At 68.9% G+C, this 55,458-nt stretch carries 54 protein-coding genes (2 of these 54 running past the window's edge); 27 read left to right on the top strand and 27 right to left on the bottom strand.

What is annotated here, in order from left to right; translation table 11 throughout:
* From ppx to V5F66_RS08530, 3 genes are all read left to right on the top strand, one after another.
* Window positions 1–607: the final stretch of an exopolyphosphatase gene (gene ppx, locus V5F66_RS08540; protein WP_394051627.1), read on the top strand. 905 nt of this gene lie to the left of the window's left edge; the window shows 607 of its 1,512 coding nt (coding positions 906–1,512); the start codon falls outside the window, past its left edge; it ends in the stop codon at window positions 605–607.
* Between the two features lie 127 nt (window positions 608–734).
* Window positions 735–1,079, top strand: a complete 345-nt coding sequence (locus V5F66_RS08535; RefSeq protein WP_394051629.1) for a hypothetical protein — start codon at window positions 735–737, stop codon at window positions 1,077–1,079.
* An 89-nt stretch (window positions 1,080–1,168) separates the two neighbouring features.
* A complete protein-coding gene (locus V5F66_RS08530) occupies window positions 1,169–1,621 on the top strand; it encodes an ion channel (RefSeq protein WP_012115101.1) in 453 nt (150 codons plus the stop codon).
* Window positions 1,622–1,742: 121 nt separating this feature from the next.
* On the opposite strand, the gene guaB is transcribed toward V5F66_RS08530, so the two are convergent.
* From guaB to V5F66_RS08495, 7 genes are all read right to left on the bottom strand, one after another.
* Window positions 1,743–3,275, bottom strand: a complete 1,533-nt coding sequence (guaB, locus tag V5F66_RS08525; RefSeq protein ID WP_012115100.1) for an IMP dehydrogenase — start codon at window positions 3,273–3,275, stop codon at window positions 1,743–1,745.
* 230 nt (window positions 3,276–3,505) lie between these two features.
* Window positions 3,506–4,771: a class I SAM-dependent methyltransferase gene (locus tag V5F66_RS08520; protein WP_394093639.1), complete on the bottom strand. Its 1,266-nt coding sequence runs from the start codon at window positions 4,769–4,771 to the stop codon at window positions 3,506–3,508.
* A gap of 417 nt (window positions 4,772–5,188) precedes the next feature.
* The gene (rplI, locus tag V5F66_RS08515) at window positions 5,189–5,770 is read right to left on the bottom strand and encodes a 50S ribosomal protein L9 (protein WP_012115098.1); all 582 of its coding nucleotides are present in this window, start codon (window positions 5,768–5,770) and stop codon (window positions 5,189–5,191) included.
* 56 nt (window positions 5,771–5,826) lie between these two features.
* On the bottom strand, window positions 5,827–6,783 hold the full coding sequence (locus tag V5F66_RS08510; protein ID WP_394008148.1) for a DUF2232 domain-containing protein: 957 nt from the start codon (window positions 6,781–6,783) through the stop codon (window positions 5,827–5,829).
* Between the two features lie 132 nt (window positions 6,784–6,915).
* A complete protein-coding gene (gene rpsR, locus V5F66_RS08505; RefSeq protein WP_012115096.1) occupies window positions 6,916–7,182 on the bottom strand; it encodes a 30S ribosomal protein S18 in 267 nt (88 codons plus the stop codon).
* The gene (gene rpsF, locus V5F66_RS08500; protein WP_012115095.1) at window positions 7,182–7,640 is read right to left on the bottom strand and encodes a 30S ribosomal protein S6; all 459 of its coding nucleotides are present in this window, start codon (window positions 7,638–7,640) and stop codon (window positions 7,182–7,184) included. The genes rpsR and rpsF overlap by 1 nt, the downstream gene beginning before the upstream one ends.
* A gap of 259 nt (window positions 7,641–7,899) precedes the next feature.
* Window positions 7,900–8,934, bottom strand: coding sequence for a polysaccharide deacetylase family protein (locus V5F66_RS08495; RefSeq protein WP_394093638.1), 1,035 nt, complete (start codon window positions 8,932–8,934; stop codon window positions 7,900–7,902).
* Window positions 8,935–9,142: 208 nt separating this feature from the next.
* Here V5F66_RS08495 and fabD point away from each other — a divergent pair, with 208 nt between their 5' ends.
* The 4 genes from fabD (at window position 9,143) to V5F66_RS08475 (ending at window position 14,310) form a co-directional block, all read left to right on the top strand.
* On the top strand, window positions 9,143–10,129 hold the full coding sequence (gene fabD / locus V5F66_RS08490) for an ACP S-malonyltransferase (RefSeq protein ID WP_012115093.1): 987 nt from the start codon (window positions 9,143–9,145) through the stop codon (window positions 10,127–10,129).
* Window positions 10,130–10,327: 198 nt separating this feature from the next.
* On the top strand, window positions 10,328–11,071 hold the full coding sequence (gene fabG, locus V5F66_RS08485) for a 3-oxoacyl-[acyl-carrier-protein] reductase (protein WP_394093637.1): 744 nt from the start codon (window positions 10,328–10,330) through the stop codon (window positions 11,069–11,071).
* Between the two features lie 99 nt (window positions 11,072–11,170).
* Window positions 11,171–13,687, top strand: coding sequence for a hypothetical protein (locus tag V5F66_RS08480; protein WP_394093636.1), 2,517 nt, complete (start codon window positions 11,171–11,173; stop codon window positions 13,685–13,687).
* Window positions 13,688–13,890: 203 nt separating this feature from the next.
* Window positions 13,891–14,310: a hypothetical protein gene (locus tag V5F66_RS08475; protein WP_394093635.1), complete on the top strand. Its 420-nt coding sequence runs from the start codon at window positions 13,891–13,893 to the stop codon at window positions 14,308–14,310.
* A gap of 86 nt (window positions 14,311–14,396) precedes the next feature.
* Here the strand turns inward: V5F66_RS08475 and V5F66_RS08470 are convergent, their stop codons facing one another.
* Window positions 14,397–15,347, bottom strand: a complete 951-nt coding sequence (locus V5F66_RS08470) for a peptidylprolyl isomerase (RefSeq protein ID WP_394093634.1) — start codon at window positions 15,345–15,347, stop codon at window positions 14,397–14,399.
* Window positions 15,348–15,696: 349 nt separating this feature from the next.
* Between V5F66_RS08470 and rpmF the strand changes: the two genes are divergently transcribed.
* Window positions 15,697–15,882, top strand: a complete 186-nt coding sequence (rpmF, locus tag V5F66_RS08465) for a 50S ribosomal protein L32 (protein ID WP_012115088.1) — start codon at window positions 15,697–15,699, stop codon at window positions 15,880–15,882.
* Between the two features lie 390 nt (window positions 15,883–16,272).
* Window positions 16,273–16,674, top strand: coding sequence for a hypothetical protein (locus V5F66_RS08460; RefSeq protein ID WP_012115087.1), 402 nt, complete (start codon window positions 16,273–16,275; stop codon window positions 16,672–16,674).
* Window positions 16,675–16,962: 288 nt separating this feature from the next.
* On the opposite strand, the gene phaR is transcribed toward V5F66_RS08460, so the two are convergent.
* Window positions 16,963–17,601: a polyhydroxyalkanoate synthesis repressor PhaR gene (gene phaR / locus V5F66_RS08455; protein ID WP_012115086.1), complete on the bottom strand. Its 639-nt coding sequence runs from the start codon at window positions 17,599–17,601 to the stop codon at window positions 16,963–16,965.
* 297 nt (window positions 17,602–17,898) lie between these two features.
* Between phaR and V5F66_RS08450 the strand changes: the two genes are divergently transcribed.
* Window positions 17,899–19,077, top strand: coding sequence for an acetyl-CoA C-acetyltransferase (locus V5F66_RS08450; RefSeq protein WP_012115085.1), 1,179 nt, complete (start codon window positions 17,899–17,901; stop codon window positions 19,075–19,077).
* 237 nt (window positions 19,078–19,314) lie between these two features.
* The gene (gene phbB / locus V5F66_RS08445; RefSeq protein WP_012115084.1) at window positions 19,315–20,037 is read left to right on the top strand and encodes an acetoacetyl-CoA reductase; all 723 of its coding nucleotides are present in this window, start codon (window positions 19,315–19,317) and stop codon (window positions 20,035–20,037) included.
* An 84-nt stretch (window positions 20,038–20,121) separates the two neighbouring features.
* On the opposite strand, the gene V5F66_RS08440 is transcribed toward phbB, so the two are convergent.
* Window positions 20,122–20,592 (bottom strand): acyl-CoA thioesterase, encoded by a 471-nt coding sequence (locus V5F66_RS08440; protein ID WP_012115083.1) that lies wholly within the window; start codon window positions 20,590–20,592, stop codon window positions 20,122–20,124.
* A gap of 113 nt (window positions 20,593–20,705) precedes the next feature.
* Window positions 20,706–21,641 carry a methyltransferase domain-containing protein gene (locus V5F66_RS08435; protein WP_394093633.1) on the bottom strand — a complete coding sequence of 312 codons (936 nt, stop codon included), beginning with the start codon at window positions 21,639–21,641 and terminating at the stop codon, window positions 20,706–20,708.
* A gap of 185 nt (window positions 21,642–21,826) precedes the next feature.
* On the opposite strand from V5F66_RS08435, the gene V5F66_RS08430 reads away from it, so the two are divergent.
* Together V5F66_RS08430 and V5F66_RS08425 are read left to right on the top strand one after the other, a co-directional pair.
* Window positions 21,827–23,083, top strand: a complete 1,257-nt coding sequence (locus V5F66_RS08430) for a glycerate kinase type-2 family protein (protein ID WP_394051641.1) — start codon at window positions 21,827–21,829, stop codon at window positions 23,081–23,083.
* A gap of 247 nt (window positions 23,084–23,330) precedes the next feature.
* Window positions 23,331–23,957, top strand: coding sequence for a GNAT family N-acetyltransferase (locus tag V5F66_RS08425; RefSeq protein WP_394093632.1), 627 nt, complete (start codon window positions 23,331–23,333; stop codon window positions 23,955–23,957).
* Between the two features lie 60 nt (window positions 23,958–24,017).
* Here V5F66_RS08425 and V5F66_RS08420 read toward each other — a convergent pair whose 3' ends face one another.
* A complete protein-coding gene (locus tag V5F66_RS08420) occupies window positions 24,018–24,347 on the bottom strand; it encodes a DMT family transporter (protein WP_394093631.1) in 330 nt (109 codons plus the stop codon).
* A gap of 243 nt (window positions 24,348–24,590) precedes the next feature.
* Here V5F66_RS08420 and V5F66_RS08415 point away from each other — a divergent pair, with 243 nt between their 5' ends.
* The 6 genes from V5F66_RS08415 to V5F66_RS08390 all read left to right on the top strand — a co-directional run bounded on the left by V5F66_RS08415 (window position 24,591) and on the right by V5F66_RS08390 (window position 29,442).
* Window positions 24,591–25,079 carry a PaaI family thioesterase gene (locus V5F66_RS08415; protein WP_394093630.1) on the top strand — a complete coding sequence of 163 codons (489 nt, stop codon included), beginning with the start codon at window positions 24,591–24,593 and terminating at the stop codon, window positions 25,077–25,079.
* The gene (sfsA, locus tag V5F66_RS08410) at window positions 25,079–25,792 is read left to right on the top strand and encodes a DNA/RNA nuclease SfsA (protein ID WP_394051645.1); all 714 of its coding nucleotides are present in this window, start codon (window positions 25,079–25,081) and stop codon (window positions 25,790–25,792) included. Before V5F66_RS08415 ends, sfsA begins: the two co-directional genes overlap by 1 nt.
* 99 nt (window positions 25,793–25,891) lie before the next feature.
* The gene (locus tag V5F66_RS08405; RefSeq protein ID WP_394093629.1) at window positions 25,892–26,941 is read left to right on the top strand and encodes a L,D-transpeptidase; all 1,050 of its coding nucleotides are present in this window, start codon (window positions 25,892–25,894) and stop codon (window positions 26,939–26,941) included.
* A complete protein-coding gene (gene mepA, locus V5F66_RS08400) occupies window positions 26,941–27,870 on the top strand; it encodes a penicillin-insensitive murein endopeptidase (RefSeq protein ID WP_393999061.1) in 930 nt (309 codons plus the stop codon). The genes V5F66_RS08405 and mepA overlap by 1 nt, the downstream gene beginning before the upstream one ends.
* A gap of 60 nt (window positions 27,871–27,930) precedes the next feature.
* Window positions 27,931–28,836: an alpha/beta fold hydrolase gene (locus V5F66_RS08395; RefSeq protein ID WP_394093628.1), complete on the top strand. Its 906-nt coding sequence runs from the start codon at window positions 27,931–27,933 to the stop codon at window positions 28,834–28,836.
* A 189-nt stretch (window positions 28,837–29,025) separates the two neighbouring features.
* Window positions 29,026–29,442, top strand: a complete 417-nt coding sequence (locus tag V5F66_RS08390) for a hypothetical protein (protein ID WP_393999063.1) — start codon at window positions 29,026–29,028, stop codon at window positions 29,440–29,442.
* 26 nt (window positions 29,443–29,468) lie between these two features.
* On the opposite strand, the gene V5F66_RS08385 is transcribed toward V5F66_RS08390, so the two are convergent.
* Complete coding sequence (locus V5F66_RS08385) at window positions 29,469–29,912, bottom strand: nucleoside deaminase (protein ID WP_149574911.1); 444 nt, start codon at window positions 29,910–29,912, stop codon at window positions 29,469–29,471.
* 57 nt (window positions 29,913–29,969) lie between these two features.
* Between V5F66_RS08385 and V5F66_RS08380 the strand changes: the two genes are divergently transcribed.
* Both V5F66_RS08380 and rsmD read left to right on the top strand, forming a co-directional pair.
* Window positions 29,970–32,036: a pseudouridine synthase gene (locus V5F66_RS08380; RefSeq protein WP_394093627.1), complete on the top strand. Its 2,067-nt coding sequence runs from the start codon at window positions 29,970–29,972 to the stop codon at window positions 32,034–32,036.
* Between the two features lie 18 nt (window positions 32,037–32,054).
* Window positions 32,055–32,606: a 16S rRNA (guanine(966)-N(2))-methyltransferase RsmD gene (gene rsmD / locus V5F66_RS08375; protein ID WP_394093626.1), complete on the top strand. Its 552-nt coding sequence runs from the start codon at window positions 32,055–32,057 to the stop codon at window positions 32,604–32,606.
* A 113-nt stretch (window positions 32,607–32,719) separates the two neighbouring features.
* Here rsmD and V5F66_RS08370 read toward each other — a convergent pair whose 3' ends face one another.
* The gene (locus V5F66_RS08370; RefSeq protein WP_012115069.1) at window positions 32,720–32,995 is read right to left on the bottom strand and encodes a metal-sensitive transcriptional regulator; all 276 of its coding nucleotides are present in this window, start codon (window positions 32,993–32,995) and stop codon (window positions 32,720–32,722) included.
* A gap of 146 nt (window positions 32,996–33,141) precedes the next feature.
* Between V5F66_RS08370 and V5F66_RS08365 the strand changes: the two genes are divergently transcribed.
* From V5F66_RS08365 to V5F66_RS08345, 5 genes are all read left to right on the top strand, one after another.
* Window positions 33,142–35,748: a heavy metal translocating P-type ATPase gene (locus tag V5F66_RS08365; protein ID WP_394093625.1), complete on the top strand. Its 2,607-nt coding sequence runs from the start codon at window positions 33,142–33,144 to the stop codon at window positions 35,746–35,748.
* A 54-nt stretch (window positions 35,749–35,802) separates the two neighbouring features.
* A complete protein-coding gene (locus tag V5F66_RS08360; RefSeq protein ID WP_012115066.1) occupies window positions 35,803–36,570 on the top strand; it encodes a ComF family protein in 768 nt (255 codons plus the stop codon).
* Between the two features lie 67 nt (window positions 36,571–36,637).
* Window positions 36,638–36,892 carry a glutaredoxin 3 gene (gene grxC / locus V5F66_RS08355; RefSeq protein WP_012115065.1) on the top strand — a complete coding sequence of 85 codons (255 nt, stop codon included), beginning with the start codon at window positions 36,638–36,640 and terminating at the stop codon, window positions 36,890–36,892.
* Between the two features lie 139 nt (window positions 36,893–37,031).
* Window positions 37,032–37,919 (top strand): carbon-nitrogen hydrolase family protein, encoded by an 888-nt coding sequence (locus tag V5F66_RS08350; protein WP_041577095.1) that lies wholly within the window; start codon window positions 37,032–37,034, stop codon window positions 37,917–37,919.
* Complete coding sequence (locus V5F66_RS08345) at window positions 37,916–38,413, top strand: DUF1178 family protein (RefSeq protein WP_394093624.1); 498 nt, start codon at window positions 37,916–37,918, stop codon at window positions 38,411–38,413. Before V5F66_RS08350 ends, V5F66_RS08345 begins: the two co-directional genes overlap by 4 nt.
* Before the next feature lie 27 nt (window positions 38,414–38,440).
* Here V5F66_RS08345 and ubiG read toward each other — a convergent pair whose 3' ends face one another.
* From ubiG to tkt, 13 genes are all read right to left on the bottom strand, one after another.
* Complete coding sequence (gene ubiG / locus V5F66_RS08340) at window positions 38,441–39,184, bottom strand: bifunctional 2-polyprenyl-6-hydroxyphenol methylase/3-demethylubiquinol 3-O-methyltransferase UbiG (RefSeq protein ID WP_012115062.1); 744 nt, start codon at window positions 39,182–39,184, stop codon at window positions 38,441–38,443.
* 84 nt (window positions 39,185–39,268) lie between these two features.
* Window positions 39,269–40,306 (bottom strand): tryptophan--tRNA ligase, encoded by a 1,038-nt coding sequence (gene trpS, locus V5F66_RS08335; protein WP_012115061.1) that lies wholly within the window; start codon window positions 40,304–40,306, stop codon window positions 39,269–39,271.
* A gap of 233 nt (window positions 40,307–40,539) precedes the next feature.
* A complete protein-coding gene (murJ, locus tag V5F66_RS08330; protein ID WP_394093623.1) occupies window positions 40,540–42,132 on the bottom strand; it encodes a murein biosynthesis integral membrane protein MurJ in 1,593 nt (530 codons plus the stop codon).
* A 74-nt stretch (window positions 42,133–42,206) separates the two neighbouring features.
* Entirely contained in the window at window positions 42,207–44,129 is a 1,923-nt protein-coding gene (gene ftsH / locus V5F66_RS08325) for an ATP-dependent zinc metalloprotease FtsH (RefSeq protein ID WP_012115059.1), read from the bottom strand.
* Between the two features lie 115 nt (window positions 44,130–44,244).
* Window positions 44,245–45,351, bottom strand: coding sequence for a tRNA lysidine(34) synthetase TilS (tilS, locus tag V5F66_RS08320; RefSeq protein WP_394093622.1), 1,107 nt, complete (start codon window positions 45,349–45,351; stop codon window positions 44,245–44,247).
* Between the two features lie 29 nt (window positions 45,352–45,380).
* Window positions 45,381–46,304, bottom strand: coding sequence for a tol-pal system protein YbgF (ybgF, locus tag V5F66_RS08315; protein WP_394093621.1), 924 nt, complete (start codon window positions 46,302–46,304; stop codon window positions 45,381–45,383).
* Between the two features lie 243 nt (window positions 46,305–46,547).
* A complete protein-coding gene (pal, locus tag V5F66_RS08310; RefSeq protein ID WP_012115056.1) occupies window positions 46,548–47,042 on the bottom strand; it encodes a peptidoglycan-associated lipoprotein Pal in 495 nt (164 codons plus the stop codon).
* Between the two features lie 388 nt (window positions 47,043–47,430).
* Window positions 47,431–48,537, bottom strand: a complete 1,107-nt coding sequence (locus tag V5F66_RS08305) for a tetratricopeptide repeat protein (protein ID WP_394093620.1) — start codon at window positions 48,535–48,537, stop codon at window positions 47,431–47,433.
* 44 nt (window positions 48,538–48,581) lie between these two features.
* On the bottom strand, window positions 48,582–49,172 hold the full coding sequence (locus tag V5F66_RS08300) for a thiamine phosphate synthase (protein ID WP_394093619.1): 591 nt from the start codon (window positions 49,170–49,172) through the stop codon (window positions 48,582–48,584).
* Between the two features lie 278 nt (window positions 49,173–49,450).
* Window positions 49,451–50,476 (bottom strand): class I fructose-bisphosphate aldolase, encoded by a 1,026-nt coding sequence (locus V5F66_RS08295; RefSeq protein WP_012115053.1) that lies wholly within the window; start codon window positions 50,474–50,476, stop codon window positions 49,451–49,453.
* A gap of 207 nt (window positions 50,477–50,683) precedes the next feature.
* The gene (locus tag V5F66_RS08290) at window positions 50,684–51,874 is read right to left on the bottom strand and encodes a phosphoglycerate kinase (RefSeq protein WP_012115052.1); all 1,191 of its coding nucleotides are present in this window, start codon (window positions 51,872–51,874) and stop codon (window positions 50,684–50,686) included.
* Between the two features lie 20 nt (window positions 51,875–51,894).
* Window positions 51,895–52,905 carry a type I glyceraldehyde-3-phosphate dehydrogenase gene (gene gap / locus V5F66_RS08285; protein ID WP_012115051.1) on the bottom strand — a complete coding sequence of 337 codons (1,011 nt, stop codon included), beginning with the start codon at window positions 52,903–52,905 and terminating at the stop codon, window positions 51,895–51,897.
* A gap of 108 nt (window positions 52,906–53,013) precedes the next feature.
* The gene (gene tkt / locus V5F66_RS08280; protein WP_394093618.1) at window positions 53,014–55,005 is read right to left on the bottom strand and encodes a transketolase; all 1,992 of its coding nucleotides are present in this window, start codon (window positions 55,003–55,005) and stop codon (window positions 53,014–53,016) included.
* Between the two features lie 329 nt (window positions 55,006–55,334).
* Between tkt and V5F66_RS08275 the strand changes: the two genes are divergently transcribed.
* Window positions 55,335–55,458: the start of a DUF4164 domain-containing protein gene (locus tag V5F66_RS08275; RefSeq protein ID WP_049775956.1), read on the top strand. The gene runs 182 nt beyond the window's last position; 124 of the gene's 306 nt are visible here — the first part of the coding sequence; the start codon lies at window positions 55,335–55,337; its stop codon lies beyond the right edge, outside the window.

The following is a 55,458-nucleotide window of genomic DNA, read 5'->3' as shown; positions in this document are numbered from 1 at the left end:
CCTGATGCCTGAAGAGGAGCGCGTCCGCGACCCGCTCCTGATCGCGGCAGCCGAGATGAACGTGCTGCGCTCCCGCTCGCCCCGCCACGGGGAGGAGCTGGTGGCCTGGACCGATGGCTTCTTCGCCTCGGCGCCGGTGCTGGAGGAAGCGGAGGACGAGAAGCGCCTGCGCCGCGCCGCCTGCCTGCTGGCGGACGTGAGCTGGCGCGCGCACCCGGACTATCGCGGCGAGCAGAGCCTGAACATGATCGCCCATGCGGCGTTCGCCGGCATCGATCATCCCGGCCGGGCCTATATCGCCCTCTCGGTCTATTTCCGGCACATGGGCCTCAATACCGACGAATCCGACACCCGCATCCTGGAATTGCTCACCACCGGCATGCTCGACCGCGCGCGCATCCTCGGCGCCGTGATGCGGGTTGCCTACGTGCTGTCGGCGGCCATGCCCGGCATCCTGCCGCAGATGCCGCTGCAGGTGCGCGGCGACCAGCTGGTGCTGAGCGTGCCGCGCAAGGTGGTCTCGCTGGTGAACGACCGGGTCTATAATCGCCTGCGCCAGCTGGCCCGGCTCATCGGCCGCGAGCCATTGCTCGAACAGGGCGACTGACCCGCCCGGACGGGGTCTGCCAGCCTTCCCCTCGCCTCGGGCGGGCGCTGATACACCTGTGACCGGCGTCACGCCGACGGCGCGGGGCGGTCGCAAGTCCGCCCCAATCCACCTTCACGCTGGTGCCATGAAACAGCTACTGAACCTGTTTGGCGGAGTTGCCGGCCTTGTGGTCGCGGGCCTCGTGGGCCTTGCGCTGTTCACGCTTGTGGGCGGCCTGATCGTGGTCGCCGGCATTGTGATCACGGCCCTTGTGCTGGGTGGGGGCGTCTACGCCTTGGTCACCGGGCGGGCGCCGGGCATGCCCCGGGGCGGCTTCTCGTCCAGTTTCGGCTCGGTGCGGGTGTTCGACCTGCGCAGCGGGCAACCCTTCGGCAATGGCGAACGCGCGCCCGACGAGAACGGCATGATCGACGTGACCCCGCCCAAGTCCTCCGCGTCGTCCGCCCGCACGCATCACGACCGCGCCTGACGAGCGGCCGACCGGCGATTTTCCTCACTCCCGGAAGCAGCTAGGTTGCCCCGACGCGCGACACCGCGCGGAGGGGGCCGGCACGCGACATGAACGGGGGGATCGGATCGGGCGCATATCTGGCGCTGCTTATGGTCTGCATCGCGCTGGCGATGCTGACGGTGGTGTCCCACGCCATCTCACTGGCCATCATCCGCCGGCGCCTCAGCCGGCGCATCCGCGGCAAGAGCTACTCCGATCACGTATTCCGCGAGGCGGTGATCATCAGCGCCACCGTGCTGAGCCTCAGCCTTGCCCATATGTTTGAGGTCTGCATCTGGGCGACGGCCTACGTTGCCCTCGGCGCCATCGCCGATCCGCACGACGCCGTCTATTATTCCATCTCCACCTACACCACGGTGGGCGCGGACGGGGTTTCCATCACCAAGTCCTTCCGCGCCATCGCCGGGTTCGAATCCCTCATCGGCCCGATGATGGTGGCGTGGTCGACGGCCTTCCTGGTGGAATTCGTCGTGCGCATGCGCGGCCCGGACCCCACCTGACCCGAACCGCCGCTGCTCGAACGAGCGGTGCCGGTCTCTGACCGACGCCAAGGGGGTCGCGCTCAAGCGCCGCGCGGGCCTGTACCGATGGGTGATGGGCCAAGCTCATCACCCATAGCTGTCACACGCTGGTGGGATAGTTCGGGCTCTCGCGGGTGATGGTCACGTCATGCACATGGCTCTCGCGCAGGCCGGCGGAAGAGATGCGCACGAACTGGGCCTTCTCGCGGAATTCCTTCAGCGTGCTGCCGCCCACATAGCCCATGGCTGCCCGCAAGCCGCCGGCAAGCTGGTGGAGCACCGCCCCCACCGGACCCTTGTAGGCCACCTGGCCCTCGATGCCTTCCGGCACCAGCTTGAGCGTGTCGCGCACTTCCGCCTGGAAGTAGCGGTCGGCCGAGCCGCGGGCCATGGCGCCCACCGAGCCCATGCCGCGATACGACTTGTAGGAGCGGCCCTGATAGAGGAACACCTCGCCGGGGCTTTCGTCGGTGCCGGCGAGCAGCGAGCCTACCATGGCGGCGGAGGCTCCGGCCGCCAGCGCCTTGGCGAGGTCGCCGGAATACTTGATGCCGCCGTCGGCGATCACCGGGGTGCCGGTGGCGTGGGCGGCTTCCACCGCATCCATCACCGCGGTGAGCTGGGGCACGCCAACGCCCGCCACGATGCGGGTGGTGCAGATGGAGCCAGGGCCGATGCCCACCTTCACCGCGTCCGCCCCGGCATCGATGAGCGCGCGGGCACCCTCGGCGGTGGCGATGTTGCCGGCGAGGATCTGGGTGCGGTTGGAGAGCTTCTTGATGCGCTCCACCTGGTCCAGCACCTTGCGGGAATGGCCGTGGGCGGTATCCACCACCACGAGGTCGACGCCGGCATCGATCAGGCGCTCGGTGCGCTCGAAGCCGTCGGGACCGACGGTCGTCGCGGCAGCGACCCGCAGGCGGCCCTGCTCGTCCTTGGCGGCGTGGGGATAGGCCACCGCCTTCTCGATGTCCTTGACGGTGATGAGGCCGACGCAGCGCTCGTCATTGTCCACCACCAGCAGCTTCTCGATGCGGTACTGGTGCAGGAGGCTCTTGGCCTCCTCCTGGTTCACCTGGCCCTCGCGCACGGTGATGAGCCGGTCCTTGGTCATCAGCTCGGCCACGCGCTGCTCGGGATTATGGGCGAAGCGCACGTCGCGATTGGTGAGGATGCCGACCAGCCGCCCGGCGATGGCACCCACGCCGCGCTCCACCACCGGAATGCCGGAGATGCCGTAGCGCTTCATGAGGGTGAGGGCGTGGGCGAGAGTCTCGTCGGGATGGATGGTGACCGGGTTCACCACCATGCCCGATTCGTACTTCTTCACCTGCCGCACATGCTCGGCCTGAAGCTCGGGCGTGAGGTTGCGGTGGATGACGCCGATGCCGCCGGCCTGCGCCATGGCGATGGCGAGGCGCGATTCGGTCACCGTATCCATGGCGGCGGAGATGATGGGCAGGTTGAGGCTGATGGTCTTGGTGAGCTGGGTGGCGACATCCACCTGCCCCGGCATCACCTCGGAGGCGCCCGGAGTCAGCAGCACGTCGTCGAACGTCAGCGCCTCGCGGAACGGCGCGCGGCCGCTGGAGATGGCCGCAGACGGGGGGACGTTCGAAATCGGGGTGGTCATGGCCAACTCCTTAAGGCGGCGCGGGAAGCCGGGCCGCTGGATCGGGGCGGGAACGGGTTGCTGTCAAACACCCCGCTACGAGTTGGCAGTGGCCGATACCATGAGTGCACGACGAATAGAAGACCTGTTGCGAGGCATTCGCCGCAACGCTCCCATGCGTGCAGCGGCGGGCGGTCCCTCGCGCCCCGGCACGGGGCCGGACGGGCACCCCGCCGGTCCCTGTGCCCGCTCTATTCTCCGGCGAGGCGCAGCGGCGCGCGGGCCGCTGCTTCCGCACGCCTCAGGCGATCCTCCGCCGCCGCCACATAGTCGCGGGTCAGTGGCACCGACTGCTGGCGGCGGGCGAGCTGGATCTGGAACACGTTCAGACCCTGGTGGCGGAATGCCATCTCGCTGGACGCCAAATAGAATTCCCACATGCGGCAGAAGCGCTCGTCGGTGAGCCGGGCAGCCTCCTCCCGGCGGGCCAGGAAGCGCTGGCGCCAGGCCTTCAGCGTCTCGGCATAGTGCAGGCGCAAGAGCTCCACGTCGGTGACGACGAGCCCCGCCCGCTCGATATGCGGCAGCACTTCCGACAGGGCCGGAATATAGCCGCCCGGGAAAATATACTTGGTGATGAAGGGGTTGGTGACGCTCGGCGGATCGGAGCGGCCGATGGCGTGCAGCAGCATCACCCCGTCGTCCTTCAGCAGGCTGCGGGCCTTGCGGAAGAAGGCGCCGAAATGGCCCACGCCCACATGCTCGAACATGCCCACCGAAACGATGCGGTCGAACGCCCCCTCCACGTCGCGATAGTCGCGTAAGGTGAAGTTCACCCGATCGGCGAGGCCGCGCTCGGCGGCACGGTGGCGCGACATCGCCAGCTGTTCGCTCGAGAGCGTGACGCCCTGAACCTTTGCCCCCGCCATCTCCGCGAGATAGAGCCCGAGCCCGCCCCAGCCGGAGCCGATGTCCAGCACGTCGAGGCCGGCACGGTCGAGCACCAGCTTGGCCGCGATATGGCGCTTCTTGGCCAGCTGGGCATCGTCGAGGCTCTGCCCCTCATGCTCGAAATAGGCGCAGCTGTACTGCCGGTCGTGGTCGAGGAAGAGCGAATAGAGCCGCCCGTCGATATCGTAATGGTGCGCTACATTGCGCTGCGACCGGCCGGGCGGATTGAATTGCGTGATGCGGCGCAACACCCGCCGCAGCAGGTAGAGCAGCTTGGCCGGCGCCGTGGGATTGACGGCGAGCGGCTGAGCCATGACCAGATCGAGAAAGTCGGCGATGGTGCCCTCTTCCATCACCAGCGTGCCGTTCATGTAGGCTTCGCCGAGCTTCAGTTCCGGATCGAGGCAGATGTCGCGCTGGGCCGCCGGGCAGGTGATGCGAAGCGCGACGGGCGTCTGCCCTGGCGGCGCATTCCCCAGGGTCATTGTCCGACCGGATGCGGTCGTCACCTTCAGGCGACCGTCAACGACCACCCGCCGCAATACATTCTCCAGCAACCGCTCCATCGGCCGCCTCCGTTCCGCTTCAGCCCCAAACCTTTCTCCCGCTCCAGGCTGGGGAGCGTTCGCCCGCAGGCCGGCGCCATCGGCGCGCCCGTGCGCGCCCCATGCCCGGCCTGAATGAAAACGCTCCGGATCCGGCTGTGGTCCGCTCGCCGGCCCATGGGCGCCTGATCTGGCGCAGGGTGACACGGCAAGCGTCCCGGCCGGTCCACCCGGATGGCCGCAACGGGTTTTATGAAACCACCAAGGCTGATGCGTCGCAATATGGCGCCTGGGTGACAGCCGGCCGCCAGCCGTCACGTGCGCGCGAGCAAGACCAAGCACAGAACGGAAAACGGCGCCCCGACAGAGGCCGGGACGCCGTTCGTTGTCCGCGTCGAAAAAAGCGTCGCCCCCCAATGGAAGGGGGGCGGTAAGGCCTCAGCCCTCGGTGCCTTCCTCGGCTGCCAGCTCGGCGGCGACTTCGGCGCGCTCGATGGCGAGTTCGGCCTCGATCTCGGCATCCTCGTCACGGGCGGTGCGCACGTCCTCGCCGCGGGCCTGACGCTCGGCCTCGTCGGCGTTGCGGGCGACGTTGACCTTCACGGTCACCTCGACCTCCGGATGCAGGGTCACCGGGACCACGTGCACGCCGAGGGTCTTGATGGGGTGGTTGAGGATGACCTGCTGGCGGTCCACGGTGAAGCCGGCGGCGGTCAGGCCATCGGCGATGTCGCGGGTGGAGACCGAGCCGTAGAGCTGGCCGCTCTCGCCGGCCTGGCGGATCATCGCCACGCTCTGGCCGTTGAGCTTCTCGGCCACCGCCTCGGCGTCCTTGCGGCGCTCCAGGTTGCGGGCCTCGAGCTCGATCTTCATGGTGTCGAAGCGGGTCTTGTTCGCCTTGGTGGCGCGCAGGGCCTTGCCGTTCGGCAGCAGGAAGTTACGGGCGTAGCCGTCGCGCACCTTCACCACTTCGCCCATCTGGCCGAGCTTGGCGACGCGCTCGAGAAGAATGACGTCCATCTTGTGTCTCCTGTTCGTATCGGATCGGGATTTCTTGGTCGGGATTTATTGGAAAATCAGCGGTCGTTGGCGGCAGGCGGTCCCTTGCCGGTGGCGATGCGGGCGCGCAGGTCGAGCATGCCGTCAGCGAAGCCGAGCACGGCCATGGCCAGCACCGGCCAGCCCAGCACGGCTGAGGTTATCCAGAGCGCACCGAGGACGAGGGTCCGCGCTGGCTGGCCTTCGGTCAGGGCGTGGACCACGGCGAAGCCGGCGAGGGCATAGGCCAAAGCCAGGGTCAGGGCACCGGCCGAGGCCGCAAGGCCGGTGAGGCCACCGGCCATGGACAAGGCCAGCACCACGGCGAGCACCAGCGAGGTCACCGGCGGCAGCCGGAAGGCGGCCAGGTTGGGCCACGGCCGCGCCAGCGTGCCGGAGACACGCGCCGCGCGGGCGGAGAGGTAGAGGCAGGCGAGGTAGGAGGCCATGGCCATTCCGGCCGCCATGGCGGGCAGGACATGGGCGATCAGGGTGCCCATGGCGAGGGGGTCGCGCCCCTCCGCGCCGATGGGCAGGGCCTGGCCCGCCACGAATGCCTGGAAGGTGGCGATCACCGCCGCGTGGTACGCCTCATAGTCCGAAGCCATGCCGAACAGCGCCACGGTGACGGAGACGGTGGCAAAGCCCGCCGCCAGCAGCAGCAACCCGCCCACCGGAAACCAGACGAAGCCGTCACGGGCCGCCGGGTCGCTCCGGGCGAGCAGCGCCGCATAGGACAGACCGAGAGCCGGGCCGCCGAGGCCCACCAGATAGGTGACGAGGAAGGTGCCGCCGAAGGCGAGCCACAGCCCGGCGCCGCCGGTGATCACGGCAAGGGCCGCAGCCAGCGGGCTGAAGGCGATGCCGGCGATCATCACCGGCAGGGGCGAGAGATAGAAGAGGGGAACGGCCAGAACCGAGCCCGCCGCGGCGCTGGCGGCAAGCAGTGCGGAGGCCGATCCGGCGGCCAGGCCAATGAGGATAAGAAGTGCCATCCGACAAGCTGTCCCGCTGACGCGGTTAGAGGCGGACCTTGGGGCCACCCCAGCAGACGCCCCGGAGACTTCCCCGCGGCGCGTCGCCAAAACCAGAGAGAAACGCCCTCCCCAGCGGGGAGGGCGGATGGATCAGCGGATCACGAAGGGCAGAAGGCCCAGGAACCGCGAGCGTTTGATGGCGGCAGACAGCTCACGCTGCTTCTTGGCGGAGACCGCCGTGATGCGCGAGGGCACGATCTTGCCGCGCTCGGAGATGTAGCGCTGCAGCAGGCGCACATCCTTGTAGTCGATCTTCGGCGCGTTGGGGCCGGAGAACGGGCAGGTCTTGCGACGACGGAAGAAGGGACGACGCTGGCCACCGCCACCGCCGGCGCCACCGGACTGAGCGAACGCCATCAGACTTCCTCCTCGCCGCCATGGGACTCTTCAGTGGGACGCGGACGGCGCGGGCGGTCCTCGCGACCACCGAAGCCGCGGTCACCACGATCACCGCGATCGCCACGGTCCCCACGCTCGCCGCGATCATCGCGGTCGCGCTTCTGGAGCATGGCGGACGGGCCTTCCTCATGCTCCTCGACGCGGAGGGTGAGGATGCGCAGGACGTCTTCGTCGATGCGCTGCTGGCGCTCCAGCTCCTGGATCGCCGCCGCGGGGGCATTGATGTTCAGGAGCGTGAAGTGCGCCTTGCGGTTCTTGTTGATGCGATAGGTCAGGGACTTCACGCCCCAGTACTCGGTCTTGCCGACCGAGCCGCCATTCGCCTCGATGACACCCTTGAATCGGGTGGTGAGTTCCTCGACCTGCTGCGCCGTCACGTCCTGGCGCGCGAGGAACACGTGCTCGTAAAGCGGCATGTGTTCGTGTGCCTTTCGTTTCACTTCCGTCCACCGGCGCCAAGCCCTTCTTGCCGGAAAGGCGCGAAGCTCGGAAGGCGGGGACACGGGACGACGGGCAGGTGCCCTGTTCCTCAGCGCCACGGCGGATAACGCCGAGGCAAAGAAAAACCGTCCGTTCAGCCCCCGGCCGGGTGCGACGGAAGCGGGGCGTATAGCAGATTCTGCGCGCAAAGCAAGTTTCGCACGCGCCTCGCGACCGCTGGCGCGCCGCCCTCGCTCAGAACAGGCCCATGCTGGTGCTGGAATTGCGGGTCGGCGTCGCCGGCTTGGCCGAGGCGGGCTTGGCCGAAGCGGGCTTGGCCGAGACCGGCGTGGCGGCCGTGCCATTGGCGCCGGCCGCGGAGGCCGAGGCTGGATTGGCCGGCTTCGGCTTCTTCTTCGGCGCCGGGGTGGTGGAGGCCACCTTCGGCTCCGGCACGCCCTTGTTCATGGCGATCAGCTCGGAGACAGTGACGAACTTGTAGCCCTTGGCCTTGAGGTCATCGAGCACCTTGGGCATGGCATCCACGGTGGTGGGATGGATGTCGTGGGCGAGCACGATGGCGCCGGGATGAGCGTGGGACACGATGCGGTCGTGGATGACCTGGGCGTTGCGATCCTTCCAGTCGAGCGGATCCACCGACCAGTAGATGAAGGTCGAGCCGAACTTCTCGCGCAGATGGGCGCGCAGCGCCGGGGTCATGGCGCCGTAGGGCGGGCGCACATAGATCGGCGACTTGCCGGTGATCTGCTCGATGGCGGCGTTGGTATCGCCGATCTGCTTGTCGGCGGCCGCCACCGGGATCTTGGGCAGTTGCGGGTGATCCCAGGAATGGTTCGCCACCTCGTGGCCCTGCGCGATCATCTGCTTGATGATGGCGGGCGAGGCCGTCGCCCGGCTGCCGAGTACGAAGAAGGTGGCCTTGATGCCGCGCTGCTCCAGCATCTTCAGCAGCCGGGGCGTTGTCTCCGGGTTCGGGCCGTCGTCGAAGGTCATGGCGATGTAGGGACCGTCCACCACCGCCGAGGAATAGGCCACCAGCTTCTGCGGCGAGGTGCCGGTCGGAGCGGGCGTCGCGGCCGGCGCCGACATGCCCGCGGCGGGGGCCGGCGGCTCGGCGGCGGCCTGCGAGGCAGCGAAGGTGCCGGTCGGCGTCATGGTCGCGAGAGGCTTGTTGGCGGAGGGCGCCGGCTGAAAGGTCTGGCCAAAGGCTGAGCCCAGGCCGATCACGCCCACGGCGGCAAAAGCGAGAAATCCCCAGGAAGCCTTCACGACGGACCACTTTCCATGTCTGTGCCAGGCGACCATAGCCCGGTTTCGTTCACGCCTGACCCACACGTTTCGCCTAAGGCCTATGCATAAAATGTGAAGCGGAAGAGGCAAACGCCTGCGCTTCCGCAAAGTCAAGTTCCCTCGCCTTGACTCGCCCACATTCCGGGTGTCTCTGCCCTCCCCAAATTTGATAACCGGAGGGCCGCGCATGTCGGATGGGCCGCGTACAGGATCTCAGACCGCCTTTATCTTCCCCGGCCAGGGCAGCCAGGCCGTGGGAATGGGCAAGGCGCTGGCGGACAATTTCCCGGCCGCCAAGGCCGTGTTCGATGAAGTGGACGCCGCCCTCAACGAGAGCCTGACGCAGGTGATGTGGGATGGCCCCATCGACGCGCTGACCCTCACCGCCAATGCCCAGCCGGCGCTCATGGCGGTCTCCCTCGCCGCCCTGCGCGTGCTGGAGACCGAGGCGGGGCTCGACCTTGCCCGCGAGGCCGCCTTCGTGGCCGGCCACTCGCTGGGCGAATATTCCGCCCTCGCCGCCGCCGGCGCCCTCACCATCACCGAGGCCGCCCGGCTGCTGCGCATCCGCGGCCGCGCCATGCAGGAGGCGGTTCCCGTGGGCGAAGGCGCCATGGCCGCCCTGCTGGGCCTCGACTACGACCAGGCCGTGGCCGTGGCGGCGGAAGCCGCCGGCGACGACGTGTGCGAAGCGGCCAACGACAACGCCCCCGGCCAGGTGGTGGTCTCCGGCACCAAGGCGGCGGTAGAACGCGCGATTGTCATCGCCAAGGAGAAGGGCGCCATGAAGGCCCTGCTCCTGCCGGTGTCCGCCCCCTTCCATTGCCGCCTCATGGGCCCGGCCGCCGAGGCCATGGAAGTGGCGCTCTCCGGCTCCACCGTCATGACCCCGCGGGTGCCGCTGGTGGCCAATGTGCGCGCCTCCCCGGTCACCGACCCGGCCGAGATCGTCCGCCTGCTGGTGGAGCAGGTGACCGGCACGGTGCGCTGGCGCGAAAGCGTCATCTACATGGCGGGCGCGGGCGTGACACGCATGGTCGAGGTCGGCGCCGGCAAGGTGCTGTGCGGCCTCGTCAAGCGCATCGACAAGTCGGTGTCCGCCAGCGCCGTGGGCACGCCCGAGGACGTGGCGGCCTTCATCGCCGCCCGCAACGCCGCCGCTTCGGCGGCCTGAGGCGCCATCCTCCGTCACTGATGTACCGTCATGGCCGGCTTCATGCCGGCCATTCGCGCGTTCGGCACGCATCGGCATTGCGGAACGCCGCTAAACCCCTGCACAAGGCCCGGGACAATCCGGGCGAAGCGCTCAGGCTGGCGCGCTCATCTCCAACCGGCCCTGCGCCGGACACCCGATAAAGGACTGGGGGCACATATGTTCGATCTTTCCGGCAAGACCGCGCTCGTCACCGGCGCCACCGGCGGCATCGGTGGGGCGATTGCCAAGGCGCTGCATGCCCAGGGCGCCGTCGTCGCCATTTCCGGTACCCGCAAGGAGGCCCTGGACGCCCTCGCCGGCGAGCTGGGCGGCGACCGCGTCCACGTGCTGCCCAGCAATCTCGGCAGCACGGAAGAGGTGGAGAAGCTGGTGCCGGACGCCGAAACGGCGCTGGGCGGGCACATCGACATCCTCGTCAACAATGCCGGCATCACCCGCGACAACATCTTCATGCGCCTCTCCGACGAGGCGTGGGACCAGGTGATCGCGGTGAACCTCACCGCCGCCTTCCGCCTGTCGCGCGCGGCCGTGCGCACCATGATGCGCCGCCGCTCGGGCCGCATCATCTCCATCACCTCCATCGTCGGTGTCACCGGCAATGCGGGCCAGGGCAATTATGCCGCCGCCAAGGCCGGCATGATCGGCATGTCCAAGTCGCTGGCCCAGGAAGTGGCCTCGCGCGGGGTGACGGTAAACTGCGTCGCCCCCGGCTTCATCGCCACCCCCATGACCGACGCCCTCAACGACAAGCAGCGCGAGAGCATCCTGAAGGCGGTGCCGGCGGCCAAGCTCGGCACCCCCGAGGACATCGCCGCCGCCTGCGTCTACCTCGCCTCCAACGAGGCCGCCTATGTCACGGGCCAGACCCTGCACGTGAATGGCGGCATGGCCATGATCTGACGCCCCGACGAGGGCCGGCCGCGCGCGAATGCGGCCGGCCGTTGTCTCAGTCCTGCGAAAGTTGTAGTGTCTTCAGGCGTGCGGGGACTGGAGGCACGCATGAAGATCGAGCCTGTGAGCCCTGAAATCGGGCTCAAGGGGCGGAGTGCGGAGACGCCGCACACGTCCCGTCTGCTCGGCCGCATCTGGGGTCGCGTTCTCGATTTCGGACTGATCCTGTGGGTAGTGAGGGTGCCGCTGGCCAGCGTCGTCCTCGGCCTGCTGCTCATGTCCGCCGTGACCCAGGCCCAGGATGTGACGCTGGACGTCGCCATGGCGGGGGCGCCCGTCGGCGCGGCCGCCGGCCTGTCCGGCACCATGATCGCCCTGCTCGCCGCCGTGTTCCTGTTGTGGGCCATGCCGGTGCACTACGCCGCCCGCCTCCTGATGGAGACGGACAAGGGCATCGCCGACATCAGCACCCGGCGCAATGCCGCCGCCGCCGCGAGGGGCGGCAAGCACGACCTGATCTTCTGCCTGATGCTGCGCCTTGTGCCGCGCATTCTCGGCGCGCTCACCTTCGTCGCCTTCGCCATCGGCGCGCGCAACGCCATCGGCAACCTGCCCACCCTCGCCGACCGGCCCGCCATGGCGGCCGCCCATGACCAGCTGGCGCTTCTGTCCTGGGTCATGCTGGCCGGCGCGCCGCTGTTCTATGCCTATACCCTCATGCGCGGGCTATTCACCGACGTTGGGCCCCTCAAGGCCTTCGATGCGGCGCTGGGGCGGCGGCTCGCCGGCGTGTTCGCCGCGCTCGGCATCGAGGCGCGGCCGGACGACCCCGAAGCGGAACTGCACGCCACGGGCCGGCTGATCCTCCTCGCCTATGCGGTGCTGGTCATCGTGGTGCTGGCCGCCAGCCCCCACTGGCTGGCCCGGCAGTTGCCGCTCGCCTTTGCCGTGCCGCTCATCTTCGGCGGCTGGGTCCCTGTTCTCGGCTACCTGTCCTCGGTGGGACGGCGCTTCCATGTGCCGATCCTGACCGGCCTCTTTCTTCTTGGCGCCGTTGGCGTCTATGTCTTCGGCGACAACCACGCGGTGCGCACTCTCACGGCGGTCGAGCCGGCGTACCGCCGCACCGCCATGGTACAGGCGGTCCAGCTTTGGATGCGCGCCAACGGCTGCGCCGAGGCCCCGGCCTCCTGCCCGCGCCCGGTCATCGTCGCGGCGGCGGGCGGGGCAAGCCGGGCCGGCTTCTTCACCGCCAGCGTCATCGGCCATTTCCTCGATTTCGAGCGCCACAAGCAGGGCTTCTCCTTCACCCGGGCTGACGGCTCGAAGATCAACCGGGCCGCCCGCGACGACGGCCGCTTCACCCCCGCCATCGAGCAGGCCCTGAACGGCAAGGACATTGCGACCCGCATCTTCGCCATTTCCGGCGTGTCCGGCGGGTCCTACGGCGCCGCCGTGGTGGCGGCGGCGCTGGCGGCCCGCACCGGTTCCGCTGCGCCCTGCCCCGACAAGGCGCCGGACGGCTGGTTCGGCGGCACGCTCGCCGGCTGGCGCGACTGCCTGGAGAGCATGACGGCGGGCGATTATCTCACCGCCACCTTCTTCGGCCTCGCCTTCCACGATCAGGTCCAGCTCTTCCTTTCCGATCGCGCCGCGCTGCTGGAGCAATCCTGGGAGGATAATTTCGCCCGGCATGTTCTGGCGGCAGGCGCAAAGGCGTCGCCCGATTCGGCAAGCCGGCTGGCGACGCCCTTCCTCGGCTCGCCGCCCGATCCGGATCGCTGGGTGCCCTTCCTCGTGCTGAACGGCACCTCGGTGGAGACCGGCCAGCGCATCGTCACCACCGACCTTTCGCCCACCTATGCCACCACCGGCCGCTGCCCCTCGGGCGGGCCCAACGCGGAATGCTCCCTCTTCACCCACGCCATCGACTTCCACGGCCTGGTGCGATCCGATCTCGACGTGCGGCTGTCCACCGCTGCCACCAACTCCGCCCGCTTCCCGGTGATTTCGCCGCCGGGCTCCATCTACCAGATGGACACCGACGTGGTGGACCGCATCGTGGACGGCGGCTACTTCGAGAATTTCGGGGTGGAAAGCGCGGTTGAACTGGCCAAGGCCATGGTGGAGATCGAGCCACGGCTCGCCCCCTTCATTCTGGTGGTCGCCAACGATCCCGGCAGCGTGCTGACCGAGGAGCGCACTGCCCGCAGCGGCAGCGGCGTGGTGGTGCCCGACGCCCCGGACCACGCAGCCTTCACGGAGATCTCCGGGCCGGTGGGCGCCATTGGGGCGGTGCGCAGTGGCCGTGGGCGGCTGGCGGTGGCGACGGCCACCCATTGGCTCGACGCCCGCTTCGGCGACCGCTGCCCCACCAATCTGGTGCAGATCAAGGTATGGCCGGAGGCGGTGAAGGACGGCCACTGTCCGGTGGGCGAGGCCACGCCGGAGAAGATCCGCGACGTATCCATGAGCTGGTGGCTCTCCAAGCCCGTGCAGATGAACCTGCACGAGCAGTTGGAGGCCACGGCCGACCGCTGCAACAACGACACGGCGGTGGCAGCCGTATGGGCAGCACTTGCGACGCCCTCGCTGGCCTGCACCGGCGGGGCTCCGCCGCGCTGATCGGGATGGCCCCGGCTGGCGGCCGGGGCCGAACGCGAATCGACGGGGCACAGCACCGGCGCTCCCCGCGGCCCGCGGCCCGCGGCGAAGGCGCGCGCGGATCTTCCACGCCCCGGCATTCCCCTTTAGGATTTTGCCGTTTCAGACCGCTGCCGGCCCGTCCGGCGGCCATTTTTCAATGATCCGATTTCGGAGGAGCCGCTATGGCGCGCGCCCAGACCGCCTATTTGTCCCGCAGCGAGGTGCCGGCCCGCCCGGCGCTGCAAAAGGCCCTCGACGCCCTCAAGCTGAAGCTGGTGCTGGATGACGGCTACGTGCCGTTCGAATCATTCGGCTACCTGCCCTGCACCCTCGACGGCGAGGATGCCGGCTTCGCCCTGCGCTTCAGCGACGTGGACGCCGGCGCCGCCCGATCCGCCACGCTGGCCGAGGCCCTTGGCGGCCGGGACGTTGCCCTGGACTTCAAATGGAGCGGCGACGTGCGCGAGCAGGTGAGCGCCATGGGCGTGTGCGCAGCGCTCGCCGGCAGCTTCGGCGCGCTCGTTCACGATCCGGACAAGGATGTGATTCTCGACGCCGCCAAGCTGCTTGCCCGCGCCAGGGCCGGGCTGGAGGAGCTTTGACCGGCGCCCCGGACACGTGCGCGAGACCCGAGCGGACATGAAAAGGGGCGCCGAAGCGCCCCTTCAGGACCGGCGTGTAACCGCGATCACTTCTTGGCGGGGTCGGCCGCGGGAGCCGGCGCGGCGGGAGCAGCAGGCGCCGCCGGAGCAGCAGGCGCCGCCGGAGCAGGCGCCGCAGCCGCGGCCTTCTCGATCTTGGCATCGGTGCGCAGCTTGGTGACGAGGTCCGCCTGGGCCTTGCGCACGAGGTACTGCTCCACCTGGTCCGACACCTGATCATAGGTGGGAACCGGCTTCTGGCGCTTGTCCTCCACCTTGATGACATGCCAGCCGAACTGGCTCTTCACCGGGTCGGAGACCTGGCCCTTGTCCAGCTTGAAGGCGGCCTCGGCGAACTCGGGCACCATCTGGTCCTTGGTGAAATAGCCGAGATCCCCGCCGTCCTCGGCGCTGTCCTTGGAATAGTCCTTGGCGAGCTTGGCGAAATCCTCGCCGGCCTTGGCCTTCTTGGCGATTTCCTTGGCCTTGGCCTCGTCGTCCACCAGGATGTGGCGGGCGCGGACCTCGGCCTCGGCGGGCGCGGACTTGACGAACTCGTCATAAGTCTTGTGCTTGGCCTCTTCGGAAACCGCCTTCTTGGCTTCCTGGGTCATCAGCGTTTCCATGAGCGCCTTGGTGCGGGCATAGGCGATGCGCTGCTGGAAATCCGGCGACTGGTCGAGCTTCTGCGCCTCGGCTGCTTTGGCCAGCAGGGTCATGTCGGTGAGGAAGGACAGGACATATTCCTCCCGCTGCGCGCCCTGGAGCTGGGGCGGCAGGCCGGCGCCGATGTCCTCGAGGGCGATGGTCACGTCGCTCTGGCGGATGGGCGTCCCGTTGACGGTCGCGACCACGGTGTCAGGGGCCGGCGCCGCCTGCGTCGCGGCGGGGGGAGCGGCCGGGGCGGCCCCCTGCGCGAGCGCCGCCGAGACGGACGCGACGGAGACGGTCGCGGCGAGCGCGGCGGCGAAAAGACGGGTTTTGGCGGAACGCATCATGGGTCCGGTTTCCTCGGGATGTCTTCGGGCGGGCCGAAGCGGGGCGCAACCTCGCTTAGCTCTCCTCAGCTGACAAGAGGGCATTGTTGGGGCATAGAGCGACTGGAAAAGCGCGCTGCGGGGCTTTCGTTCCCTCGCGCGAGCCTGTATAAGGCGCGCCTTCCATCGGGAATGCTGGCCGTTCAGCGCGCCCCGGGCGAACCGCTCCAAGCGGCTCGCGTCTGGGCTCAACCTTCGGTGCGTTCGCGATCACAAGTTCGCCAATTCACAAGTTGGCCAAGTCGGCAGCGCGCCTTGTTCCAGCGATCACGCCGCGCTTGCCACGTTATGTCGTTCAGGAGTTTGGACAATGGCTGTCCCGAAGAGAAAGACCTCGCCGTCCCGCCGTGGCATGCGCCGCTCGGCCGACGCGCTGAAGCAGCCCACCTATGTGGAAGACAAGGATTCGGGCGAGCTGCGCCGTCCCCACCACCTGGACCTGAAGACCGGCATGTACCGCGGTCGCCAGATCCTGAAGCCCAAGGCCGAAGCCTGAGGCTTTAAGCGCGCGCGCCGGCTTTCCGGCGCCGCCAGGAGCACGGCCTGCGCCGAAGGTGCCGGCCGATGCTTCGCGTCTTTGTGATTCGAGTCCCGCGGCTCCGGGCGGGTTTGCCCGGGCCGGGGTGCAGCAGGGCCACGGGCTCCGGACCAACCGGCTCCGAACCCTCCAAGGCCCGCCTTGCGGCCCTGCGCCTTGCCGCACGCTGTGCGGAGATCCACGGTCCTCTGCGCCCAATGTCGCTACGCGGGACTGTGACGTTCCGCCGACCGTGACTTTCCGCCTTCGATGTGGCACCCATCCGCAGCGCAAGAGCACGCGCCGATCAGGTTGCACCGCAATCTGGGAGGATGAGCGCGCCCGCGCACAGCGGCCCGAGGAGCACATATGCTGACGCCCGTCCCGTTGCTGATCGTCCCCCTCGCGATCTACAACATCATCACCTTCCTGATGCCCGGCATCTCGTGGTCCACCGTACTGACCACGATCTCGATGCTTTCCGGTGCGGAATGGACCATCAGCATGGCGGAGGCGTTCATCGCGCTCAGCCTGTTCTTCTTGTTTTTCGAAATCCTGAAGGCGACGCGGATCACCCACCGCTCCATCGTCGATCACATGCTGTCCATGCTGGTGTTCGTGATCGGCATAACGGAGTTTCTGCTGGTGCGGCAGGCGGGCAATTCTGTGTTCGCGATCCTGCTGTGCATCATGCTGCTGGACGTGATCGCCGGATTCTCGGTCTCGGTCCGGGTCGCCCAGCGCGACTTCTCCGTCGAGCCGCGGGAATAGGGCGCAACCGGATCAGTGTTCAGCCCATAATCCGGGAACAAGCAGGCACGGCAATGCGCGCGCGGAACAGCAAGGCCGCAAGAACAGGCACGCCGCAAAAATGATCACGTCGCGCACTCCGCCCGCTGCGCGGAGAATCACGCGACGCTATCAACAATAGAAATCAGAAGCGACGTGCTGGATCGTCCGCGGCTGCATGATGCTTTACACGCCGGATGATCTCACTCACCGCAGGAGGTGCGGCGAGAAGGGCCGGCGCAGGGCTTCGCGCCGCGCCGGCTCCTGGATTCAGCTATCCGAGCCTTCCGGCTTCGACTCGCTCTTCGGCTCGCTCTTGGGCACCAACTGCTCAAGCTTGGCCTGCATGTCAGCCATCTGGCGCTTGAGCGCGTCGAGATCGTCGCTGCGCTCGGCCACCGGAACGGCGGGCGTCTGGGCAGGCGGCGTCGGCGCAACGGTTCCCGCCGGCTCCTCGCCCTTGGGGAAGGGCAGGAACATGTGGAAAGCGCGCTCAAACATTTCCATGTTGCGGCGCACATGATCGTCGAGCCCGATGAAGCTCGGCCCCGTCATCGTCTTGGCCACGTGCTCGCGGAACTTCCCCTGATCTTTGGTGAAGCTGTCGATGGAGGCTTCGAGGTAACGTGGCACCAGCATCTGCATGCTGTCGCCATAAAAGCGGATGATCTGGCGCAGAAACGCGATGGGCAGAAGATTCTGTCCCTTGTTTTCCTGCTCGAAGATAATCTGCGTCAGCACCGAGTGAGTGATGTCGTCGCCGTTCTTGGCGTCATACACCACGAAGTCCTCCCCCTCCTTCACCATGTTGGCGAGGTCTTCAAGGGTCACATAGGTGCTCGTGCCCGTGTTGTAGAGACGGCGGTTGGCGTATTTCTTGATGGTGACTGGCTCTTGCGATTTTGCCATTGTCCGGTCATCCGTTTTCCTTGGGTGCTGCCGCAGGTTAAGGCGTTTCCCAGTGCAGAGCTACCACTTTGTGTGCGCCGCGCACCGGCCTTTTTGCAATGCGCGCCAGTGTCATCGGGCTGTCGCCCAGACGAAGGTTCAATTTGCGTGCGGGGCCCTCCCTTGCAATGAGGTGGGTCATTGACACATGGTCGGCCCCGGCCACGATAGGGGCCGGTACTTTTCACGGCACTGGCAGCACCGCACTGGCAACGAGGCGCAAAGCCGCCCGCCCGATCTTCCCCAGGAGAGACACCCATGAAGGACGAGGTCGTCATCGTCAGCGCAGCGCGCACCCCGGTCGGGTCGTTCAACGGCGCGCTCGCGCCGTTGCCCGCCCATGAGCTGGGCGCGATCGCCATCAAGGCGGCGCTGGAGCGCGCCGGACTTCCCGCCGATACCGTCAGCGAAGTGATTCTCGGTCAGGTGCTGACTGCAGCCCAAGGCCAGAACCCCGCCCGCCAGGCCTCGCTGAAGGCCGGCCTGCCCATCGGCGTCCCGGCGTGGGAAGTGCAGATGGTGTGCGGCTCCGGGCTGCGCTCCGTGGCGCTGGGCGCTCAGGCCATCGTCAACGGCGACAGCGAAATCGTCGTGGCCGGCGGCCAGGAATCCATGAGCCAGTCCACCCACGCGGCCCACGTGCGCAACGGCACCCGCATGGGCGGCCTCGAGTTCGTGGACACCATGATCAAGGACGGCCTGTGGGATGCCTTCAATGGCTACCACATGGGCAACACCGCCGAGAACGTGGCGCGCCAGTTCCAGATCACCCGCCAGGAGCAGGACGAGTTCGCCGTCGCTTCCCAGAACAAGGCGGAAGCGGCCCAGAAGGGCGGCAAGTTCAAGGAGGAGATCGTCCCCGTCACCATCTCCACCCGCAAGGGCGACGTGGTGGTGGACCAGGACGAATACATCCGCCACGGTGCCAGCATCGAGGCCATGACCAAGCTGAAGCCCGCCTTCGCCAAGGACGGCACGGTGACCGCCGGCAACGCCTCCGGCATCAATGACGGCGCCGCCGCCGTGGTGCTCATGAGCGCCGCCAAGGCCAAGGCCGAGGGCCGCACCCCGCTGGCCCGCATCGTCTCCTGGGCGCAGGCCGGCGTCGATCCGTCGATCATGGGCACGGGCCCCATCCCCGCCTCCCGCCTCGCGCTGGAGAAGGCCGGCTGGAGCGCCTCGGACCTCGACCTGGTGGAAGCCAACGAGGCCTTCGCCGCCCAGGCCATCGCCGTGAACAAGGACCTCGGCTGGGATACCAGCAAGGTGAACGTGAACGGCGGCGCCATCGCCATCGGCCACCCCATCGGCGCCTCGGGCACCCGCATCCTGGTGACCCTGCTGCACGAGATGCAGAAGCGCGACGCCAAGAAGGGCCTTGCCACCCTGTGCATCGGCGGCGGCATGGGCATCGCCATGTGCCTTGCGCGGGACTGAGGGCCTCGCGGGGGACTGATCCCGCCTGAAGCGCTGCGCGTGTGACACCGCTGTCCGGCTCGCCGGGCGGCATGACTCCACAACCGAAACGCGCACAACCGGGCCGCGACGTTCCATCGCGGCCCGCCGTTTCCCAACGGAATTTGAGACTTGCTAAACCGCCGGAGCGTGGCTCGACCCGCTCCGGATCACGGGGGAAGTGTCGTCAGGTCGAGCCAATAGAGTGAGGAGGGAACCATGGGACGCGTCGCGTTGGTCACGGGCGGCACGCGTGGAATCGGCGAAGCGATCTCGGTGGCGCTGAAAGCCGCCGGCTACAAGGTCGCTGCGAACTATGCCGGTAACGACGAGGCAGCCAAGGCGTTCACCGAGAAGACCGGCATTGCCGCCTTCAAGTGGGACGTGTCCGATTTCGAATCCTGCAAGGCAGGCATCGCCAAGGTGGAGGCCGAGCTCGGTCCGGTCGAAGTGCTGGTGAACAACGCCGGCATCACCCGCGACGGTCAGTTCCACAAGATGTCGCTGGAGCAGTGGAGCGCGGTGATCAACACCAACCTCAACTCCGCCTTCAACATGACCCGCCCGGTCATCGAGGGCATGCGCGAGCGCAAGTTCGGCCGCATCATCTGCATCTCGTCCATCAACGGGCAGAAGGGCCAGTTCGGCCAGACCAACTATTCGGCCGCCAAGGCCGGCGAGATCGGCTTCGTGAAGGCGCTCGCCCAGGAGAGCGCCCGCTTCGGCATCACGGTGAACGCCATCGCCCCCGGCTACATCGGCACCGAGATGGTGCGCGCCGTGCCGGCCGAGGCGCTGGCCAAGATCGTGGCGACCATTCCGGTGGGCCGTCTCGGCGAGCCGGAGGACATCGCCCGCGCCGTGGTGTTCCTTGCGTCCGACGACGCCGGCTTCATCAGCGGCTCGACCATGACGGTGAACGGCGCCCAGTACATCACCTGAGACCGACATCGGTTCCAGCACCGCAACACCGCCATGCCCCGGCTCGTCCGGGGCATGTGCGTTTTTGGGGGTCGTCGCGCGCCCTCACACCACCAGGGTCTGGAGCAGCGCCCGGACCGGATCGGGGATCGGCACCGGCTTCTGGCTGGCGCGGTCCACATAGACGTGGACGAAATGCCCCTGCGCTGCCGCCCGCGGGTCCTCGCCCTGGAACAGCGCGATCTCGTAGCGCACCGACGAGGAACCGAGCTTCGCCACCCGCATGCCGGCCCGGACCGGGGCCGGATAGGTGAGGCTGCGGAAATAGGTGCAGCGCGTCTCCACCACCAGGCCGATGATGGGGCTGGTCTGCGGGTCCAGCAGGCCGGCGGAGACCAGTTGCTCGTTCACCACCGTATCGAAGTAGGAATAATAGACCACGTTGTTCACGTGGCCGTAGACATCCACGTCCGCCCAGCGCGTGGTGATGGGCAGCACATGGGAAAAGCCGTCGATCAGAACCGGCTCTTCCCGTCCCCCGCCCTTTTCGTTCCCCTGGCCCGCCTGCCCGCTCATCCGCATCCCCCCGTGCTGAAGCCGCATCTGCGGCCTGCCTTTGTACCGTCCCAACCGGCGGGAATGCACCCTGTTGCGGCGTCGGCCCGCAAAGCTGGACGGGAGGGCGGCGCTCAGCCCTTGTTCGCGCCGGCGGGCGGAAGCGGCACTTCAAGGGCGCCAAGGGCATCGGCCAGGCGCATCTTGGCGGAGCCGGGGCGCAGCGGCTTCTGCTGGCTTTCGTGGGGCGCCCAGCCGGACAGGAACACGATCTCGAACGTGGCCCGCACCCGCCCGTCCGGATCAGCGAATCGCTCGGTGTAGACTTCCGCCGCCCGAAGCAGCGTCGCGCGGCGCAGGGGCACGCGGCGGCGCTCCAGCAGCGCGTTGGCCGCGCCCATGCGGCGCAAATCCGAAAACAGGGAGAAGGGCGAGCCGTAGCGCACCACCACGCGGTCCACGTCGGTGACCGGCAGGGCAAACCCCGCGCGCTGGAGTAGGGCGCCGAGGTCCCGCACATCCGCAAACGGCGCGACGCGCGGGGACAGGCCCCCGGTGGTCTCGCTCTCAGCGATGGCAAAGGCCTGCCTCAGCTCGGACAGGCTGCCGCCTCCCAGCAGCGCAGCCATGAACAGCCCGTCCGGCTTCAGCGCCCGGCGCACCTGGGCAAGGACGCCGGGCAGGTCGTTCACGCTCTGCAGCGACAGGGCGGACACCACGAGATCCAGCGATCCGGCGGCGAACGGCAGCGCCTCCTCGTCCGCCACCACGCCGGGCGCGGAAAGTCCCGCCTCTAGCGGCGCGGCGCGGAACAGGTGCCCCACCGCCGCTTGGCCGGCGAGCGCACGGGCCAGCGCGGGGGTGGGCGTGCCGAGATCCACCGCCGTCTCGAACTGCCGCTTCACCGCCGCCAGCCGGTCCGCCATGTCCTCCGCCGCCCGCTCCAGCAGGAAGGGCTCGGGGCCAAGGCGCGCGGCCCGCTCCAGGCGGCGACGCAGCAGGGACCGGTCGAAGACGAGATGGGGCGCATCGCCGGTGGTAGTGCTGATGGCATCGCTCATGAGCCGCATATAGGGCCTCGCGCGCAGCGATGCGAGCGCGCGTACCACGCGCGGCGGCGCCTCCCACGCCGAACCTTGCCGTCCTGATTAAAGCTGCCTTTCGTTTCCGGCTTATTGATCCCTTCCCGGGGGCCGGTTACAGCCGGGCCTGAAATGAATGAATGGCCCCAAAAGGCGGGCCGCGGGAGAACGCCATGACCTCTGCGACCCTGTCCGACCGGGACATCCTCCTCGCTTTGTTCGATGCAGGGCTCGCCGCGGCGCTTCCGGAAGGAAAGTTCAAGGATCGCCTGCCCGCCCCGCCGAAAGGCCGCACCATTGTCATCGGTGCCGGCAAGGCCTCGGCCCGCATGGCCCGCGCCTTCGAGGAAGAGTGGGGCCACCCGTGCGAGGGGCTTATCGTCACGCGCTACGGCCATGGCTGCGAGACCCGCCATATCGAGATCGTGGAAGCCTCCCACCCGGTGCCGGACCAGGCCGGGCTCGACGCCGCCCGCCGCATCCTGGAGCTGGCGAAGGGCGCGGGGCCGGACGATCTGGTGGTCTGCCTCATGTCGGGGGGCGCCTCCTCGCTCCTCACCATGCCGGCGGAGGGTCTGACCCTGGCCGACAAGCAGGCGCTGAACGGCGCGCTGCTGAAATCCGGCGCGCCCATCGGCGTGATGAACCAGGTGCGCAAATCGCTCTCCGCCATCAAGGGCGGGCGCCTTGCCGCCGCCATCGCCCCGGCTCGGGCGGTGACCTACCTCATCTCCGACGTGCCGGGCGATGACCCCGGCACCATCGGCTCCGGCCCCACCATTCCCGAGGCCTCCGACCCGGAGGGTGTGCTCGGCCTGATGCGCGCGTGGGGCATCGAGGTGACGGACAAGCTGGAGCAGGTCATCCGCGCCAACACCGTGCCCGGCGATGCCCTCCCCGGGCAGGAGGTGCACATGATCGCCACTCCGCTGATGGCGCTGAAAGCGGCGGAAGCGAAGGCGCGCGAACTCGGCATCACCCCCCTCATCCTCGGCGACGCGATCGAGGGCGAGGCGCGGGAGGCCGCCATCGTGTTCGCCGGCATCGCCAATTGCACCGCCTCCCACGGGCTTCCGGCGGCCGCGCCCTGCGTGCTGCTGTCCGGCGGCGAGACCACCGTGACCGTGCGCGGCAAGGGAAGGGGCGGACGCAGCGTGGAATTCCTGCTGGCCCTCGCCATCGCGCTGAAGGGCCGGGCCGGCATCTCCGCCGTCTCCTGCGATACGGACGGGGTGGACGGCACCGAGGACAATGCCGGCGCGTGGTTCGACGCCGCTATCCTGGAAGAGGCCGCTGCGCGCGGGCTGAAGCCCGCCGACTTCCTCGCCAACAATGACGGCTACAGCTTCTTCTCCGCCCTCGACCGGCTGGTGATCACCGGCCCGACCTTGACGAACGTCAATGATTTCAGGGCGATCCTTGTGCGATAGACGCTGCCCCGGTTTCATTGCGGCGGGGCTGTGGCCAAGGCCTGCCCCTGCGGCGCAGCCGCGCTGCGCTGCGCGCATACCGCGTCTTTTTCACATAAAATCATATGGTTATGCGGAAAACTATGTTTTTCGGGTAGAAGGTTAACCTATTGGTCAAGGTCAACCCCATTGACCTTTGCTGCAGTGCACATAAATTCCGCCGTGGAGGAACCGGGGGGCTCCCAAGACGCCAAGTCTGGAGACCACAATGACCGTTGAGGTCACACCGGGGATCATCCGCAAGCTGTGGACCGGAGAGGCCGGAATATTCCGGGACCATCTCCTTCGGCTCGATACTGAGAGCCGTCGGTTCAGGTTCGGCTCTGCGGTGTCTGCCGAATTCATCGAGCGCTACGCGTCGCGGGTGTTCCGCACGGGTGCGATCGTGCATGGCTGCTTTGTGGACGGCGAACTGCGCGCAGCAGCCGAGCTTTATCCCATGGGCGACGTTCTGCCCGGAGAGGCGGAAGCCGCCTTCAGCGTGGAGCAGGAGTTCCAGAACCACGGCCTCGGCAGCCAGCTGCTGGAGCGCGTGATCCTGAGCGCCCGCAACCGCGGGATCCGTACCTTGTGCATGAACTGCCTCGCCCACAACCGGCGAATGCAGCAGATCGCGCGCAAGTTCGACGCCGAATTGAGTTTCGACACCGACGAAGTGGTCGCCGAGCTCACCGCCCCCTTCCCCACCGCGCTGTCCCTGGCGCAGGAAGCGGCGGCGGATGCCCAGGGCATGGCCGGCGCCGTGCTGCAGGCCCAGCGCATGGCCACCGGACGGTTGTTCCACTGGCTGATGCCTGACCCGGCTCCGGTCGAGCCCGAGCTGGAACCGAGCTGACAAGATCCCGTCTGCCCCGACAGGACGAAAGAGGCGGCGCCCCATCCGGCGCCGCCTTTTTCAATGGGCGACGCTCTTCGAGAGCAGGTTGATCACCATCACCCCGGCGATGATCAGGCCGAGCCCGATCAGGGCCGGCAGATCGAGCCTCTGGCCGTACCACAGCCACGCGATGGCGGTGACCAGCACGATTCCCACCCCCGACCAGATGGCATAGGCGATGCCCACCGGCATGGTCTTCAGCGTCAGCGACAGGCAGAAGAAGGCGGCCGCATAGCCCACGACCACGAGCACCGAAGGGCCCGGCCGGGTGAAGCTCTCCGTTGCCTTGAGGGCCGAGGTGGCGATGACCTCGGCGACGATGGCGATGATGAGAAAAAGATAGCTCATGGCGTCAGGATTCCGGGACGGCCGCTGCGCCGCTGCCGAGAGAAGAGGCGGCGCCGGGCAATCCTGTCAATGCGGCGCTCACGCTCGCCGACGGATTGGAAAAGGCGATGCGGGGCGGCACCGATCGGATATGGTCGCAGCTCCGCGATCGTCCAGGTCGCCGCCCGCCAGTTCCCCGGCCTGCCAGACCCGCTCCGCCATGACCCGCCCCGTCAAGACCCGCCCCACCAAGACCCCTGCCCCATGACCGTCAACCCCACTCCCGCCGTCACCCCGCCAGATCCCGCCTTCGAGGCCAAGGTCCGCGAGAGCTTCGCGCGCCAGCCCTTCATGGCGACCCTGGGCGCCGCGCTCGGCGCGGTGGAGCCGGGGCGGGTGGAAGTGGTTCTGCCCTATGGGGAGGGCGTCACCCAGCAGCACGGTTTCTTCCACGGCGGTGCCATCGGCGCCATTGCCGATACGGCGGGGGGATACGCCGCCTTCACCCTGTTCCCGCCGAACTCCACCGTGCTCACCGTGGAATACAAGATCAACATCATGGCGCCCGGCAAAGGCGAACGCCTGATCGCGGTGGGCGAGGTGACCCGTTCTGGGCGCACCCTCACCATCGTGCGGGTGGATGTGTATGCGCAGGCCGGCGAAACGCGCACCCATTGCGCCACCGCCACCCAGACCCTCATCTGCCTTCACGGCAAAAGCGACCGCCCCAACGACCTTCGCGCCGAGGGCTGATGCGCTTTCCCACCCCGCTCATTCCGGGCCGCCTCATCCGCCGCTACAAGCGCTTCCTCGCCGACGTGGTGCTGGCCGACGGCACCGAGACCACCGTCCACGTGGCCAATTCCGGCGCCATGCTGGGGCTGGATGCGCCCGGCAGCAGGGTGTGGCTGTCGCGTGCCGCCAACCTCGCCCGCAAGCTGCCGCTCAGCTGGGAGCTGGTGGAGGCGGATTTCGGCTCCGGCCCAGAGATGGTGGGGGTCAACACCATGCACCCCAACCTGCTGGTGGCCGAGGCCATCGCCGCCGGGGCGGTGCCGGCGCTCTCCGGCTACGCCCGCCTGCGGCGCGAGGTGAAGTATGGACTGTCCAGCCGCATCGACATCCAGCTGGAGGACGAGGCCCGGCCGCTCTGCCTCGTGGAGGTGAAAAATGTTCACCTCATGCGGACCCCGGGCTACGCCGAGTTCCCCGATTGCGTCACCGCGCGCGGCGCCAAGCACCTCGAGGAGCTGGGCGCGGAGGCCGACAAGGGCAACCGCGCCGTCATGGTCTATCTGAGCCAGATCGGCTCCGCCCGCAGCATCGGCCTCGCCCGCGATCTCGATCCCGCCTATGGCCGCGCCTTCGACCGGGCGCGGGAGCGGGGTGTCGAGGCTATCGGCCTGGTCTGCCGCATCGATCCCGAGGGCATCGAGGTGGCCGACATCATTCCCATGACCGGATAAGCCCCCCTCCCCCTTCGTCAGGGTGCGCCGCGCATGGACAGGCCCGGCGCGGCGCGCCACACATAGGGAAAGGCGATTCGCACGTTGGGGGGCCTCAAGATGCCGTTCACCCTTCACCTCTCCCGGCGGGGGGCGCTCAGGTTGGGCGCGGCCCTCGGCGGCGCCGTCCTCGCCGATGCGCTGATGCCGGTCCGGGCCGAGGATGACCCGGATGTCACCACCATCAAAGGGCTCAAGCCCGGGCAGTGGGTGTGGTATCCGGAGCGCGCGCCGGAGGGCTTCGTCGCCATCGTGGTGAACCTCACCGACCAGCTCTGCTTCGTCTATCGCAACGGCGTGCGCATCGGGGTCGCCACCGTCTCCACCGGCAAGGACGGGCACGAGACGCCGACCGGCGTTTTCACCATCCTCGGCAAGGACGTGGACCACCACTCCTCCATCTACAACAACGCCTCCATGCCCTACACCGAGCGCCTGACCTGGTCCGGGGTGGCGCTGCATGCGGGCGGGCTGCCGGGCTATCCCTCCTCTCACGGCTGCGTGCACCTTCCGCTCGCCTTCTCCAAGCTGGTGTTCACCGTCACCCATCTGGGCACCCCGGTGATCATCGCCGACAGCCATTCGGCGCCGCAGGACGTGCTGCACCCCGGCCTGCTCATGAGCGAGGGGCTGGAGCAGCAGCTCGCCGTCTCGGCCACCGGCCAGGGCGCGCCGCCCGAGGACCAGGCGCAGGTGGCGGCGGCGGCCGGCGCTTCGGTGCCCATCGCGCCCGCCCCGCCGGAGCCGGTGTCCATGGTGGTCAGCGGAGCGGACCGGAGCATCACCGTGCTGCGCGGCGCCCAGACCACGGTGCAGGGTCCCGTCACCATCCGCGATCCGGCAACGCCGCTGGGCAACGTGGTCTATGTGCTGATGTCCACGGACGGTGCCGCGCCGCGCTGGAGCGCCATTGCCTATGAGGGCGGCAAGCAGCCGCCTGGGGAAGCGCAGCAGGCGCTGGCGCGCATCACGGTGGACCCCGCCATCAACAAGCAGGTGGCAGCTCTGGTGACGCCGGGGGCGACCCTGTTCGTCACCGACCTGCCGGCCCATCCGGGCACCCGCAACGACGGCGGCTTCGTGGTGATGACCCACAAGGTGGAAAGCTGATGCGCCGCGCCGTCGGCGCCCTGCTCGGCCTGCTGGTCGCGGGCGCGCCGGCGCTGGTGCTGGCGCAGCAGGTAGCGCCCCCGGCCGCGCTTCCCGGCAAGCCGGCGGCGCGGCCCGCCGCGGCAGGGCCGGTCCCGGCCAAGGAGTTGTTCGGACGGGTGCAGGACCCCGCGCCCCTCGCCGCCCGCTCCATCGGCTTTTATTCCAAGGGCTGTCTCGCGGGCGCGCAGGCGTTGGCGGTGAACGGGCCGAACTGGCAGGTCATGCGGCTGTCCCGCAACCGCAATTTCGGCCATCCCGATCTCGTCGCCTTTCTGGAGCGCTTCTCCGCGCAGGTGCCGAAGGTGTCGTCCTGGCAGGGCATCCTTGTGGGCGACATGTCCCAGCCGCGCGGCGGCCCCATGCTCACCGGCCACGCCTCCCACCAGATCGGCCTCGACGCCGACATCTGGCTGACCCCGAGCCCCGGCCGGGAGCTGAGCCGGGAGGAGCGCGAGAAGCTGTCCGCGTCCATGATGGTGCGCGCCGACCGCCGCGACATCGATCCCGCCAACTGGCGGCCCGACCACTGGAAGGTCATCCGCGCCGCCGCCCTCGACCCGCGCGTGGAACGCATCTTCGTGAACGCGGCCATCAAGAAGGCCCTGTGCCGGGAGGCGAGCGGCGACCGCTCCTTCCTCGCCAAGGTGCGTCCCTACTGGGGCCACGACTACCACATGCATGTCCGCCTCACCTGCCCGCCGGGCAACCCGGACTGCCGCCCACAGGAAGCCCCGCCCGCCGGCGAGGGCTGCGGATCGGAACTGGACTGGTGGTTCACCGACGAAGTGCTGCACCCCAAGCCCGAGAAGGAACCGGCGAAGCCCAAGCCGCCTTTAACCCTTGCCGACCTGCCCGAGGCCTGCGCGGCGGTGCTGGGCGCCAGATGAAGAACCGCATGAGGGCGTGAACCCGCCCGGCGTGGGGAAGCAACGATAACGGAGGACGCCATGACCGACCTTACCGACCTCTTCCCCGGCTTCGACTCTCACTATGTGGACACCAGGGCCGGCCGCATCTTCCTGCGGCAGGGCGGCACCGGATCGCCGCTGCTGCTGCTCCACGGTTTCCCGCAGAGCCACGTCATGTGGCACAAGGTGGCGCCCAAGCTCGCCGAGCAGCACACCCTCATCATCCCCGATCTGCCCGGCTACGGCTGGAGCGCGGCGCCGGAAGAAGGCACGGACCACGCCCCCTATTCCAAGCGTGCCATGGCCGCCGCCATGGTGGAGGTGATGGAGCATCTGGGCTTCGCTCATTTCGCGCTCATGGGCCACGATCGCGGCGCGCGGGCCGGTTACCGGCTCGGCCTCGACCATCCCGGCCGGCTGGACCGCCTGGTGGTGCTGGACATCGTCCCCACCTACGTCATGTGGCACAAGATGGACCGGGCACGGGCGCTGCAGGTGTACCACTGGTCAATGCTAGCCCAGCCCAAGCCCCTGCCGGAGAAGCTCATCGGCTCCCATCCCGCCTGGTTCCTCGACTGGACCATGGCGAGCTGGACCGGATCCAAGGACCTCTCGCCCTTCGATCCCCGCGCCATGGCCCAATACCGCGCCGCCATCTCCTCGCCCGACCGGCTCCACGCCATGTGCGAGGACTACCGGGCCGGCGCCACCATCGACCTCGCCCATGACGAGGCGGATATGGCCGCCGCGCGCACCCTCTCCTGCCCCACCTTCGCCCTGTGGGGCGCGGCCGGCATCCCGAGCCGTGGCGCAAGCCCGCTGGAGGCCTGGAAGGTCTTCGCGCCCAAGCTGGAAGGCGCGGCGGTGGAAGCCGGCCACTTCGTCGCCGAGGAGGCGCCGGGGGGGGTGCTGGCCGCTGTGCTGCCGTTTCTGGCGGGGGACTGATACCAGCGGCATCGGCCTGAGATCCCGGCCGAGGAAAAAGGATTTCGCGACCCGACGGGCCCGCGAATTCTTCCATCCCTCAAACAGTGGATGTGCTGGGAATGCGGTTTTCTATGCTTAACGCAATGACAACACGTCATCGCGTGCGTCAGGATAGATCCTGAACGCACGACAGCATGGAGAAGGCCGATGATACCGTCTTTCCTGCCGATGGCGACGTGCGCCGCGGCCCTTGCCACCCTCGCCACCTTCACGACCACCGAAGCCCAGGCGGCCACGCGCTACGGCGTCACCTGCATCCACAACCGGACGCAGCACGCCATCAATTTCGATGTCAAGGTCGGGAAAGACGGGAACTGGGGCAGCTACCGCCTCCAGCCCGGTTGGAACCGGAGCTTTTCGCACAAATATGACAAGCAGAATGAAAACCACTCGCCCCCGATCTACATCCGGTTCGACTCCGACCTGCGCGGGAAGACCTTCTGGACCGAATACAAGCTGGAGCGACGGGCCGCCACCGGCGAAACCTGCGCGGAAGGCAAGCCCTACAATTTCAGGTATGAGCAGAACAACCGGGACTTCATCGACCTGAAGGCGTCCAGCTGAAGGGCTCGATTGCTCCGGGGCGACGGCTACCTGCGATCCTGGAAGAAGGCGCGCAGCACCTCGGCGGCCTGGCGTTCGGCGATACCGCCGTAGACTTCGGGCATGTGGTGGCAGGTGGGCTGGGAGAAAAAGCGCGGCCCGTGCTCCACCCCGCCGCCCTTGGGATCGGACGCGCCATAATAAAGTCGGCGGATGCGCGCGAAGGAAAGCGCTGCCGCGCACATGGCGCAGGGCTCCAGCGTCACGTAGAGATCGCAGTTGAGCAGGCGCTCGGATTTCAGCCGCGCGCCTGCTGTGCGCAGCACCAGGACCTCGGCGTGGGCGGTGGGATCATTGAGTTCCCGGGTGCGGTTGCCGTCGCGGGCGATCACCTCGGCACCGCGCACCAGGACGGCACCCACCGGTACCTCGCCACGCTCTGCGGCGGCCCGCGCCTCGTTCAGCGCCATCTGCATATAGGTTCCGGACATGGTGCCTCTGTCATCGCCGCGCTCGCCGCGCCGCCTCGCCTGTGCTAACTGCCCCTCATGCCGCGCACATCACCGCCCCGCAAGGACAAGAACCGCGTTCCGCGCATCAAGCGCGAACTCACCCCCGCCGCGCCCAAGGAGGCCGAGCGGATCGCCAAGGTCGTCGCCCGCGCCGGCCTCGGCTCGCGCCGCGAGATCGAGGAATGGATCGAGGCCGGCCGCGTGGCCGTCAACGGCGAGGTGCTCACCACCCCCGCCGTCACCGTCACGGCCGAGGATGCCATCACCGTGGATGGCGCCCCCCTGCCCGAGCGCGAACGCACCCGCCTCTTCATTTACCACAAGCCCAGGGGCGTGGTGACCACCAATCGCGACCCTGAAGGCCGCACCACCCTGTTCGAGATCCTGCCCCAGGGCCTGCCGCGCCTCGTAAGCGTCGGGCGGCTGGATCTGAATTCGGAAGGCCTGCTGCTGCTCACCAACGACGGCGGGCTTGCCCGCGTGCTGGAGCTGCCGGAGACCGGCTGGCTGCGCCGCTACCGCGTGCGCGCCAATGGCGAGGTCAACCAGGCCCAGCTCGACAGCCTGCTGAAGGGCATCACCGTCGATGGGGTGGAGTACGGCCCCATCGAGGCGGAGCTGGACCGGGTGCAGGGCGCCAATGCCTGGATCACGGTGTCCCTGCGCGAGGGCAAGAACCGGGAAATCCGCAATGTGTTCGGCGCCCTGGGCCTCCAGGTGAACCGGCTGATCCGCGTCTCCTACGGCCCGTTCCAGCTGGGCGATGTCCCGGAAGGCGGCATCGAGGAGGTGCGCACCCGCGTGCTGCGCGACCAGATCGGCAACGACCTCGCCGCCGCAGCAGGAGCCGATTTCACCGGCCTGCTGGTGGAGCGCGAGCTGGAAGAGGCCCCGCCCCGCGTGGCACTGCGCCCCGCCGGCAAGCGTCAGGCGGAAGCCGAAAAGGGCGGCACCCTGAAGGCGCCGGCCCGCCGTTCGCGGCAGGACGAGGATTTCGACGCGCCGGTGGAGGATGTCATCCGCCCCGCCGGCCCCCGCACGCGCCGGCGCATGAGCGATGAAAATGCCGTGGAGAGCCGTGGCTCGGTGGCCGACCGCAAGGGCCGCACGGTGAAGGTGGAACGCGTGGTGGCGCCCAAGGCAGACGCCCCGACGCGTGGCGCCCGAACTGGTGCCCGGCCCGGTGCCCGCAAGAGCGACAGGGACGAAGCGGGAGCCCGCCCGTTCCGCCGCGGTCCGGCCGAGGGCAAGGAGCGCTTTTCCGAGCGCGGACCAGCCCGCGCCGGTTTCCGCGACGATGCCCGTGGCCCGCGCCGCGAGCGCGATGATCGCGAGGATTTCCGTCGCCGTCCCACCCGGGAGGGAGAGGATCGCCCCCGTCGCCCGCGTCCGGAGACAGCGGATGGCGCCCCCCGGCGCGGCCGCGACGAGCGCCCGCAGCAGGGCGAGCGGCCCTTCCGCACCCGCAGCGAACGGCCGGACCGCACCAGCGAGCAGGAGGGCCGGCCCGCCCGTGGCGGCAGCCGTCCTTATGGCGACAAGCCGGCGGGGCGTGCCCGTCCGACGGGTGACCGGCCGGCGGGTGCTGGCCGCGCTTACGGCGAGAAATCCGAAGGCTCGGGTCGCGCTTATGGCGACAAGCCGGCGCGGAACCGTCCCACCGGGGACAGGCCTTCAGGTGGCGCAGGCCGCTCCTACGGCGAACGCTCGTCCGAGGGAGCAGGCCGCGCCTATGGCGACAAGCCGGCGCGGGGCCGTCCCTCCGGAGACAGGCCCACGGGTGGTGCGGGTCGCGCTTACAGCGAACGCTCATCCGAAGGCGCGGGCCGTGCCTATGGCGACAAGCCGGCGCGGAGCCGCCCCTCCGGTGACAGGCCCACGGGCGGTGCTGGTCGCTCCTACAGCGAACGCTCGTCCGAAGGTGCGGGTCGCGCGTACGGCGACAAGCCGGCCGGCGCACGCAGCTTCGGCGGCAAGCCGGGGGGCAAGCCCGGCGCCGGTCGTGGCGGCTTCGGTGGCAAGCCGGGCGGGAAGCCCGGCGGGCGCGCGGGCGGTGGCAAGGCTGGCGGCGGCAAGCCTGCGGGTCCGCGCGGCAAGCGCTGATCGGCGAGAAAATCGTCCATGCGCATCGTCGGCGGCAGATTGAAAGGGCGCGCGCTGAAGGGCCCTTCCTCCAGCGCCACCCGGCCCACCTCGGACCGGCTGCGCGAGAGCCTGTTCAACATGCTCGCCCACGCCTATGGCGACCCATGCGACGGAGCGCGGGTGCTGGACCTGTTCGCCGGCACGGGGGCTCTGGGCATTGAGGCGCTGTCGCGCGGCGCCCGCTTCACCCTGTTCGTGGAAGAGGCGGCGGAGGCCCGTGGCCTCATTCGCGACAATGTGGAGGCGCTGGGCCTCACCGGCGTCACCAAGGTGTTCCGCCGCGACGCCACCCGCCTCGGCGACATGGGGCCGGGCGAGCCTCATGGCCTCGTCTTCTGCGATCCGCCCTATGGCAAGGGGCTGGCCGAGCAGGCGCTGACCAGCGCCGTGGCGGGCGGATGGCTCGCGCCCGACGCGCTAGTGGTGGTGGAGGAGCGCACCGGCCTCTTCACCGGGCCGGATGGCTTCCGCGAGATCGAGCGCCGCGCCTATGACGAGAGCGAGCTGATCTTTCTGGAAGTGGCCTGAGCGCCGGACTGAGACCAACGGCTCCGGTCTTCGACCGGTGCCGACAGGGTCGCGCTCGGGCGCCGCGTGGGCTTGAACAAAAGCCCATGAGCCAAGCTCGCGGGCTTTTGGCATCACCGCTCGGCGCGGACGATCACGTCCATCAGTTCCTTGACCTTCTGCCGCTGGTCCTCCGCATCGCCGGAGCGGATGGCGTGCTCCACGCAATGGGCCACATGGTCCCGCAGCACCTCCTCCTCCACCCGCTTCAGGGCGGCGCGGACGGCGGATACCTGCGTGATCAGGTCGATACAGTAGCGGTCCTCCTCCACCATGCGGGAGAGGCCGCGCACCTGGCCTTCGATCCGGCTCAGGCGCTTGAGGACTTCTTCTTTCGTCGGGCTGCGCATGGCTTGTCATATACCCCCTCAGGGTATATTCAACAAGGCGAGATACCCCCAGGGGGTTCAATCAACGCCCTGAACATGAGCCAGCGCAAGGCCGCCTCGCGGAAATGGCCTTCATCTGGCCCCGACACTTCCGGAGCCGCCGCCCCATGGCCCAAGACCACTCGGCACGAGACCACTCGGCACAAGATAACTCGTCACACGATCATGCCCACCCCGCGGACGGCGGCCACGACTGCTGCGGCGGCAAGGCGCCTCCGCCCCTGGACCTCAACGCCCCGCCCGGCTCCGCCCCTAAGGCCGCTTTGCCGGAGACGGTGAAGGATCCCGTCTGCGGCATGGACGTGAAGACCGACCCGGAGGCCGCAAAGCCCACGTCCGTCTACAAGGACCAGACGTATTTCTTCTGCTGTAACGGCTGCAAGACCAAGTTCGAGACCGAGCCGGAGAAGTACCTCGCCCCGGTGAAGGATCCGGTCTGCGGCATGACCGTGGAGCCCGGCCGCGCCAAATATTCGGCGCGCCACGACAAGAAGCCGTATTTCTTCTGCTCGTCGTCCTGCGAGACCAAGTTCAAGGCCGACCCCGGCCGCTATGTGGAAGGCGGCTCCGCCCCTCCCCCGCCGCCGGAGAAGGTACCGGAAGGCACCATCTACACCTGCCCCATGGATCCGGAGATCCGCCAGATCGGCCCCGGCATCTGCCCCATCTGCGGCATGGCGCTGGAGCCGGAGATCGTCACCCTCGACGAGGGGCCGAACGCGGAACTCGCCGACATGACGCGGCGGTTCTGGATCGGCCTCGCGCTGACGCTGCCCGTGTTCGTGCTGGAGATGGGCCAGCACCTGCTCGGCCTGCACCTGCTACCGCAGCAGACCTCGAACTATGTGCAGTTCCTGCTGGCGACCCCGGTGGTGCTGTGGGTGGGCAAGCCCTTCTTCGAGCGCGGCTGGCTCTCGCTCAAGTCGCGCCATTTCAACATGTTCACCCTCATCGCCCTGGGCACCGGGGTGGCCTATCTCTATTCGCTGGTGGGCACATTCGCCCCCGGCCTGTTCCCCCACGATTTCCACGCCCACGAAGGCGGCGTGCCGGTCTACTTCGAGGCCGCCGCCGTCATCACCGTTCTGGTGGCGCTGGGCCAGGTGCTGGAGCTGCGCGCCCGCGAGCGCACCTCCGGAGCCATCAAGGCGCTGCTGTCGCTGGCGCCGAAGACCGCCCTGCGCGTGAAGGCCGACGGCACCGATGAAACCATCGACCTCGGCCTCGTCGCCCCCGGCGACGTGCTGCGCGTGCGCCCCGGCGAGAAGGTGCCGGTGGACGGCGTGGTCGCCGAAGGCCGCGCCGTGCTGGATGAAAGCCTCGTCACCGGCGAGAGCCTGCCGGTGAGCAAGGAAACCGGCGAGAAGGTCATCGGCGGCACGCTCAATTCCTCCGGCGCTTTCACCATGCGCGCCGACAAGGTGGGCCGCGACACCCTGCTCGCCCAGATCGTGCAGATGGTGGCGCAGGCCCAGCGCTCCCGCGCGCCAATACAGCGCCTCGCCGACCAGGTGTCGGGCTGGTTCGTCCCGCTGGTGCTGGCGGCGGCGGTGGTCGCCTTCGCGGTATGGATGATGGTGGGCCCCGAGCCGCGCCTCACCTTCGCGCTCATGGCGGCCGTGTCCGTGCTCATCATCGCCTGCCCCTGCGCGCTCGGCCTTGCCACCCCCATGTCGGTGATGGTGGGCGTGGGCCGCGGCGCCCAGCTCGGCGTGCTGGTGAAGAATGCCGAGGCGCTGGAGCGCATGGAGAAGGTGGACGTGGTGGTGGTGGACAAGACCGGCACCCTCACCGTGGGCAAGCCCAGGGTGGTTGCGGTCGAATCCCTGCGGAATATCGACGAGGTGGAGCTGCTGCGCCTCGCCGCGAGCCTCGAGCGGGCGAGCGAGCATCCCCTCGCCGCAGCCATGGTGCAGGAGGCCAAGGCGCGCACGCTCGCCCTGTCCGAGCCGTCCGGCGTGGACAGCCCCGCCGGCAAGGGGATCACCGGCACGGTGGACGGCCGCCGGATCGCGGTGGGCCATGCCGCCTTCATGAGCGAGAATGGCATTCCCACCGACAAGCATACCGCCGCCGCCGAAGCCTATCGCCGCGAGGGCGCCACCGCCGTGTTCGTCGCGGTGGACGGCAAGGCCGCCGGCCTCATCGCCATCGCCGATCCGGTGAAGGACACCACCGAGGCGGCCCTGCAGGCGCTCACCCGCGACGGGGTGCGGGTGGTCATGCTCACCGGCGACAACCGCACCACTGCGCTCGCCGTGGCCAAGCGCCTCGGCATCACCGAGGTGGAAGCGGAAGTGCTGCCCGACCACAAGGCCGACGTGGTCCAGCGCCTGCGCTCCGAAGGCCATGTGGTGGCCATGGCCGGCGACGGCGTGAACGACGCCCCGGCCCTCGCAGTGGCTGACGTGGGTATCGCCATGGGCACCGGTACCGACATCGCCATGGAGAGCGCGGGCATCACACTGCTGAAGGGCGACCTCTCTGGCATCGCCCATGCGCGCGGCCTGTCGCGGGCGACCATGGCCAATATCCGCCGCAACCTGCTGTTCGCCTTCCTCTACAATGCGGCGGGCGTGCCCATCGCGGCGGGCGTGCTCTATCCCAGCCTCGGGCTCTTGCTCTCGCCCATGGTGGCGGCGGCGGCGATGGCGCTGTCCTCGGTAAGCGTTATCACCAATGCCTTGCTGCTACGCGGCTGGCGCCCGCGCTGAGGGGCGCACCTTTACACCCGCGCCGTGCCCGCCGATCATGGCGCGGGATCGCACATGGCCGACATGTCCTTGAAGTTCGCACAGGCGCGCGGCGCGCTGCGGGCCTTCGGCTCGGGGCTGCTGGGGCTTGCCCTGCCGCCCACCTGCATCGCCTGCGGCGGCATCACCGGAATGGCCGGCGGCCTGTGCGGCCCGTGCTGGGGCAAGCTCGCCTTCATCAGCCGGCCGTTCTGCGAGCGCACCGGCGCGCCCTTCACCCACGATCCCGGTGGCGCGCGGATCTCGGCGCAGGCGCTGGACGATCCCCCGGCCTTCGACCGCGCCCGTGCCGCCGTGACCTTCAACGACGTGGCCCGCGACCTCGTCCACAAGCTGAAATATGCTGACCGGCTGGATGTCGCCGCACCGCTGGCCCGGCTGATGGCCCAGGCTGGCGCGGATGTGATCGCCTCCGCCGACATCATCGTGCCGGTGCCGCTGCATCCGTTCCGCCTGTGGCGCCGCCGCTTCAACCAGGCGGCGCTGCTCGGCCGGCACCTGGCGGCGGCCACCGCCATCCCCCAGCGCACCGACCTTCTCGCCCGGCGCCGCTCGACCCCCTCGCAGACGGCGCTGGGCCGGGCGGAACGCCGCGCCAACGTGGCCGGCGCCTTCGCCGCATGCGGCAATGCAGCATCCCATCTTGAGGGCCGGCGCGTGCTGCTGGTGGATGACGTATTCACCACCGGCGCCACGCTGGATGCCTGCGCACAAGCCCTGCGTCGGGCGGGCGCCATCCAGGTGGATGCCCTGACATTTGCGCGGGTTGTCGATTTCGCCTGAAAACCCTAACTATGGTACGACGCTTTCGTGACGGTGCCCCGCCGTCCCGCAACCCATTTGTGACACCATGAAACCCATCGAGATCTATACTAAGAGCTGGTGCCCCTATTGCCATTCCGCCAAGGAATTGCTGCGCCGCAAAGGCTTGACCTTCACCGAGATCGACGTGACCACCGACAAGGACGGTCAGGAAGAAATGACGCGCCGCGCCGGCGGGCGCACCAGCGTGCCGCAGATCTTCATTGGCGAGACCCATGTGGGCGGCTGCGATGACCTCTACGCCCTTGAGGACGCCGGCCGGCTGGACCAGCTGGCCGCCTGAGCTTTTCTTTCCGTGATGCGCTGACCCGTGCAAGACTAGAAAAGGGCCCCATCTATCTGGGGAGACGCCAGCATCGGGCGCGCGCGACGTGCGCATGACGGATCAGGGCGGGTTCAGCATCCAGGAAAGAGCGGGCCTCATGACCTCGGCCGACACATCCGACACCCTCCGCATCGCACTGGTGCAGTTGCGCAGCGGCCGGGATCCGGCAGCCAATCTCGACGCCACCGTAGCCTTGGTGCGCGAGGCCGCGCGGGACGGGGCGCGCTATGTGCAGACGCCCGAGGTCACCAACCTCATGGAGCTGGACCGCGCCGTCCTGTTCGAAAAGCTGCGGGAGGAGGCGGACGACGCCACCCTCAAAGCCCTGCGCCAGCTGGCGCAGGAGCTGGGCATCTTCCTCCACATCGGCTCGCTGGCCCTGAAGGTGTCGGACAAGAAGGCGGTCAACCGCGCCTTCATGGTCGGACCCGACGGCGAGATCATCGCCCGCTACGACAAGATCCACATGTTCGACGTGGATCTGGGCAACGGCGAAAGCTATCGCGAATCTTCCGCCTACCGCCCCGGCGAGCGGGCGATCCTGGCCAATGTGGGCGCGTTCCGCTTCGGCCTCACCATCTGCTACGACCTGCGCTTCCCCTCCCTCTACCGGGCGCTGGCCGAGGGCGGCGCGCAGGTGCTCACCGTGCCGTCCGCCTTCACCCGGCCCACCGGGGAGGCGCACTGGCACGTGCTGCTGCGGGCGCGGGCCATCGAGAACGGCGCCTATGTGCTGGCGGCCGCCCAGGGCGGCAAGCATGAGAACGGCCGGGAGACCTTCGGCCATTCGCTGGTGGTGGACCCCTGGGGCCGTGTGATCGCCGAAGGCGGCGCCGACCCCGGCGTGATCCTCGCCGAGATCGACCTGAAGGAAGTCGCCGCCGCTCGCGCGCGCATCCCCTCCCTCTCCAACGGCCGCCGGTTCGAGATCGCCGAGCCGGGCCAGACCATCGGCCACCTCAGCGTGGTGCGGGCTTCGTCATGATCCGCTACACCCTCAATTGCGCGTCGGGCCACCAGTTCGAGAGCTGGTTTCCCTCCTCCGCGAGCTTTGATGCCCAGCAGGCGCGCGGGCTGGTCAGCTGCCCCACCTGCGGCTCGCCCGAGGTGCAGAAGGCGGTGATGGCGCCCTCCGTCGCCCGCACCGACCGCGCCCCAGCCCCCGTGGCGGAAGACGCCCCGCCTGCGGCTGGCGCCCCGGCCGCCTCTCCCGCCCCTGCGCCGGCGGACATTCCGGTGCCGGTGCTGAGCCAGCCCGACGGCGAGCTGCGCGCCCTCATCCGCGAGCTGCGCGAGCACATCGTGAAGACATCCGATTATGTGGGCGACGAGTTCGCCGACCTCGCCCGCAAGATGCACGACGGCGAGATCGAGCACCGCTCCATCTACGGCGAGGCGACGGTGGAAGAGGTCAAGGCCCTGCGCGAGGACGACGTGGAGGTGCTGCCCCTGCCCGTGCTGCCGGAAGACCGCAACTGAGGCGCGGTCTCGTTCCGAAAATCCGGCCTAGCCGACCCGCTCCGCCACCATGAAATAGTTCACCGACAGATCCTCGGTCAGGTGGAAATCCCCGCTGAGCGGCTCGTAGGCGAGGCCCACCTTCTCCTGCGCGGCGAAGCCGGCGGCGGCGAGGGTCGCCTCCAGCTCCTCGGGAGTGATGAACTTCTCCCAGCGATGGGTGCCCGGCGGCAGCCAGCGCAGCACATATTCGGCCCCAACGATGGCAAGGGCGAAGCTCTTGGCGGTGCGGTTGAGGGTGGAGAGCACCAGCACGCCGCCGTCCGTCACCAATTGCCCGGCGGTGCGCACGAACAGGCCCACGTCCGCCACGTGCTCCACCACCTCCAGCGCCACCACCACGTCGAAGCGGTCGCCGCGGGACGCCAATTCCTCGGCGGTGACCGCCTCATAGTCGACGGCAAGGCCGGAGGCCGCCGCATGCGCACGGGCGATCTCCACATTGCCCGGGGCGGGATCGATGCCGCGCACCTGCCCGCCCATGCGCGCCAGCGGCTCGCTGAGCAGGCCGCCGCCGCAGCCGATGTCGAGGATGGAAAGGCCCTTCAGCGGCCGCAGGGCACGCGCATCACGGCTGAAATGGCGCACCAGCGCGTCGCGCAGGAAGGCAAGCCGCGCCGGGTTCATGGCGTGGAGCGGCGCCATCTTGCCCTTCTCGTCCCACCACTGCGCGCCCAAGGCATCGAAGCGGGCGACCTCGGCCGGATCGACGGTGGCGTTCATCTGCGACATGGGGCCTCCTCGGCAGACGCCGTTTCGCCCCCAGCATTAGGCGGGAGGCGCGGAGGGAGCAAGGCGGCGGTGCGCCGCCCCGGCTCAGCCGCGCACCAGGCCAACGATGTCCTTCACCTCGGCGATGGTCTGGTCGGCGATGACGCGGGCACGATCCGCACCGTCGATGAGGATGGCGTCGATCGCGGCGGGCTCCGCCATCAGGCGCTGCATCTCGGCGCCGATGGGGCCGAGCTTCTCCACCGCCAGATCCACCAGCGCCGCCTTGAAGGCAGAGAACTGGGCGGTGCCGTAGTCCTTCAGCACATCGGCCTTGGTGCGGTCGGAGAGCGCGGCGAAGATGCCGACCAGATTGTCCGCCTCGGGACGGCCCTTAAGGCCCTCTTCCTCGGTGGGCAGGGGCTCGGGATCGGTCTTCGCCTTGCGCACCTTGCCGGCGATGGTGTCGCGGTCATCGGTCAGGTTGATGCGGGAGAAGTCGGAGGGGTCCGACTTGGACATCTTCTTGGCGCCGTCGCGCAGGCTCATCACCCGCGTGGCGGGCCCGGCGATCAGCGGCTCGGTGAGGGGGAAGTAGCCGTCCGCGTGGCCGTGCGCGGCGATAGAGGGGCCAAAATCCGTGTTGAACTTCTGCGCGATGTCGCGCGTCAGCTCCAGGTGCTGCTTCTGGTCCTCGCCCACCGGCACGTGGGTGGCGCGATAGAGCAGGATGTCGGCCGCCATCAGGTCGGGATAGGCGAACAGGCCCACCGAGACGTTCTCGCGGTCCTTGCCGGCCTTCTCCTTGAACTGGGTCATGCGGTTGAGCCAGCCCATGCGGGCGACGCAATTGAAGATCCAGGCCAGTTCCGCGTGGCCCGACACCTGGCTCTGGTTGAACACGATGTGCGCCTTGGGGTCGATGCCGCAGGCGATGAAGGCGGCGGTAACCTCGCGGATGTGGCGCTTCAGCTCCACCGGGTCCTGCCACACGGTGATGGCGTGGAGGTCCACCACGCAATAGATGCACTCGTGGCTCTCCTGAAGCGCCACGAAGCGCTTGATGGCGCCGAGATAATTGCCGAGGTGCAGGTTGCCCGTGGGCTGCACGCCGGAAAACACGCGATCCGCGACCGCCGCCATGGCGACCTCCAAAAGAGCGGCGCACCGCTCGTAAAAGCCTTGCGGGGGCAAGGCACCGCGGGGACCTTGGCGCGGCGAGGGCTTTCGCCCGACGCAGCCTTGGCCTTCCCGACCCGCATGGATGAACCCCGGCGGCCGAAAGCGCGGCCATGTGCGGGGAGACGATGGGCCGCGTCATGCCACCTGGTGCCCCGCCGCGCAAGGGGCGCAGAGTCGGGGCGGGAGCTGGCGCCTCAGGGCTGCGGCACCAGCCTCGGCAGCAGCGCCTTGAGCAGCAAGGCGGCGGCGCCATAGACCACGCCGCCGCTGCCCACCAGCCCGGCCAGCCGCACGGCCGCCGCCATCTGGCCCTCCGGCACCGGCCACAGCGCCGCGAGCACGGCGACGCCGCCGCCCATGAGCAGGCTCGCCGCCACAAGCCCCAGGGCGGAGAGCAGCACCGCGTGGGAGAAGGCGAGCGCCCCCGCGCGCACCAGCAGCCCGCCCAGCACCAGGACGGAGACGAAAGCCGACAGCGCCGCCGCCGCCACCGCCGCCCGTGGACCTGCGACCACCCCCAGGCCGAAGGCCGCGAGCAGGCAGACCGCGAGGGAGCCGAGGGCGACGCGCTCCGCCGTCTTCACCCGGCCGCAGGTGGAGGCCGTGGCGGACAGGATGCGCTCCAGCCCCTGCGCGGGCAGCGACACGGCAAGCACGGCCAGCAGCGCGCCGGTGAGGCGGGCATCCTCGCCGTCGAAGCTGCCGCGCTGAAACAGGGTGACAACGATGGGCTCCGCCAGCACGGCCAGCCCGGTGGCCGCCGGCAGGGCGAAGGCGAGTGCCGCAAGCATGGCGCGGCCGGAAGCCTCCGGGGCGTCGCTCGCCGCGCCCGAGAGCGCGCTCTTGCGCAGCAGCGCCGGCACCAGCACAGCCCCGGCGCTGGCGCCCACGAGGCCGAGGGGCAGGTCCATGAGGCGCTGGGCATAGTTCAGCGCCGCCACGGCGCCGGGGCTCGCCGAGACGGCGGCGGCGATGATGATGAGGCGGAACTGGCTCAGGCCCGCGAACAGCAGCGCAGGAGCTGCGGCGCGCACGACTCCCAGCGCCTTGCGCCATGGCCATCCGCCGGCCGAGGCCCCCGGCAATGGCCCAGGCGCCGCCGGACAGCCGCGCGCGGCCGCCATCATGAGGCAGAGCTGGGAGATGCCCGCAGCCACGGTGGCGGCGGCGATGGCCAAGGCGGCGGTGTCGCTCTCCATCAGCCCGCGCAGGAGCAGCACCGCGATGACGGCGAGCACGGTGAGGTTGGCGGCCACCGGGGCCAGCGCCGGTAACAGCACCCGATAGGCGCCGTTGGCGACGCCCCCATAGATGGCGGCAAGCCCGGCGAACGGCAGATAAAGCACCGCCACCCGCCCGCACAGCACCGCCACGTCGGCGCGCGGGCCGCCCGGCTCGAAGCCCGGGGCCATCAGGCGGATGACCAGCGGCATGAACAACGCGGCAAGGAGCGCGAACGCGAGCAATGTGCCGAACAGCAGCGCCAGCGTCGCCCGCGCGAGCCGACGGGGGGCGCCTTCGCCCTCGCCCTCGGCTTGGGCCAGGGCCGGGATGAAGGCGAGGTTGAATGCGCCTTCCGACAAAAGCCGCCGGGCCAGCAGCGGCAAGGCGAGGGCGGCCACCAGCGCATCGGCGCTGGCCCCGGTGCCGAGCACCGCGGCGGTGGCCGCATCCCGCACAAAGCCGAGGACGCGGGAGGACAGCGTCGCCGCCGAGACGATGGAGGTACGGGCGAGGAGGGACATGGACCGGTTCTGCCCCGCCCCGCGGGCGCTGTCGATGGCCATCCGGTGTCGCGGGCGCCAAAAGAAAACGCCCGCTTACGCGGGCGTTTTTTGTCATTCGGGACCAGTCGATCCGGTCAGGCCTGGGGCTGGGGCTCGATGGAACCGCCGGCGCCGCCCTGACGAGGGCGCTTGGTGGTGGGAATGCCCGAGCTGCGCGGGTTCGACGGCTCGATCACGCTTTCCCGGTTCGGCGTCTTGCCGTCCAGAAGGTCGATGATCTCGTCGCCCGAGAGCGTCTCGTATTCCAGCAGGCCGCGCGCCAGGATCTCAAGCTCGTCCTGGTGCTCGGTGAGGATGCGCTTAGCCTCGGCGTGACCCTCGTCCACGAGGCGACGCACCTCGCGGTCGATGGTCTGGGCGGTGGCCTCGGACACGTTCTGCTGGCGCGACACCGACATGCCCAGGAACACCTCGTCCTGGTTGTCGCCATAGGCCACGGTGCCGAGATCCGCCGAGAAGCCCCAGCGCGTCACCATCAGCTTGGCGAGGCGGGTCGCCTGCTCGATATCGGAGGCAGCGCCGGAGGTCACCTTGTCGTGGCCGAAGATCAGCTCTTCCGCCACGCGCCCGCCCATGATGATGGCAAGGCGCGAGGTCATCTGCTCGTAGGACATGGAAAGCTTGTCCCGCTCGGGCAGCTGCATGACCATGCCGAGGGCCCGGCCACGCGGAATGATGGTGGCCTTGTGCACCGGGTCGGTGGCCGGCACCTTCAGCGCCACGAGGGCGTGGCCGCCCTCGTGATAGGCGGTCAGCATCTTCTCTTCCTCGGTCATGACGAGGGAGCGGCGTTCCGCGCCCATCATGACCTTGTCCTTGGCGTCCTCGAACTCGGCCATGGTGACCATGCGCTTGTTGCGCCGGGCCGCCATCAGCGCCGCCTCGTTGCAGAGGTTGGCAAGGTCCGCGCCGGAGAAGCCGGGGGTGCCGCGGGCGATGGTCTTCAGGTTCACGTCCGGGGCGACCGGGATCTTGCGGGCGTGCACCTTCAGGATCTGCTCGCGGCCCACCACGTCCGGGTTCGGCACGATGACCTGGCGGTCGAAGCGGCCGGGACGCAGCAGCGCCGGGTCGAGCACGTCCGGACGGTTGGTGGCGGCGATGAGGATGATGCCCTCGTTCGCCTCGAAGCCGTCCATTTCGACCAGAAGCTGGTTGAGGGTCTGCTCACGCTCGTCATTGCCGCCGCCGAGGCCGGCGCCGCGATGGCGACCCACCGCGTCGATCTCGTCGATGAAGATGATGCAGGGCGCGTTCTTCTTCGCCTGCTCGAACATGTCGCGCACGCGGCTGGCGCCGACGCCCACGAACATCTCCACGAAGTCCGAGCCGGAGATGGTGAAGAACGGCACGTTGGCCTCGCCGGCGATGGCGCGGGCCAACAGCGTCTTGCCGGTACCGGGGGGGCCGACCAGCAGCACGCCGCGCGGGATGCGGCCGCCGAGGCGCTGGAATTTCTGCGGGTCACGCAGGAAGTCCACGATCTCGGTGAGGTCGCTCTTGGCCTCGTCGATGCCGGCCACGTCGTCAAAGGTGACGCGTCCGTGCGCCTCGGTCAGCAGCTTGGCGCGGCTCTTGCCGAAGCCCATGGCCTTGCCGCCAGCGCCCTGCATCTGGCGCGACAGGAAGATCCACACGCCGATGAGGGCCAGGAACGGCAGCCAGGACACCAGCAGGCTCACGAACCACGGCACATTGTCCGACGGCGCGCGGGCGGTGATCTGCACGCCCTTGCCGTACAGCCGCTGCACGAGGGACGGATCGTTCGGCGCGTAGGTCTGGAAGCTGCCGGAACGGTCGGAATAGGTGCCGGTGATATTCGGCCCCTCAATCACGACCTCGCGCACCTTGCCGGCGTCAACATCGTTGAGGAGCTGCGAGAAGGAGATCTCGTTCGCGTTCGTGCGCTGCCCCGGGCTGTTGAACAGCGAGAACAGGGCAAGAAGCAGGAGGACGATGATCACCCAAAGGGCGAAATTGCGTAGATTGGCGTTCATTGAACCCTCGTGGGGACAGACAGGGCCAGCCCGTTTTGACGCCTTACCATACGGAAGGAATACCTCCGCACTGGACTGCCGTCAGTGGGGCCTCCCGCACCGTCCGCTGCCTAATCTAGGAGCGAGGCCCCTTTTTGCCAAGGACGACAGGCCCATCGACCGGTGAATTCCGTGCGAGAAGACCGCGTTCGCGGCGCGGCGGCGCGGCCGAGACGCACAGATCCGCCCCGCGCAGGCTCACCAGGGCACCGGCCAGGGTGCGGCGAAAGGGGCCAGAGGGGACGCGCGCTGCAGCTTTCAGGGCCTCGTAAAGGGCTTCCAGCTTGGCAAGCTCCACCGGGCCTTCGGTCCCCACCTTCTGGATGGCCCGGCCGAGCAGGCGCAGGGCGATCTCGTCCGGCAGGGCGGCAAAGGCGCGGACGTCGAGACTGACGGCACCTGGGTGCTCTTCGGGACCAAGGCGGATGACGGCGGCCTCGGCCGCATCGGTCGCGGCCTCCAGCGCCTGGTCCGCCCGCGCGATCCGGCGCGCCAGCACGGCGAGGCGGCGGGCGTCGAGCCCCTCCCCCGCCAAAGCCGGCGCCATGGCGCGCAGGCGGGGGCGGGCGAAGCGTGGGTCGCTGTTGCTGGGATCACGGACGAACGCCACGCTAGCCGCCTCCAGCGTCGCCACCAGCCGCGCCTTGGGCACGTCGAGCAAAGGGCGCAGCAGCGCCAAGCCGTCGCGCGCGGCATCGCCGCGCATGCCGGACAGGCCGGAGAGGCCCGAACCGCGGGCGAGACGGAACAGCACCGTCTCCGCCTGATCGTCGCGGGTGTGGGCGAGCGCGATGGCGGTGGCCCCGGCCTCGCGCGCGGCGTCCGCCAGCAGGTCGTAGCGCGCCTCCCGCGCCGCCTCCTGGATGCCGTGGGTCGGTTTGGCCCCCTGCCAGATCAGGATGCGATGGGGTACGCCCAGAAAGGTGGCGAAGGCGCCGACCGCTTCGGCCTCGGCTGCGGCCTCGGCCCTCAGGCCGTGGTCCACCGTAGCGGCGATCAGGTCCGGACCGGACGCACGGCCCGCGCGCCAGCGCGCGGCCAGATACAGCAGGGCAGTGGAATCAGGCCCGCCGGATACGGCGATCAGGATGCGGGGATGGGCCGTGAATGGGGCGAACAGGGCATCGAGCGCGCCGTCCTCGATGGGGGGATTCTCCGGGAGATCGATCGCCCCCGTGTCCATCGCCGCGCCTCCACCCGGGTCATTCGGCCTCAGCAGCCGACGCGCTTCTGTTCCCGCTCCACCGCCTGGCGAATGGAGGACGGGGCGCGCGGATACTTGCGGTCGACCTCCTGCAGGGTAGCGCAGGCGGTCTCCTTCTCGCCGAGGCCGGCGAGGGACTGCCCGAGCCGCAGCAGCGCCTCGGGGGCGCGGGTGGAATTGGGATATTTGGTGGAGACCTCCAGGAAGGAGGCCGCCGCGTCCCCGTAATTCTGGCGCAGGAACAGGCTCTCCCCGAGCATGAAGGTGGCGTCGGGAATGATGCGGTCGCCGGACGCGGACTGGATGATCTGCCGGAAGGTCTGCTCTGCGCCGGCATAATCCTGGCGCTGGAGCTGGGCCTGGCCGGCGTCGTACAGCTCGCGCACGGAGCCGCCTGATCCTGGCAGCGCGGCCACCTGCGTGCCCCCCGCAGGCCGCCCGCCGGGAACGGCTTCAGCCGGGCGCGGCAGGGCCGCAGCGGCGCTGGCGGGCGAGCCCAAAGGCTGCGGCGCGCCGGGGGCCGCCGGGTCCATGTTGGGATCGAAGGCGTCGGATCGCTTGCCGGAAGCGCCGGGCACGGTCGCCGGGCGACCTGAAGGCAATGTCGCCGCCGGCGCCACGCCAGGCGCGGCCGCCGCGGCCGGGGCCCGGGCACCGCCGGAGCCTTCCTCCAGCCGGCGCACCTGCGCCTCAAGCTGCTGGTTTCGGTACTGCAGCTGCTCCACCTGCCCGGTGAGCTGGCGCAGGGAGGATTCGAGCCGCTCCATGCGACCGACCAGCTCGGTCTCGTCGCCGCCCTGCACGGGCTGGGGCGTGGCGGCCGGGGGCTTGAAGATATTGCCGAACAATCCGCCGTCCTGCTGGGCAGCGGCGGGCAGCGCGACGGCGCTCAGGGCGAGGGCGAGAACACCGACCAGCGGCAGGCGCATCATCTTGGGTCCAAGGGCTTGTGGCGGGAAGAACGGCCGGGATCAGCCTCCCGAGCGCTCAAGAATAGGAGGTGGATCACGTCCAAAGTGTGACTCGGCAAGGGCTTGGAAGTCGCGCCTGAAGGCGACGGCCTACAGCCGCCCGGTTCCGGACACAAGACACTCCCGCTCCCCCTCCCCCGCAAAGCGAAAGGGCCGGCAGCCGCAGGCGGCGCCGGCCCTTTTCGATGCGACCGGCTGGCGCCCTCAGGCGCCGCCGGCGTTCAGCACGGTGACGGCGCGACGGTTCTGCGACCAACAGGAGATGTCGTTGCAGACCGCGACGGGGCGTTCCTTGCCATACGAGATCGTCCGCATGCGGGCCGGATCGATACCGCGGGCAGCGAGATAGTCACGCACGCTCTGGGCCCGCTTGGCGCCGAGGGCGATGTTGTATTCGCGGGTGCCGCGCTCGTCCGCATGGCCTTCGATGGTGAAGGTGTAGCGGTTCCACTGCTGGAGCCACTGGGCCTGACGATCCAGGGTGGCCCGCGCCTGGGGCGTGAGGTCGGTCTGGTCGCTTTCGAAGAACACGCGATCGCCCACCGCCACCACGAATTCCTGTGGCGAACCGGGCGGGCCGCCCGCACCACCGGCACCGGCGGCGTTCTGGTTGGGATTGTTGGCACACGCGGCAAGGGCCAGCGCGAAGCCGAAAAGCGCCGCGAACCGGAACCCGCGAGCTAGCCTGAGGAAACGCATTCCGGTATCTCCCTTCTCAACGCTGGACCGGAGGCTTTCGTCTATCAGCCGGCCGGTTAAGCGAACGTTCCGTGCACGGCCTGAAGCCGCATGTCCTGCCGGAAACCGCGCGGCGCACCGCACTTCCTGCGCGCCATGGTTTCCAAGCCGTTATCCTTGAACCTCACCCAGCGCGCAGCGGCACGCCCGCTCCAGGCGAACAACGCGCATACGCCGGTTCCGAAGAGGGCCGCAGGACTGGCAACGCCGGCCCGTCGACACGGTCTTCACTGATGCCGTCTCGTGGCGTCATCATGGCGAGCAGGTGCAGGGCTCGGGGCAGACCGACGAGGCTGGCAGGCGTTGCACAAGTGCCACACTCGCAAGTGCCGCAATCGCCCATTCCGTGTCAGGCGCGGCCGGCTTCCCAGCGGGCCGCCTGTGCCTCCGCCTTCTTGCGGTCGGCGGCGGGCAGCTTCTCCAGCACCTCATCCAGCATGGGATCGCCTAGCCCGCGATGCTTGGCGAGCAGGTGCCACGCGGCGGCCTGGGTCTTGTCCTGCGACACCCCGCGCCCCACCGCGAGCAGCCGCGCATAGCGGTTCTGGGCGATGGCATTGCCGCCCAGCGCCGCCTTGCGGAACATGGCGGCGGCGGCCGCCTCGTCCTTAGGCACGCCCACGCCGTTGAACTGCATGATGGCGAACTCCACCTGCGCCGTGATGTGGCCAAGCCGCGCGGCGGACGCCATCAGCTGCGCCGATTGGGCCACGTCCTTCTCCACGCCGTTGCCCTCCTTGAGCAGCACGGCGAGGGCATATTGGGCATCCTCGATATCCTTGCCGGCCGCCACTTCGAACCAGCGCGCGGCTTCCGTCGGCTCTTTCGGGATCTGGCGGCCCTGGAGATAGAGCAGTCCGAGATTGTAGGCGGCAGGCCCATTGCCCTTTTCCGCCGCCTCGCGGAACAGCCTGGCGGCTTCCAGTTCGTCCTTCTTCAGGCCCTGCCCGGCCAGCGTCAGGTTGCCGAGGGAGAGGAGCGCGCCCGGCGAGCCTGCGGCCGCGGCCTTGCGATACCATTCGATGGCCTTGGAGAAATCCAGCGGCACGCCATAGCCGGAGCCGTAGAGGTCGCCCAGCAGGGTCATGGCGGCCGGGTCGGTTCCGGCGCGAGCCCGCTTCAGCGCCTCGTTGAAGGCAGAGAGGTAATAGCCGCGCTGGTAGGCGCCATAGGCAAGATCGCCGCTGCCGCCCGGCGTATCGAGGCTGGGATAAGAGATCTGCTGCCCTAGCAGCGGCGGCCCGCCCCCCGCGTCGGGACGCGGCGCGCCCGGCTTATTGGTGGGTTTGGCCGCAGGCTTTTCGGCGGGTTTGGCGGCAGGCTTGGCAGCGGGCTTCGCCGGCTTTTCGGATGAGGGCTTGTCCGAGGGTTTGGGCTGTGCAGCGGTCTGGGCGAGGGCCGGCGCGCCCACCAGCGCAAGGACCAGCGCGAGGTTCAGGGCGTAGACGCGCGCCATTCCCCGCGCAGACGTCGGCGAAACGCGCCGGACCTGACCCATGCTCATGGCTGGGCGTCCACGCGCGAAAGGCGGTCCATGGCCGCCGTCACCGTCGCCGCGCCGCCGTCCGCCACCAGCGCCTCGGCCAGCGCGACGAAATCGGCGCCGGCCTGGGCCAGAGCCTCGGCCTCGTCGAGGGAGGCGGCAAGACCCACGCAGGGCACCTCGAACAGCTCGGCCCACCAGGCCACGAGATCAAGAATCTCAGGAGCGTCCCCCGGCCGGGGCTCCAGGGCGCCGAAGAAGACATAGTCCGCCCCGCTTTCCCCGGCCTCCATGGCGTCGTGGCGGCTGGCGAGGCCGCCCGCCCCCACGATGGCCTGCGGCTTCAGCGCGCGCAGCGCGGCCTGAAGGCCGCGCAGATCGCTCACATGGACGCCATCGAGGCCAGCGGCGGTGACGAGAGTGTCCGGCCCCTCCACCAGCACCGCTGCATCGTGCTTCTGGAGCGCCTCGGCCACGGCGCGCAGGTGGCGGATATCGGGCGCGCCGTCTTTGGGCACGCGCAGCACCACGGCCGCCACGTCACCGGCGCGCACGGCCGCAGCCGCCGCGTCCGGCCGCAGCTCGGGCGTGAGGGTGAAGACGAGCATGAGTCGGGCGCCGGGCGGCGGCAAAGGGGAAGACATGGATGATCGGTCGGCCAAGAAATCGGCAAATTGGGGGCACGGCCCGCAGGAGCGCGGGCCGATCAGGCTGCGGCGCAATCTGACTGGTATCTGCTCTACCGCAAGTTCGCGGGCGGATACATGCCCAGCGGCTTCAAGGCGACCCGATCCTGCATCGACGACGCGAATCGGCCTGGAAGCCGAGCGGAATAAAAAAGGGCCGGCGCAAGCCGGCCCTTTTCTTCTCATGAGACGAGATGCGCTCAGGCAGCCTTGCGCTCTTCCTCCGACGACCACTGGCCGAGGGCGGCGAGCGAGTTCATGTGGGCGCGATGGGTGAACGCGGCCTGGGCCTTCGCCACGTTCTCGGCCTTGCCGGCCCACGCCTTCTGCGGCGCGGCCTGGAGCGCGCGGCCGTAGGAATAAGTGAGCTTCCAGGGCAGGCCGCCCAGCTTCACCATGGCGTCGAGATGGGCGGTGGCATCCTCGTCCGACTGGCCGCCGGAGAGGAAGGCGATGCCAGGCACCACGGATGGCACGCAGCTCTTCAGCACGCGCACGGTCTTTTCGGCCACCTCGGCCACGGAGGCCTGCTTGGCGGCCTTCTTGCCGGGCACGATCATGTTGGGCTTCAGCACCATGCCCTCGAGGCGGACGCGCTGGTAATACAGCTCCTCGAAGGTGGTCTTCAGCACCCACTCGGTCACCTGGTAGCAGGTGTCGATGTCGTGGCTGCCGTCCATGAGCACTTCCGGCTCCACGATCGGAACGATCTTGGCTTCCTGGCACAGGGCCGCGTAGCGGGCCAGCGCATGGGCGTTGGCGCGGATGGAGCCGTAGGAGGGGATGCCCTTGGCGGTGTCGATGTCGATCACCGCGCGCCACTTGGCGAAGCGAGCGCCGAGATCGTAGAATTCCTTGAGACGGCCGGCGAGGCCGTCGAGGCCCTCGGTGATGGTCTCGCCCGGGAAGGCCGGCTGGGGCTTGGCGCCCGCGTCCACCTTGATGCCGGGGATGGAGCCGGCCTGCTCGATGAGGCTGACGAGCGGCGTGCCGTCCTTGGCCTTCTGCCGGATGGTCTCCTCATAGAGGATGACGCCGGAGATGTACTTGGTCATGGCTTCCGATCGGAACATCAGCTCACGATAGTCGCGGCGGTTCTCTTCGGTGGATTCGACACCGATGGCGTCGAACCTCTTCTTGATGGTGCCGCTGCTCTCGTCTGCCGCCAGAATGCCCTTGCCGTCGGCCACCATTTTCTGCGCGATCGCGTCGAGCTCAGCCGTCATGTGCCTTCACCTGCCTTTTTGCCGCCCCTCGGCGGGCGTGGAGACCAGGGCGCGCCGGCCCCGATCATGAAGGACCCACGCACACCCCGACCGGCGGGGCGGGCGTGGGCCAGCGAGACATCATACCATTGCAGCGCAGCAAATGAACCCGCTGCGATGCAGCAAACAAACGCCCGGACGACATTTTGTCATCCGGGCGGTCTTTTTTCAGCGCCGAAGGGCCTCGACACCCGGCAGGGCCTTGCCTTCCAACCATTCCAGGAAGGCGCCGCCGGCGGTGGAGACGTAGGAGAAGTCTCCCGCGACCCCCGCATGGTTGAGCGCGGCCACCGTGTCGCCGCCACCAGCTACCGACAGCAGCGTACCGGCGCGGGTGCGCTTGCCCACGTCGCGGGCAACCGCCACCGTCGCGGCGTCGAAGGGCGTCATCTCGAAGGCGCCGAACGGGCCGTTCCAGACCACGGTCTTGGCGCCGTCGAGCTTCTGCGCCACCACCGCCACGGTTTCGGGACCGGCGTCGAGGATCATCTCGTCGTCGCCCACCTCGTCCACGCTGACGACGCGGTTCGCGGCATTGGCCTTGAACTCCTTGGCCACCACCGCGTCCACCGGCAGCACGATCTCGCAGCCGGCCGCCTTGGCCTTCTCCAGGATCTCGCGGGCGGTGTCGGCCAGGTCGTGCTCGCACAGCGACTTGCCCACCTTCTTGCCGAGGGCGGCAAGGAAGGTGTTGGCCATGCCGCCGGCGATCACCAGGATGTCCACCTTCTTCACGAGGTTCCCGAGAAGCTCGAGCTTGGAGGACACCTTGGAGCCGCCGACCACGGCCAGCACCGGACGCACCGGGGCCTCAAGGGCCTTGGTGAGCGCGGCGAGCTCGCTTTCCATGGAGCGGCCGGCATAGGCCGGCAGCTTGCGGGCCAGCCCCTCGGTGGAGGCATGGGCGCGATGGGCGGCCGAGAAGGCGTCGTTGACATAGATGTCGCCGAGGCTGGCGAGGGCCTCCACGAAATCAGGCGCGTTCTTCTCCTCACCCGCGTGGAAGCGGGTGTTTTCCAGCACGATCACCTCGCCAGCGGCGAGCCGGGAGATGGCGCTGGAGGCTTCCTCACCCACGCAATCGGAGGCGAACGCCACCTTGCGGCCGAGCTGGCCTTCCAGCGCCTTCGCCACCGGGGCGAGGGACTGGCTCTCGTCGCGGCCCTTGGGCCGCCCGAAATGCGCCAGTAGCACCGCCTTGCCGCCCTTGTCCGTGATGGTGCGGATGGTGGGCAGGATGGCTTTCAGGCGGGTCTCGTCGGTGACCCGTCCGCTTTCCATGGGCACGTTGAGGTCAACGCGCACGAGGACCCGCTTGTCGGCAAGGTCCGCGTCGTCGAGGGTTCGGAAGGCGGTCATCTTGGCGCCCCCTTCCCCGCTCAACCGAGCTTGCCCATGGCGACTGCAGTGTCGGCCATGCGGTTGGAGAAGCCCCACTCGTTGTCATACCAGGACAGCACGCGCACCAGAGTGCCTTCCAGGACCTTGGTCTGGTCGAGGTGCAGGGTGGAGGAGTGCGGATCGTGGTTGAAGTCGATGGAGACGTTGGGCTGGTCGGTGGTGCCGAGAATGCCCTTCAGCGGACCGGACGCGGCCGCAGCGAGGACGGCGGCGTTGATCTCGTCCTTGGTGGTGGCGCGCTTGGCGATGAACTTGAAGTCCACCACCGAGACGTTCGGGGTCGGCACGCGGATGGAGGTGCCGTCCAGCTTGCCGTTCAGCTCGGGCAGGACCAGGCCCACCGCCTTGGCGGCGCCGGTGGACGTGGGGATCATGGACATGGCCGCCGCGCGGGCGCGGTAGAGGTCCTTGTGCATGGTGTCCAGCGTCGGCTGGTCGCCGGTGTAGGAGTGGATCGTGGTCATGAAGCCCTTCTCGATGCCGACGGCATCATTCAGGACCTTCGCGACGGGGGCGAGACAGTTGGTGGTGCAGGAGGCGTTGGAGACCACGAGATGCTCGGAGGTGAGCTTGTCGTGGTTCACACCGTAGACCACGGTCAGGTCGGCGCCCTCGGCCGGGGCCGAGACCAGCACGCGCCGGGCACCGGCCGCAAGGTGCGCGGCCGCCTTGTCGCGGGCGGTGAAGATGCCGGTGCACTCGAGCGCGATGTCCACGCCCAGATCCTTGTGGGGCAGCTGGGCGGGATCGCGCACCGCGGTGACCTTGATGGGGCCGCGGCCCACGTCGATGGTATCGCCGGCAACCTTGACCTCGCCGGAGAAGCGGCCGTGCACGCTGTCGAAGCGGAACAGGTGGGCGTTCGTCTCCACCGGGCCGAGATCGTTGATCGCCACCACTTCGATGTCGGTCCGACCCGATTCGATGATGGCGCGCAGAACGTTACGCCCGATGCGACCGAAACCGTTGATGGCCACCTTGACGCTCATAATGGGTCCTCCTTGAGCCGGCTTGAAGCCCGGCCTCTGCGAAACTGCGTTGCGCACCCGCGGAAGAGCCCGCGGTGCGGCCTGGTCGCGCCCGCCGTGCGCCGATGATCACACCTGCCGGAGCTGGTCGAGGGCCTTGGCCGCGACCTTGTCCGGGGTCAGTCCGAAATGGGCGAAAAGGTCCTTTCCAGGCGCCGAGGCGCCGAACGAGGTCATTCCCACGAAGGCGGCATCCGAACCGACGATGGCGTCCCACCCCATGCGGATGGCGGCTTCCACCGCCACCTTGGCCGGAGCGTCCCCGATCACCTTGGCCCGCTCTGCGGCAGGCCTTTCGAGGAAGAGTTCGAACGAAGGGATGGAGACGACGCGGGTGGGCACACCCTGCGCCTCCAGAAGCTTGGCGGCTTCCACCGCAAGCGAGACTTCCGAGCCGGTTGCGAACAGGCTGGCCTGCGCCTTGGCCGAGGCCGCGACGATCTCATAGGCGCCGCCCGCCGAGCGGTTCTCTGCGGTGGCATCGGTGCGCAGGATCGGCAGGTTCTGCCGCGACAGGATGAGGGCGGAGGGCCGACCTTCCGATTGCAGCGCGATCTGCCAGCACTCGGCCGTCTCCACCGTGTCGGCGGGGCGCATCACCAGGAGGTTCGGGATGGCGCGCAGGGCGGCCAGGTGCTCCACCGGCTGATGGGTGGGGCCATCTTCGCCGAGGCCGATGGAATCGTGGGTCAGCACATGGATGACCCGCTCGCCCATGAGCGCGGCAAGGCGGATGGACGGGCGGCAATAATCCGAGAACACCAGGAAGCCGCCGGAGAAGGGAATGAGGCCCTTGTGCAGGGTGATCCCGTTCATGGCTGCCGCCATGCCGTGCTCGCGCACGCCCCAGTGCACGAAGGAGCCGGCGAAATCGTCCGGCGTGATGGCCTTCGCTCCCTTGGCCTTGGTGTTGTTGGAACCGGTGAGGTCGGCCGAGCCGCCCAGCATCTCCGGCACCACCGGGGTGATGAAATCCAGCACCAGCTCGGACGACTTGCGGGTGGCCACCGCGCCACCGTCTGCCACCGCCTTCTGCTTGACGGCGACGATGGCGCCTTCCAGCGCCTGCGGCAGCGTGCCGGCGATACGGCGCTCGAACTCGGCCCGGTCGGCCTCGGGGGCGGCGGCAAGGCGCGCCTCCCAGGCCGCGCGGGCGGCGGATCCGGCGGCACCGGCGGCGCGCCAGCCGGCGAGCACGTCGGCAGGAATCTCGAAGGGCGCAGCCTCCCAGCCCAGTGCCGCGCGGGTGGCGGCGATCTCGTCGGCACCGAGCGGAGAACCGTGCACCTTCTCCGAGCCGGCCTTCTTGGGACTGCCGAAGCCGATGACGGTGCGGCAGGCGATCAGGGTCGGCCGGTCGGACGCCTTGGCGGCGGTCAGCGCGGCAAGGATGGCGTCCGGATCGTGGCCATCGATGCGCGTGGTCGCCCAGCCGGAGGCCGCAAAGCGCGCCAGCTGGTCGGTGGAACCGGAGATGGAAGTGGCGCCGTCGATGGAGATGCCGTTGTCATCCCACATGACGATGAGCTTGGAGAGCTTCAGGTGGCCGGCAAGGTCCGCCGCCTCCTGGCTGATGCCCTCCATCAGGTCGCCGTCGGAGCAGAGCACGAAAGTGTGGTGGTCCACCACATCCTTGCCGAAGCGGGCGGCGAGCGCGCGCTCGGCCATGGCCATGCCCACGGCGGTGGCGATGCCCTGCCCGAGCGGGCCGGTGGTGGTCTCGATGCCTTCGGTGACGAAGTTCTCGGGATGGCCGGGGGTGAGCGAGCCGAGCTTGCGGAAGCGCTTGATCTCCTCGATCGTCACCTTCTCGTAGCCGGCCAGATGCAGCACCGAATAGAGCAGCATGGAGCCGTGGCCGGCGGACAGCACGAAGCGGTCGCGATCGGGCCAGAAGGGGCGCGTGGGATCGTACCTGAGGACCTTGGTGAACAGGACGGTGGCGATGTCCGCAGCACCCATGGGCAGGCCGGGATGACCGCTATTGGCAGCTTCCACGGCGTCCATGGCAAGGAAGCGGATGGCGTTGGCCATGCGGTCGTGACTCGTGCGGCTCAGCATGAATTCCGTTTCTCCCGCGCCGGGGTCCGGACGCGCCGCCCTGCCAGAGACAACCTCGAGCTGTGGCAGACCCATCAGGGTCATCCGGCCAGTGTTGGCCGCCTTGTACCAAGGCCCGCATGGCTGTCAAACCTGCCCGCTCCTCGAACGTCAAGCGAGGCGGCACGGCGAGCCCCGCGCTGCATCGTCGCGCCTGCAGCAAAGCTTCCGCATTGCAGCATTCGCAAATGCGGAAAGTTGGCGGGACTAGGAGCCCTCCTTTGACGCATTCATGTTGACAGGTGGGGAAAGTCTGGCGCCAAGCCAGCCGACTCGGCTACACTTTGCCAATGTATGCGCTGAAGCATCGCCCGCCGCTGCAGGACGCCCCCATCGAGGCCGCGACCCGGCGCCTCCATGCGGCCCTCGACGCCTTGAACGACGCGCTGGATCGCCGCCGCGAGACCGACCGCC

Source organism: Xanthobacter versatilis (assembly GCF_043193975.1).
Classification (GTDB): domain Bacteria; phylum Pseudomonadota; class Alphaproteobacteria; order Rhizobiales; family Xanthobacteraceae; genus Xanthobacter; species Xanthobacter autotrophicus_E.
Note: the sequence above shows the minus strand (reverse complement) of the source record. Positions and strands in the feature narration are given on the sequence as shown.

Bases quoted from the DNA above. Each gene is read 5' to 3' on its own strand.
- V5F66_RS08535 (WP_394051629.1), top strand. From the start codon at position 735: ATGAAACAGCTACTGAACCTGTTTGGCGGAGTTGCCGGCCTTGTGGTC.
- V5F66_RS08530 (WP_012115101.1), top strand. From the start codon at position 1,169: ATGAACGGGGGGATCGGATCGGGCGCATATCTGGCGCTGCTTATGGTC.
- guaB (WP_012115100.1), bottom strand. From the start codon at position 3,275: ATGACCACCCCGATTTCGAACGTCCCCCCGTCTGCGGCCATCTCCAGC.
- V5F66_RS08520 (WP_394093639.1), bottom strand. From the start codon at position 4,771: ATGGAGCGGTTGCTGGAGAATGTATTGCGGCGGGTGGTCGTTGACGGT.
- rplI (WP_012115098.1), bottom strand. From the start codon at position 5,770: ATGGACGTCATTCTTCTCGAGCGCGTCGCCAAGCTCGGCCAGATGGGC.
- V5F66_RS08510 (WP_394008148.1), bottom strand. From the start codon at position 6,783: ATGGCACTTCTTATCCTCATTGGCCTGGCCGCCGGATCGGCCTCCGCA.
- rpsR (WP_012115096.1), bottom strand. From the start codon at position 7,182: ATGGCGTTCGCTCAGTCCGGTGGCGCCGGCGGTGGCGGTGGCCAGCGT.
- rpsF (WP_012115095.1), bottom strand. From the start codon at position 7,640: ATGCCGCTTTACGAGCACGTGTTCCTCGCGCGCCAGGACGTGACGGCG.
- fabD (WP_012115093.1), top strand. From the start codon at position 9,143: ATGTCGGATGGGCCGCGTACAGGATCTCAGACCGCCTTTATCTTCCCC.
- fabG (WP_394093637.1), top strand. From the start codon at position 10,328: ATGTTCGATCTTTCCGGCAAGACCGCGCTCGTCACCGGCGCCACCGGC.
- V5F66_RS08480 (WP_394093636.1), top strand. From the start codon at position 11,171: ATGAAGATCGAGCCTGTGAGCCCTGAAATCGGGCTCAAGGGGCGGAGT.
- V5F66_RS08475 (WP_394093635.1), top strand. From the start codon at position 13,891: ATGGCGCGCGCCCAGACCGCCTATTTGTCCCGCAGCGAGGTGCCGGCC.
- V5F66_RS08470 (WP_394093634.1), bottom strand. From the start codon at position 15,347: ATGATGCGTTCCGCCAAAACCCGTCTTTTCGCCGCCGCGCTCGCCGCG.
- rpmF (WP_012115088.1), top strand. From the start codon at position 15,697: ATGGCTGTCCCGAAGAGAAAGACCTCGCCGTCCCGCCGTGGCATGCGC.
- V5F66_RS08460 (WP_012115087.1), top strand. From the start codon at position 16,273: ATGCTGACGCCCGTCCCGTTGCTGATCGTCCCCCTCGCGATCTACAAC.
- phaR (WP_012115086.1), bottom strand. From the start codon at position 17,601: ATGGCAAAATCGCAAGAGCCAGTCACCATCAAGAAATACGCCAACCGC.
- V5F66_RS08450 (WP_012115085.1), top strand. From the start codon at position 17,899: ATGAAGGACGAGGTCGTCATCGTCAGCGCAGCGCGCACCCCGGTCGGG.
- phbB (WP_012115084.1), top strand. From the start codon at position 19,315: ATGGGACGCGTCGCGTTGGTCACGGGCGGCACGCGTGGAATCGGCGAA.
- V5F66_RS08440 (WP_012115083.1), bottom strand. From the start codon at position 20,592: ATGAGCGGGCAGGCGGGCCAGGGGAACGAAAAGGGCGGGGGACGGGAA.
- V5F66_RS08435 (WP_394093633.1), bottom strand. From the start codon at position 21,641: ATGCGGCTCATGAGCGATGCCATCAGCACTACCACCGGCGATGCGCCC.
- V5F66_RS08430 (WP_394051641.1), top strand. From the start codon at position 21,827: ATGACCTCTGCGACCCTGTCCGACCGGGACATCCTCCTCGCTTTGTTC.
- V5F66_RS08425 (WP_394093632.1), top strand. From the start codon at position 23,331: ATGACCGTTGAGGTCACACCGGGGATCATCCGCAAGCTGTGGACCGGA.
- V5F66_RS08420 (WP_394093631.1), bottom strand. From the start codon at position 24,347: ATGAGCTATCTTTTTCTCATCATCGCCATCGTCGCCGAGGTCATCGCC.
- V5F66_RS08415 (WP_394093630.1), top strand. From the start codon at position 24,591: ATGACCGTCAACCCCACTCCCGCCGTCACCCCGCCAGATCCCGCCTTC.
- sfsA (WP_394051645.1), top strand. From the start codon at position 25,079: ATGCGCTTTCCCACCCCGCTCATTCCGGGCCGCCTCATCCGCCGCTAC.
- V5F66_RS08405 (WP_394093629.1), top strand. From the start codon at position 25,892: ATGCCGTTCACCCTTCACCTCTCCCGGCGGGGGGCGCTCAGGTTGGGC.
- mepA (WP_393999061.1), top strand. From the start codon at position 26,941: ATGCGCCGCGCCGTCGGCGCCCTGCTCGGCCTGCTGGTCGCGGGCGCG.
- V5F66_RS08395 (WP_394093628.1), top strand. From the start codon at position 27,931: ATGACCGACCTTACCGACCTCTTCCCCGGCTTCGACTCTCACTATGTG.
- V5F66_RS08390 (WP_393999063.1), top strand. From the start codon at position 29,026: ATGATACCGTCTTTCCTGCCGATGGCGACGTGCGCCGCGGCCCTTGCC.
- V5F66_RS08385 (WP_149574911.1), bottom strand. From the start codon at position 29,912: ATGTCCGGAACCTATATGCAGATGGCGCTGAACGAGGCGCGGGCCGCC.
- V5F66_RS08380 (WP_394093627.1), top strand. From the start codon at position 29,970: ATGCCGCGCACATCACCGCCCCGCAAGGACAAGAACCGCGTTCCGCGC.
- rsmD (WP_394093626.1), top strand. From the start codon at position 32,055: ATGCGCATCGTCGGCGGCAGATTGAAAGGGCGCGCGCTGAAGGGCCCT.
- V5F66_RS08370 (WP_012115069.1), bottom strand. From the start codon at position 32,995: ATGCGCAGCCCGACGAAAGAAGAAGTCCTCAAGCGCCTGAGCCGGATC.
- V5F66_RS08365 (WP_394093625.1), top strand. From the start codon at position 33,142: ATGGCCCAAGACCACTCGGCACGAGACCACTCGGCACAAGATAACTCG.
- V5F66_RS08360 (WP_012115066.1), top strand. From the start codon at position 35,803: ATGGCCGACATGTCCTTGAAGTTCGCACAGGCGCGCGGCGCGCTGCGG.
- grxC (WP_012115065.1), top strand. From the start codon at position 36,638: ATGAAACCCATCGAGATCTATACTAAGAGCTGGTGCCCCTATTGCCAT.
- V5F66_RS08350 (WP_041577095.1), top strand. From the start codon at position 37,032: ATGACCTCGGCCGACACATCCGACACCCTCCGCATCGCACTGGTGCAG.
- V5F66_RS08345 (WP_394093624.1), top strand. From the start codon at position 37,916: ATGATCCGCTACACCCTCAATTGCGCGTCGGGCCACCAGTTCGAGAGC.
- ubiG (WP_012115062.1), bottom strand. From the start codon at position 39,184: ATGTCGCAGATGAACGCCACCGTCGATCCGGCCGAGGTCGCCCGCTTC.
- trpS (WP_012115061.1), bottom strand. From the start codon at position 40,306: ATGGCGGCGGTCGCGGATCGCGTGTTTTCCGGCGTGCAGCCCACGGGC.
- murJ (WP_394093623.1), bottom strand. From the start codon at position 42,132: ATGGCCATCGACAGCGCCCGCGGGGCGGGGCAGAACCGGTCCATGTCC.
- ftsH (WP_012115059.1), bottom strand. From the start codon at position 44,129: ATGAACGCCAATCTACGCAATTTCGCCCTTTGGGTGATCATCGTCCTC.
- tilS (WP_394093622.1), bottom strand. From the start codon at position 45,351: ATGGACACGGGGGCGATCGATCTCCCGGAGAATCCCCCCATCGAGGAC.
- ybgF (WP_394093621.1), bottom strand. From the start codon at position 46,304: ATGATGCGCCTGCCGCTGGTCGGTGTTCTCGCCCTCGCCCTGAGCGCC.
- pal (WP_012115056.1), bottom strand. From the start codon at position 47,042: ATGCGTTTCCTCAGGCTAGCTCGCGGGTTCCGGTTCGCGGCGCTTTTC.
- V5F66_RS08305 (WP_394093620.1), bottom strand. From the start codon at position 48,537: ATGGCGCGCGTCTACGCCCTGAACCTCGCGCTGGTCCTTGCGCTGGTG.
- V5F66_RS08300 (WP_394093619.1), bottom strand. From the start codon at position 49,172: ATGCTCGTCTTCACCCTCACGCCCGAGCTGCGGCCGGACGCGGCGGCT.
- V5F66_RS08295 (WP_012115053.1), bottom strand. From the start codon at position 50,476: ATGACGGCTGAGCTCGACGCGATCGCGCAGAAAATGGTGGCCGACGGC.
- V5F66_RS08290 (WP_012115052.1), bottom strand. From the start codon at position 51,874: ATGACCGCCTTCCGAACCCTCGACGACGCGGACCTTGCCGACAAGCGG.
- gap (WP_012115051.1), bottom strand. From the start codon at position 52,905: ATGAGCGTCAAGGTGGCCATCAACGGTTTCGGTCGCATCGGGCGTAAC.
- tkt (WP_394093618.1), bottom strand. From the start codon at position 55,005: ATGCTGAGCCGCACGAGTCACGACCGCATGGCCAACGCCATCCGCTTC.